The organism is Pseudomonas sp. Irchel 3E19 (genome assembly GCF_900187585.1).
GTDB lineage: Bacteria > Pseudomonadota > Gammaproteobacteria > Pseudomonadales > Pseudomonadaceae > Aquipseudomonas > Aquipseudomonas baetica.
In genome coordinates this window covers 1-53,694 of the sequence record NZ_FYDT01000041.1, presented here as the reverse complement: position 1 = coordinate 53,694, position 53,694 = coordinate 1, and the positions used below count along the sequence as shown (strand labels likewise).

The 53,694-nt window shown below is 60.5% G+C and carries 45 protein-coding genes; 22 read left to right on the top strand and 23 right to left on the bottom strand.

Annotation, left to right across the window (positions count from 1 at the left end; genetic code table 11):
- The first annotated feature begins 287 nt into the window (after positions 1-287).
- Positions 288-455, top strand: a complete 168-nt coding sequence (locus CKW18_RS22250) for a metallothionein (RefSeq protein ID WP_080750761.1) — start codon at positions 288-290, stop codon at positions 453-455.
- 23 nt (positions 456-478) lie between these two features.
- Here CKW18_RS22250 and CKW18_RS22245 read toward each other — a convergent pair whose 3' ends face one another.
- The gene (locus CKW18_RS22245; protein ID WP_095190777.1) at positions 479-751 is read right to left on the bottom strand and encodes a hypothetical protein; all 273 of its coding nucleotides are present in this window, start codon (positions 749-751) and stop codon (positions 479-481) included.
- Between the two features lie 40 nt (positions 752-791).
- On the bottom strand, positions 792-1,019 hold the full coding sequence (locus CKW18_RS22240; protein WP_095190776.1) for a DUF6555 family protein: 228 nt from the start codon (positions 1,017-1,019) through the stop codon (positions 792-794).
- A gap of 136 nt (positions 1,020-1,155) precedes the next feature.
- Here CKW18_RS22240 and CKW18_RS22235 point away from each other — a divergent pair, with 136 nt between their 5' ends.
- The 3 genes from CKW18_RS22235 to CKW18_RS22225 all read left to right on the top strand — a co-directional run bounded on the left by CKW18_RS22235 (position 1,156) and on the right by CKW18_RS22225 (position 3,369).
- Positions 1,156-1,938 (top strand): helix-turn-helix domain-containing protein, encoded by a 783-nt coding sequence (locus CKW18_RS22235; protein ID WP_095190775.1) that lies wholly within the window; start codon positions 1,156-1,158, stop codon positions 1,936-1,938.
- Between the two features lie 224 nt (positions 1,939-2,162).
- Complete coding sequence (locus CKW18_RS22230; RefSeq protein WP_007969534.1) at positions 2,163-2,336, top strand: DUF1427 family protein; 174 nt, start codon at positions 2,163-2,165, stop codon at positions 2,334-2,336.
- Positions 2,337-2,367: 31 nt separating this feature from the next.
- Positions 2,368-3,369, top strand: coding sequence for a zinc-binding alcohol dehydrogenase family protein (locus CKW18_RS22225; RefSeq protein ID WP_095190774.1), 1,002 nt, complete (start codon positions 2,368-2,370; stop codon positions 3,367-3,369).
- A 73-nt stretch (positions 3,370-3,442) separates the two neighbouring features.
- Here the strand turns inward: CKW18_RS22225 and CKW18_RS22220 are convergent, their stop codons facing one another.
- Positions 3,443-4,465: a purine nucleoside permease gene (locus CKW18_RS22220; protein WP_095190773.1), complete on the bottom strand. Its 1,023-nt coding sequence runs from the start codon at positions 4,463-4,465 to the stop codon at positions 3,443-3,445.
- Positions 4,466-4,480: 15 nt separating this feature from the next.
- On the bottom strand, positions 4,481-5,440 hold the full coding sequence (locus CKW18_RS22215) for a nucleoside-specific channel-forming protein Tsx (RefSeq protein WP_095190772.1): 960 nt from the start codon (positions 5,438-5,440) through the stop codon (positions 4,481-4,483).
- Positions 5,441-5,892: 452 nt separating this feature from the next.
- Here CKW18_RS22215 and CKW18_RS22210 point away from each other — a divergent pair, with 452 nt between their 5' ends.
- From CKW18_RS22210 to mnmH, 3 genes are all read left to right on the top strand, one after another.
- Positions 5,893-16,416: an autotransporter-associated beta strand repeat-containing protein gene (locus CKW18_RS22210; protein WP_095190771.1), complete on the top strand. Its 10,524-nt coding sequence runs from the start codon at positions 5,893-5,895 to the stop codon at positions 16,414-16,416.
- A gap of 240 nt (positions 16,417-16,656) precedes the next feature.
- Positions 16,657-17,691, top strand: coding sequence for a selenide, water dikinase SelD (gene selD / locus CKW18_RS22205; RefSeq protein WP_095190770.1), 1,035 nt, complete (start codon positions 16,657-16,659; stop codon positions 17,689-17,691).
- Positions 17,691-18,794: a tRNA 2-selenouridine(34) synthase MnmH gene (gene mnmH / locus CKW18_RS22200; protein ID WP_095190769.1), complete on the top strand. Its 1,104-nt coding sequence runs from the start codon at positions 17,691-17,693 to the stop codon at positions 18,792-18,794. Before selD ends, mnmH begins: the two co-directional genes overlap by 1 nt.
- A 135-nt stretch (positions 18,795-18,929) precedes the next feature.
- Here the strand turns inward: mnmH and CKW18_RS22195 are convergent, their stop codons facing one another.
- Positions 18,930-19,604, bottom strand: coding sequence for a histidine phosphatase family protein (locus CKW18_RS22195; RefSeq protein WP_095190768.1), 675 nt, complete (start codon positions 19,602-19,604; stop codon positions 18,930-18,932).
- Between the two features lie 315 nt (positions 19,605-19,919).
- Here CKW18_RS22195 and CKW18_RS22190 point away from each other — a divergent pair, with 315 nt between their 5' ends.
- Entirely contained in the window at positions 19,920-20,618 is a 699-nt protein-coding gene (locus CKW18_RS22190; protein WP_095190767.1) for a glutathione binding-like protein, read from the top strand.
- A gap of 249 nt (positions 20,619-20,867) precedes the next feature.
- A complete protein-coding gene (hemB, locus tag CKW18_RS22185) occupies positions 20,868-21,842 on the top strand; it encodes a porphobilinogen synthase (protein WP_095190766.1) in 975 nt (324 codons plus the stop codon).
- A gap of 130 nt (positions 21,843-21,972) precedes the next feature.
- On the opposite strand, the gene CKW18_RS22180 is transcribed toward hemB, so the two are convergent.
- Positions 21,973-23,508 carry an FAD-dependent oxidoreductase gene (locus tag CKW18_RS22180; protein WP_095190765.1) on the bottom strand — a complete coding sequence of 512 codons (1,536 nt, stop codon included), beginning with the start codon at positions 23,506-23,508 and terminating at the stop codon, positions 21,973-21,975.
- A 213-nt stretch (positions 23,509-23,721) separates the two neighbouring features.
- Complete coding sequence (locus CKW18_RS22175; protein ID WP_095190764.1) at positions 23,722-25,926, bottom strand: TonB-dependent siderophore receptor; 2,205 nt, start codon at positions 25,924-25,926, stop codon at positions 23,722-23,724.
- A 229-nt stretch (positions 25,927-26,155) separates the two neighbouring features.
- On the opposite strand from CKW18_RS22175, the gene CKW18_RS22170 reads away from it, so the two are divergent.
- Positions 26,156-27,247 carry a DUF1615 domain-containing protein gene (locus CKW18_RS22170; RefSeq protein WP_095190763.1) on the top strand — a complete coding sequence of 364 codons (1,092 nt, stop codon included), beginning with the start codon at positions 26,156-26,158 and terminating at the stop codon, positions 27,245-27,247.
- Positions 27,248-27,318: 71 nt separating this feature from the next.
- Here the strand turns inward: CKW18_RS22170 and CKW18_RS22165 are convergent, their stop codons facing one another.
- From CKW18_RS22165 to CKW18_RS22150, 4 genes are all read right to left on the bottom strand, one after another.
- Positions 27,319-27,798, bottom strand: a complete 480-nt coding sequence (locus tag CKW18_RS22165) for a hypothetical protein (RefSeq protein ID WP_095190762.1) — start codon at positions 27,796-27,798, stop codon at positions 27,319-27,321.
- A gap of 132 nt (positions 27,799-27,930) precedes the next feature.
- On the bottom strand, positions 27,931-28,617 hold the full coding sequence (locus CKW18_RS22160) for an anti-sigma factor domain-containing protein (protein WP_095190761.1): 687 nt from the start codon (positions 28,615-28,617) through the stop codon (positions 27,931-27,933).
- The gene (locus CKW18_RS22155) at positions 28,614-29,147 is read right to left on the bottom strand and encodes a sigma-70 family RNA polymerase sigma factor (RefSeq protein ID WP_095190760.1); all 534 of its coding nucleotides are present in this window, start codon (positions 29,145-29,147) and stop codon (positions 28,614-28,616) included. The genes CKW18_RS22160 and CKW18_RS22155 overlap by 4 nt, the downstream gene beginning before the upstream one ends.
- Before the next feature lie 220 nt (positions 29,148-29,367).
- Positions 29,368-29,889: a DUF3455 domain-containing protein gene (locus tag CKW18_RS22150; RefSeq protein ID WP_095190759.1), complete on the bottom strand. Its 522-nt coding sequence runs from the start codon at positions 29,887-29,889 to the stop codon at positions 29,368-29,370.
- Positions 29,890-30,121: 232 nt separating this feature from the next.
- Between CKW18_RS22150 and CKW18_RS22145 the strand changes: the two genes are divergently transcribed.
- Positions 30,122-30,745: a glutathione S-transferase N-terminal domain-containing protein gene (locus tag CKW18_RS22145; protein WP_095190758.1), complete on the top strand. Its 624-nt coding sequence runs from the start codon at positions 30,122-30,124 to the stop codon at positions 30,743-30,745.
- A 138-nt stretch (positions 30,746-30,883) separates the two neighbouring features.
- On the opposite strand, the gene CKW18_RS22140 is transcribed toward CKW18_RS22145, so the two are convergent.
- The gene (locus CKW18_RS22140; protein WP_008084932.1) at positions 30,884-31,324 is read right to left on the bottom strand and encodes a CBS domain-containing protein; all 441 of its coding nucleotides are present in this window, start codon (positions 31,322-31,324) and stop codon (positions 30,884-30,886) included.
- 200 nt (positions 31,325-31,524) lie between these two features.
- On the opposite strand from CKW18_RS22140, the gene CKW18_RS22135 reads away from it, so the two are divergent.
- The gene (locus CKW18_RS22135) at positions 31,525-33,885 is read left to right on the top strand and encodes a DNA polymerase II (RefSeq protein ID WP_170947301.1); all 2,361 of its coding nucleotides are present in this window, start codon (positions 31,525-31,527) and stop codon (positions 33,883-33,885) included.
- On the opposite strand, the gene CKW18_RS22130 is transcribed toward CKW18_RS22135, so the two are convergent.
- From CKW18_RS22130 to CKW18_RS22120, 3 genes are all read right to left on the bottom strand, one after another.
- Positions 33,850-34,320, bottom strand: a complete 471-nt coding sequence (locus CKW18_RS22130; protein ID WP_095190756.1) for a DUF1810 domain-containing protein — start codon at positions 34,318-34,320, stop codon at positions 33,850-33,852. The two genes, CKW18_RS22135 and CKW18_RS22130, sit on opposite strands and share 36 nt — an antisense overlap.
- A 29-nt stretch (positions 34,321-34,349) precedes the next feature.
- Positions 34,350-35,171, bottom strand: coding sequence for an aldo/keto reductase (locus CKW18_RS22125; protein ID WP_095190755.1), 822 nt, complete (start codon positions 35,169-35,171; stop codon positions 34,350-34,352).
- 207 nt (positions 35,172-35,378) lie between these two features.
- Positions 35,379-36,527 (bottom strand): aldose epimerase family protein, encoded by a 1,149-nt coding sequence (locus CKW18_RS22120; protein WP_095190754.1) that lies wholly within the window; start codon positions 36,525-36,527, stop codon positions 35,379-35,381.
- A gap of 234 nt (positions 36,528-36,761) precedes the next feature.
- On the opposite strand from CKW18_RS22120, the gene CKW18_RS22115 reads away from it, so the two are divergent.
- From CKW18_RS22115 to CKW18_RS22100, 3 genes are all read left to right on the top strand, one after another.
- Positions 36,762-37,511, top strand: coding sequence for a hypothetical protein (locus CKW18_RS22115; protein WP_095190753.1), 750 nt, complete (start codon positions 36,762-36,764; stop codon positions 37,509-37,511).
- A gap of 176 nt (positions 37,512-37,687) precedes the next feature.
- On the top strand, positions 37,688-38,902 hold the full coding sequence (locus CKW18_RS22110) for an MFS transporter (RefSeq protein ID WP_095190752.1): 1,215 nt from the start codon (positions 37,688-37,690) through the stop codon (positions 38,900-38,902).
- A gap of 222 nt (positions 38,903-39,124) precedes the next feature.
- A complete protein-coding gene (locus CKW18_RS22100) occupies positions 39,125-39,910 on the top strand; it encodes a sulfite exporter TauE/SafE family protein (protein ID WP_095190751.1) in 786 nt (261 codons plus the stop codon).
- 74 nt (positions 39,911-39,984) lie between these two features.
- On the opposite strand, the gene CKW18_RS22095 is transcribed toward CKW18_RS22100, so the two are convergent.
- Positions 39,985-40,455, bottom strand: a complete 471-nt coding sequence (locus tag CKW18_RS22095) for a GNAT family N-acetyltransferase (protein ID WP_095190750.1) — start codon at positions 40,453-40,455, stop codon at positions 39,985-39,987.
- 207 nt (positions 40,456-40,662) lie between these two features.
- On the opposite strand from CKW18_RS22095, the gene CKW18_RS22090 reads away from it, so the two are divergent.
- Positions 40,663-41,232, top strand: coding sequence for a DUF4174 domain-containing protein (locus tag CKW18_RS22090; protein ID WP_095190749.1), 570 nt, complete (start codon positions 40,663-40,665; stop codon positions 41,230-41,232).
- A 105-nt stretch (positions 41,233-41,337) separates the two neighbouring features.
- Here the strand turns inward: CKW18_RS22090 and CKW18_RS22085 are convergent, their stop codons facing one another.
- Positions 41,338-42,471, bottom strand: coding sequence for an AAA family ATPase (locus CKW18_RS22085; RefSeq protein ID WP_095190748.1), 1,134 nt, complete (start codon positions 42,469-42,471; stop codon positions 41,338-41,340).
- Positions 42,472-42,955: 484 nt separating this feature from the next.
- Between CKW18_RS22085 and CKW18_RS22080 the strand changes: the two genes are divergently transcribed.
- Together CKW18_RS22080 and CKW18_RS22075 are read left to right on the top strand one after the other, a co-directional pair.
- The gene (locus CKW18_RS22080; protein WP_095190747.1) at positions 42,956-43,285 is read left to right on the top strand and encodes a DUF6124 family protein; all 330 of its coding nucleotides are present in this window, start codon (positions 42,956-42,958) and stop codon (positions 43,283-43,285) included.
- A gap of 16 nt (positions 43,286-43,301) precedes the next feature.
- A complete protein-coding gene (locus tag CKW18_RS22075; protein WP_095190746.1) occupies positions 43,302-43,568 on the top strand; it encodes a hypothetical protein in 267 nt (88 codons plus the stop codon).
- A gap of 101 nt (positions 43,569-43,669) precedes the next feature.
- On the opposite strand, the gene ampC is transcribed toward CKW18_RS22075, so the two are convergent.
- Complete coding sequence (ampC, locus tag CKW18_RS22070) at positions 43,670-44,836, bottom strand: class C beta-lactamase (protein WP_095190745.1); 1,167 nt, start codon at positions 44,834-44,836, stop codon at positions 43,670-43,672.
- Between the two features lie 160 nt (positions 44,837-44,996).
- Here ampC and CKW18_RS22065 point away from each other — a divergent pair, with 160 nt between their 5' ends.
- Positions 44,997-45,869, top strand: a complete 873-nt coding sequence (locus CKW18_RS22065) for a LysR family transcriptional regulator (RefSeq protein ID WP_095190744.1) — start codon at positions 44,997-44,999, stop codon at positions 45,867-45,869.
- A 130-nt stretch (positions 45,870-45,999) separates the two neighbouring features.
- On the opposite strand, the gene gudD is transcribed toward CKW18_RS22065, so the two are convergent.
- A complete protein-coding gene (gene gudD, locus CKW18_RS22060) occupies positions 46,000-47,343 on the bottom strand; it encodes a glucarate dehydratase (RefSeq protein ID WP_095190743.1) in 1,344 nt (447 codons plus the stop codon).
- Between the two features lie 25 nt (positions 47,344-47,368).
- A complete protein-coding gene (locus CKW18_RS22055) occupies positions 47,369-48,715 on the bottom strand; it encodes an MFS transporter (RefSeq protein ID WP_095190742.1) in 1,347 nt (448 codons plus the stop codon).
- A gap of 354 nt (positions 48,716-49,069) precedes the next feature.
- Between CKW18_RS22055 and CKW18_RS22050 the strand changes: the two genes are divergently transcribed.
- The gene (locus CKW18_RS22050; RefSeq protein ID WP_095190741.1) at positions 49,070-49,783 is read left to right on the top strand and encodes a FadR/GntR family transcriptional regulator; all 714 of its coding nucleotides are present in this window, start codon (positions 49,070-49,072) and stop codon (positions 49,781-49,783) included.
- Positions 49,784-49,875: 92 nt separating this feature from the next.
- Positions 49,876-50,106 carry a hypothetical protein gene (locus CKW18_RS22045; RefSeq protein ID WP_095190740.1) on the top strand — a complete coding sequence of 77 codons (231 nt, stop codon included), beginning with the start codon at positions 49,876-49,878 and terminating at the stop codon, positions 50,104-50,106.
- Between the two features lie 118 nt (positions 50,107-50,224).
- Here the strand turns inward: CKW18_RS22045 and yegQ are convergent, their stop codons facing one another.
- Positions 50,225-51,556 (bottom strand): tRNA 5-hydroxyuridine modification protein YegQ, encoded by a 1,332-nt coding sequence (gene yegQ, locus CKW18_RS22040; protein ID WP_095190739.1) that lies wholly within the window; start codon positions 51,554-51,556, stop codon positions 50,225-50,227.
- A 263-nt stretch (positions 51,557-51,819) separates the two neighbouring features.
- Here yegQ and CKW18_RS22035 point away from each other — a divergent pair, with 263 nt between their 5' ends.
- Entirely contained in the window at positions 51,820-52,881 is a 1,062-nt protein-coding gene (locus CKW18_RS22035) for an AI-2E family transporter (protein ID WP_095190738.1), read from the top strand.
- Here CKW18_RS22035 and CKW18_RS22030 read toward each other — a convergent pair.
- Positions 52,878-53,060, bottom strand: a complete 183-nt coding sequence (locus CKW18_RS22030) for a hypothetical protein (RefSeq protein WP_095190737.1) — start codon at positions 53,058-53,060, stop codon at positions 52,878-52,880. The genes CKW18_RS22035 and CKW18_RS22030 overlap by 4 nt on opposite strands.
- A gap of 102 nt (positions 53,061-53,162) precedes the next feature.
- Positions 53,163-53,357 (bottom strand): hypothetical protein, encoded by a 195-nt coding sequence (locus tag CKW18_RS22025; RefSeq protein ID WP_016984641.1) that lies wholly within the window; start codon positions 53,355-53,357, stop codon positions 53,163-53,165.
- Positions 53,358-53,694 lie beyond the last annotated feature (337 nt).

The window sequence follows — 53,694 nt, the reverse complement described above, 5'->3', positions numbered from 1 at the left end:
AAAAGCCCCCGTGGCCCCAAGGTGCCTAAGCCCAAGACATGGGTCCAAGGCACGGCGGTGCATGCGCATGTTTCAACGGACAGAGTAATCAAGGCTGCCAAAACTAAAAGACCTTGAAAGGGATGGCTGTAAGAGCGAAACCGCCAGCGGCAACACCCGCAGCAACGGATATGCCCCCAAAACCCAAAACCCAAAATCAAAAGATCGCAACCTTCGCCAGCTCCTACACTGATTCCTACGGCTTGCCCTAAAAGCCTCAGACAACCACCACTGAAGGAGTCTGTCCCATGCCTGATAGAAAATGCGATTGTCCGGGATGCAAGTGCACCATCAAGGAAGGTGAACATTCCTACGCCGTGCACGGCAAACACTACTGCTGCGAAGCCTGCGCCCACCACCACAAAAGTGGCGAGGAGTGCTCAAGCAAAGGCTGTCATTGCGCGCATCCGAAGTAACGGCATGCATAAAAAAGTGGAGCCTAATCAGGCTCCACTTCCAGTTTCAGACTTTCATCTTCCAACCGCTCGGTATGCCGCACCGTGCCTTGCAATCGTCGCCCCTCAACCCTGACCACAACGGTTTTCGCTTGATCAAGATCCTCCGGTAACGGTGCAGGCACCCTCAGCGCAAAGCGATACGGGTCATCTTCGACGACTTCCAGCCCCACCTCACAATCGACACTTTTGGTGATTCGCCCGAACAATGTGTCCAGGCCGTAATCCAGATGCGCCGGACTGCTGATCTTGCTCATTGTGCATTCCCCCGAATAGTCCCCGATCGCCAGGCAAAGCCTAGCTTGCCGGTCGCCACTTGACGTTTTCCACGCCAAATTTTTCCGCCATCGGTTTACTGGTCTTCTGCACTTTTTCACGGCCGAAACGCGGGATACGACCCACACCCGCGTCGCAACTTGCCCAGTGCCACGCCTCGGCGTTGTCCATTTTGTCCGAACGGATAATGAACGACTTGGGCTTGCCGTGAAGGGTGTAATCGATGACAAACAGTTTTGCGTTGTTCATAAAGCCCGTAATCCTCCCTGTGGTAATAGAAGGATCGCGGCGCGCCGGGAAAATTCACTCGGATTGTCCGACGGTTTCTACCGTTGGCGGCGAAATGACTGACTCGCTACCATGGCGCTTCCGCCAACCCCAATGAATGCTCGCCATGGCCCTTGCCGCGCCCCCCGATCTCAGTGACACCGATGTGCCCGTGCAACCGCTGGCGCGCACCTATCCGCGTGGTTTGTATATTGAGCCGCATGAGCATGTCTGGGGCCAGTTGCTGTATGCGATGAGCGGGGTGATGTGGGTCGAGACTCCGCATGAGGCGTTGGTGGTGCCGCCGCAGCGGGCGGTGTGGTTACCTCCCGGGGTACCGCACGGGATTCGGGTGGTGTCGGTTTTGCAGATGCGCAATATCTATCTGCGCCCGGCGTTGGCGGCGACGCTGGATCCGTCGGTGCAGGTGATCGAGGTCGGCGGGTTGCTGCGTGAGTTGATCGTCGGGCTGGTGGAGCAGGGCGACAGCGGCGAGCCTGAGTATTACGAGGCGTTGGTCGGGTTGGCGTTGCTGGAGCTGAAACGCGCCAGGCGTTCGCCGTTGAAGATCCCGCTGCCGGACGATTCCGATCGGCGCTTGATGAACGTGTGTCAGGCAGTGATGGCCTCGCCGTCGCTGGAGATTCCTTTCGAGCAGCACGCGGATGACGCCGGAGCCAGCGTGCGTACGTTGGCGCGGTTGTTCAAGGACCGCCTCGGCATGGGCTTCGCCGAATGGCGGCGCCAGGTGCAACTGGCGACGGCGGTGGCGGAGTTGATTCAGGGTGTCGCGGTCAGTGTCATTGCCCGTGAGCTGGGGTATTCGCCGAGCAGTTTCAGCGACATGTTCCGCCGCGAACTGGGCGTGGCGCCCTCACAATTTGCTGTGGAACACGATTAATCAAACCAGCGCAGATCCAATGTGGGAGCGAGCCTGCTCGCGAATGCGGTGGATCAGCTGACTCATCCTTCACTGACACACCGCTTTCGCGAGCAGGCTCGCTCCCACAGGGTTCTGTGGTGTGCATCCGATACTTGTCCGAAATTCAGAAGTCCTTGGCCGATGCCATCCCCGCCGGTTCCCTAAACTTTGCCCATTCCTTTCCACGGGCGGAGTTGCTCCCCATGAATTACCTGATTTCGCTGGCCATCGGCCTCGGCGTTGGCCTGCTTTACGGCGCGCTGGATTTTCGTTCTCCAGCCCCACCGGCCATTGCGCTGGTCGGCTTGCTGGGCATGCTCGCGGGTGAACAGTTGTGGCCGATGGGCCGGCAATTGGTGGCCGGTTGGTTGTCCTGATTTCCCTCTTTCTTATTCGGTGGATGTGTCCATGAAAGCACTGCAATTCGATAAAACCGGCGACTTGTCTTCCCTGCGTTACGTCGAGGTGCCGACGCCGGTGCCGGGCGCTGATGACGTGTTGGTCGAGATCAAGGCTGCCGGCTTGAATCCCAGCGATGTGAAGAACGTACTCGGGCGTTTTCCCTACACCACGCTGCCACGGATTCCCGGGCGGGATTTTGCCGGTGTGGTGGTCGAAGGCCCGCAGGCGTTGATCGGGCAGGAAGTCTGGGGCACCGGTCGCGAGTTGGGCTTTTTCGCCGATGGCTCCCACGCGCAGTTCGTCAAACTGCCGGGCAAGGGCGTAGCGCATAAACCGTCGCACCTGAGTTTCGCCCAGGCCGCCAGCCTCGGCGTGCCGTACACCACGGCGTGGGATGCGCTGGAGCGCAGTCTGGTAACGGCCGAAACCCGTTTGCTGGTGATCGGCGGCGGCGCGGTGGCCACAGCGGCGTTGGCGTTGGCCAAGGTACGCGGCGCGCAGTTGCTGGCGGCGGCGCGGCGGCCGGAGCAGGTCAAGGAGTTACAGGCGCAGGGCTATCAGACGCTGCAACTGGATAAGCCCGAAGATCTCGGTGCGCAGGTCAACGCGGTGTATCGCGGTGGCGCCGACGTGATTTTCGACACCACCGGTTTCTGGCTGCCGGCCTCGGTTGCGGCACTGGCAGCGTTCGGCCGCATCGCGATCATCGCCGCGCCGGTCGACGGCCATGTGCAATTGCCGGCACTGGCGTTGTATCGCAAGGGCGGTTCGGTGGTCGGGATTAATTCGCTGCTGTACGGCGTTGAAGCGTGCGCGGCGATGCTGGAGCAGTTTCGCCGGTTCTTCGATGAAGACCTGCTGCCGCTGCCGCAAGGGCTTGTCGAGTCACCGCTGGCGGAAGGTTTGGCGCGGTATGTCGAGGTGAATCAGGGCAGTGGCGACAAGGTCATCCTGATCCCCGTCACACCGCATAACCTGTGGGAGCTGGCTTGCCAGCGATGGCGTTAGAGCAGCCGATGAAGATGTTGACTGCACTGATGCCATCGCTGGCAAGCCAGCTCCGACAAGGTTCTTTAGTTCATCAGGATTGAGGCACGCCGTTTTCCCAGGCTGACCAGTGCTTGAGGATGTCCTGCACCAGTGGATTACCCGCGCGGTAGAGGTTTTCCAGCGCCGGGACAAAACCGCCCTGATCGGCGTATTTGAGCAAATTATCCACTTCACTACCGCCCGGTTCAGGACGGTCGAAGTCGGAGCCGGCACGTACTACCGCCAGGCGTTGTACATCGACCAGGCCTTCACGACTGGCGCGCAGCAGGGCCTCATAGGTGGAGTTGTCTTCCTGTTGCGTCGTGCAGTATTCGCCCTTGTTGTCGGTCAGCAGTTTGGTCCAGACCTCGGCCCGTTCGCTCAGGCGTGTGCCGGAAAACCAGGTGTTGCCGGCCAGTGTGTCGCAGCGGGTGACGACTGGTGGCTGATTGGCTGGGGCCGATGGATATTTCAGCCGCCACGCCGCCGACTCCTTGCTCTCGCTCAGTTCGACCTTGTGGCTCAGGGCGAAGGCCTTGGCTTGCAAGGTCGGGTTGAGTTCGAAGACTTCGGTCTTGTAATCCAGCGGCGGTTTTTCGTTCGGGCCTTGGGTGTTGATGCCGATGTAGCCGGTCGGCCAGCTCGACGGCGCATCACGGGAATCCAGTTCCCATTGCGTGCCGAACTCGACCAGATAATGCGCCCACGCGGGGGTGCCGATGGTCCCGTGTTTGGGGCTGATCCCGGCGATGCCGGCAATCAGGAAATAGCTTTTGCGCAGGTCGAACTTCGGCGACATGGCCAGTGCCAGGGTCGAGGCCGCTGCGTTGGTCTGGCCCATGCCAGTGGTCAACAGGCACACCTGCTGCGTGTTGCAGCGGATGGTCGGGTACTCGGCGGACAGGCCCGGCACACGGATTTCCTGCTTGAGTTGCAGCCGATCGATCCAGTTTTGCGCCTCAGGGGCGAACATGGTGATCAGCACCACTTTCGGCTGGATCGGCGCTTCGCCCGCCCATGCAGTGCAAGAGAGCAGGGCGGCAGCGGCCAGTGAAACGCGCATCATTGCTTGCATAAAAATCTCCTGATTTCAGAACTGATAACCGATGCCGGCGTAGTAACCCCAGCCGTTGGAACGCGCGCGGAAATTGCCGTCGCCGAAATTCAACTCGCTGCCATCCTCCCAGTTACCGCCGTTGTGGAAATAACGCCCGACCAGGGTGAAGCGCAAATGGGTGAACGAATAGAGCAGGACGTTGGTTGCCACCGTGGCGTTGGCGGTGCGCGCCGGGTTGTCCTTGTGGATGTCCGAGCCAAAGTCGAAGTTGGTGAAGCCGATGTAGGTCAGCGAGGCGCCGTTGCTGAATTTGTCGATCGGGATGATGTATTTGAGCTGCGCGCGGTAGCCGTCCCATGAGTACTCATTGCTCGCGCCGTAGTTTTCCCACTGATAACGCCCGTACAGGTTGGCCGACAGGTTGACCCGCGAATGGGTGTCGATGTCGGTGCCGAAGCCGCTGTACAGAGTGTTGGCGCGGTTCTCCTTGCGGCTGCCGTGGTCGTAGATCCAGTCGAACGCTACGTACCATTCCTTGAACGGGCCGATGGCCAGGCTGCGGCCGGCGAGGTAGTCGATCGAGATGCGCGGCTCGTGCTCCATGAACACCGGTGAGCCGTGATCCCACACACCTTTGTCGTGGCTGTTGCCGATATTGAAAATTTTCGGCACGTCGATGTAGCCGTAGAGCTCGAATGGGCCCTTGCGCCCGAAGTACTCGTATTCCAGATAGATGTCGTCGGCCGGTTGCGGACCGAAGCTGATGTCTTTGCTGCCGATCAGCATCAGGTCCTGGTTGTACCAGTCCGACAGGTACGCGCCTTTTTTCGGTGGGCTGGCTTCGGGGCTGAGGGTTTCACCTTGGGCGGATTCTTCCGAAGGCGCGGGTTGAGCCAGAGCATCATGGCTGAGAACTCCGGTAACGCCGGTCAGTAGCAAGGAAACAGCAAACGTGCGCGCAAATGGGGCGCGAAGAGGGGATGTGGCGTGCATTCAAAGTCCTTTTTTTGCGGATCAAGCCCGAATTCTGCGGGCCAGTTGGATGTGTGGCGAAAATGCCGTGATTGACGGTTAGCAAACGTTTGCATAACACGTACCAGTTTCTTCCAGACGTTAAAAATCCCTGTGGGAGCGGGCTTGCTCACGAAGGCGTCGTGCCAGCTTGAAAACCCTTCGCAGACACAGCGCTTTCGCGAGCAGGCTCGCTCCCACGTGGGGATTGCAGTGCGTTCCAGTCCCCCGGTCTATGGATCGAAACCCTCGTCCTAGAGCGCCTAGTATTAAAGTATTAACACCATTTAATCCGTGCCCCATGTCTGGGCGTCTACTAGCTTTGTCCCCAATCAACGGTTTTGTGATGACCGTCGCAGTCTTGAGTCGCGTGTGGAATAAGTAAGGCTTTGCACGCCTTCAAGGAAGAAGTTGGCCACGACAAGGAGTAGCCCGTGGAAGCAAGGTTTGGTGTCGCCCTCGTTTCGCGTTTTTCCCCTCTTTCCCTTGCTGTGCATTTGAGCGTTGCCGGGCTGTTGTTCGGCGGCGTCAGCGCACCTGCGTTGGCCACATGCTCCACGGCCGGTTCAATCGTGACGTGTACGGGGGTGCCGCCACTGCCACTGGTTCCCAACGACTTCGCCAGTGCCACGAACAACCTGACGGTCAACGTCAACAGCGGCGCGCAGATGAACGCGACCCTTGGCGGGCATGTCATGGACCTGACGGGGGTCGACATCACCCTGAACAACTCCGGCATCATGGATCCGGCAGTCCTTGGTCTGATATCGGTGTTGAGCGGCGGTGCATTTATCGGAAACGGCGCGACCAGCACGGTCAATGTGCTCAACAATACGGGCGCGATCATGCGCGGTACCGGCATGTTGCTCGGGCTTAACCTGACCAGCATCAATGGCCTGGCCATCGCGGTGAACAACGCCGCTGCCGGCACCACCACCCTCACCAACAACGGCACCATTACCTCGACCGGACTTTCGATCGGTGGCATCACCCTGGCCGACACCCCGGTGATCGGCGTCTACGGTGGCTCGCAGGTCAACATGACCAACAGCAACACCGGTGTCATCAACGGCCGGATTGCCTTCGAAACCTCGGCGGCGGGCAATACCTTCACCAACGCCGGCGCCATCACGGGCGGTGTGTCGATGGGCGCGGCGAGCACCAACACCTTCACCGCGGTGACCGGTTCTTCGGTGCAGGTCGGTGACGGCGTGCAAGTCAGTGTCGGGCTTGGCGGCCTGATCAACATCAACCTGACGTTCGCCCCGACCGGCACGGTCGATGGTGGTTTGGGCGGCACCAACAGTCTGATCCTGCAAAACCCGGCCGGCGTCGGCGGCGGTATCACTGGGACTGGCACGGCGTCGAGCGCCACCTACGTCAACTTCAACAACCTGACCCTCAACAGTGGCACCTGGACCTTGCAGGGGCCATTGGTCAGCGGCGCGACCACGCTCAACGGCGGTATCGCGAATTTCAATAACAACGCCACCTTCGGCAGCGGCGTGCTCACGTCCAACGGCGGGATTCTGCAGGCCAGTAATGCCGGGTTGAACATCAGCAATCTGATTTCCGTCGGTGCCGGCGGCGTCACGGTACAAGGCGGCAATGCCACCACCCTGAGCGGGGTGATTTCCGGCAGCGGCGGTTTCACCAAGGCCGGCACCGGCCAGCTAAACCTCAGCGCCGCCAACACCTATCTGGGCAACACCACGCTCAATGGCGGCACGGTGCAAGTCAGCAACAATCAGGCCTTCAGCAGCGGCAGCCTCAACGTCACCGGCGCGACGACGTTGAGCGCACCGGGCACGATCAGCCTTGCCAACGCCATCAGCCTCGGCGGCACCTTGACCGCCGGCGGCACTGGCGCACTGACCCTCGGCGGTTTGATCACCGGCAGCGGCGGCCTGAGCAAAACCGGCACCGGCAGCCTGACCGTCAGCGGCGCCAACAGCGGTTTCACCGGCACCACCACCCTCAGTGCCGGCAGCCTGCTGGTGACCAACAACAACTCGCTGGGCAGCGGCGCACTGAACACTGCCGCTGGCACCAGCCTGGACAGCACCGCCAACGTGACCTTGGCCAACAACATCGCCATGACTGGCGCCCTCAACGTGCTCGGTAGCAATGCGCTGACCCTGGGCGGCGTGTTGTCCGGTACCGGCGGGATTACCAAATCCGGCACCGCCAGCCTGACCCTGACGGGGAACAACACCAATGCCGGCAACACGCTACTCAACGGCGGCAGCCTGTTCGTCGGCAGCAACACCGCACTGGGCACTGGCGCGTTGAACGCGGCGGCGGGCACCACGCTGGATGCGACGACGGCGGTGACCCTGGCCAACGCCGTCGCGCTCGCAGGGGGACTGACCGTTGGTGGCACGCAAGCATTGGGCCTGAGTGGTGTCGTCAGTGGCGTCGGCAATCTGATCAAGAACGGCACCGCGAACCTCAACCTCAGCGGCAACAACACCTTCTCCGGCGGTACTGCGCTTAATGCCGGCACGTTGATTGTCGGTTCCAATACTGCGCTGGGCACTGGCGCGCTGACCACGGCGGCGGGCACCACGCTCGACGCCAGCACCGCAGTCGCACTGACCAACGCGGTTTCGCTCGGCGGCAATCTCAACGTCGGCGGCAGCGCCAACCTGACCCTCGGCGGCATCGTCAGCGGCAGCGGCGGGCTGACCAAAAACGGCGCGGCCAACCTGATACTCAATGGCGCCAACACCTTTCTCGGTGCCATTGCGCTGAACGCCGGTACGATCACCGCAGGCGCCAACGCGGCGCTGGGTAGCGGCAACATCACCGTGGGCGGTGTAGCTACCCTCGACAGTAATGCGGCGGTGACCCTGAACAATGCCGTCATTCTCAACAACAGCCTGGGGATCGGTGGTAGTAACGCGCTGACCCTCGGCGGGGTGATCAGCGGCGCCAGCCAACTGGTGAAAAACGGCGCCGCCAATCTCACTCTTAACGGCACCAACACCTACAGCGGCGGCACCATGCTGAATGCTGGCAGCCTCACCGTCGGCAACAGCGCCGCACTGGGCACTGGCACCTTGTCGGTGGAAGGTGCGGGCACGCTCAACAGCAGTTCGGCCGTGACCCTGAACAACAACGTGATTCTCAACGCCAACCTCACCGCTGGCGGCGCCAACGCGCTGACCCTGGGCGGCGTAATCAGCGGCGCTAACGGCCTGATCAAGACCGGCGCCTCAAGCCTGACCCTCAACGGCAACAACACCTACACCGGCACCACCGCGCTGAATGCCGGCTCGCTGGTGGTCGGCTCCAGCACGGCCCTCGGCACCGGCACACTGAATGCGTCGAACGGCACCACGCTGGATGCCAACACTGCGGCAACCCTGGCCAACAACGTCAACCTCGGCGGCACCCTGACCCTTGGCGGCACCAATGCGCTGACCCTCGGTGGCGTGGTCGCCGGTATCGGCGGATTGGTCAAGAACGGCGCCGCCGACCTGACCCTCAACGGCGCCAACACCTATTTCGGCAACACCGCGCTGAACACCGGCAAACTGACGGTCGGCAGCAACACCGCATTGGGCTCCGGCACATTGAACGCGGCGGCAGGCACCACGCTGGACGCCAACACCGCCGTCAGCCTGAACAACGCGGTGGCATTGGCCGGTGCCTTGAACGTCGGCGGCACGGCGAATCTGACCCTGACCGGCCTGGTCAGCGGTGCTGGCAGTCTGGTGAAAAACGGTACGGCCAATCTGATTCTCAACGCGGCCAATAACTTCCTCGGTGGCACGACCCTGAACGCCGGCACGCTGACCGTTGGCAACAGTTCGGCATTGGGCTCCGGCGCACTGACCGTCGCTGGCGCGGCAACACTGGACAGCAACTCGCCGCTGGTCAGCCTCAACAATGGCGTCGCGCTCAACGCTGCACTGACCGTGGGGGGGACGCAAAACCTGACCCTCGGCGGCGTCACCAGCGGCACCGGGCAGTTGATCAAGAATGGCGCGGCCAACCTGACCCTCAACGGCAACAACACCTTCAGCGGCGGTACGACTCTGAACGGCGGCACCCTGACCCTGGGCAATGCCAACGGCTTGGGCACTGGCGCGTTGATTGTTGGCGGCGCGGCGACCCTGGATAACAGCGCCTCGTTCGGCATCGGCAATGCGATCACGTTGAACGCCGGTCTGACCGTCGCGGGCAACAACGACCTGAGCCTCAACGGCATCATCGATGGCGCCGGCAACCTGACCAAAAACGGTCTGTCGGACCTGACCCTGGCCGGCAACAACACCTTCACCGGCGCGCTGAACATCGTCTCTGGCAGCGTCACCACGTTGAACAGCAATGCGCTGGGCAACACCGCAGGCGTGAATATCAGCGCTGGTGCCGGCCTGAATCTGGGCAGCGACGCCAGCCTCGGCGCGCTGACCGGCAGCGGCGACGTGCAGCTCACCGGCAGCAACACGCTGACCGTCGGCAGCGGCAACGTCACCAGCACGTTCGACGGCGGCCTCAGTGGCAGCGGTGGCCTGATCAAGGTCGGCACCGGCACCCTGAGCCTCACCGGAATCAATGGCATCACCGGCAACACCGCGATCAATGGCGGCACCGTGGATCTCAGCGGTTCGCTGGCCAGCGCGCAGGTCAACGTCAACACCGGCGGTACCCTGACCGGTACCGGTTCGGCGCTAGGCACGGTGAACATCAACAATGGCGGGCATCTGGCGCTTTCGTCGGGCAATACCTTGTCGGCAAGTGCGCTGACTCTCGGTGCCGGCAGCAACGTCGATGTGGCGCTGGGCACACCCTCGACCGCCTCGCTGATGAACATCGGCGGCAACCTCACCCTCGACGGTAATCTCAACGTCACCGACGCCGGCGGTTTCGGCGTTGGCGTGTATCGCCTGTTCAACTACACCGGTGCGCTGACCAATCTGGGTCTTGATGTCGCCAGCGTGCCGGTCGGCTATGGTCTCGGCGATTTGATTGTGCAGACGGGCGTGGCCAATCAGATCAACATTCAAGTGTCGGCGCCGAACTCCAATATCCGTTACTGGGATGGCAGCCAGACGATTGCCAACGGTGTTGTCGATGGCGGCAGCGGTACCTGGAGCGCGGTCGGCACCAATTGGACCGACGCCAACGGTCTGGTCAATCAGCCATGGGCTGGCGACTTCGCGGTGTTCCAGGGCACCGCCGGCACGGTGACGGTGAACGGCACGCAGGCGTTCACCGGCATGCAGTTCCTCACTGACGGCTACAACCTGGTCAACGGTGCAGCGGGACAACTCACAGCGGTCAACGGCACCGGCGGCACCACTTCGTTGCGCGTCGATCCGGGCGTGACGGCGACCATCAATGCCAATATCGATGGCAGCGGCATCCTTAATAAACTCGACGCCGGCACGCTGGTGCTCGGTGGTGCCAACACTTATACCGGCGGCACGCAACTGGACGGCGGCAAGATCATCGTCGGCAGCAACACCGCACTCGGCACCGGAACGTTGACGGCGAATGCCGGCACGCAACTGGACAGCAACGCGGTGGTGACCCTCGGCAACGCCGCAACGCTCAACGGCAATCTCACCGTGGTCGGCAGCAATGCGCTGACCCTCAATGGCGTGATTGGCGGCACGGGTGGCCTGATCAAAACCGGCACGGCGAACCTGACCCTCGGCGGCAACAATGCCTTCCTTGGCCCGGTAGCCTTGAACGCCGGAGGACTGATTCTGGCGTCGAACTCGGCGCTGGGCTCGGGCACGCTGAACGCGGCGGGCGGCACCACGCTGGATGCCGCCACCGCCGTTTCGGTCAACAACGCGGTCAATCTGGCTGGCAATCTCGGCATCGGCGGCACGGCGGATCTGACCCTTGCCGGCACGATCAACGGGGCCGGCAGCCTGACTAAAAACGGCGCGGCCAAGCTGACCCTGAGCGGCAATAACAACTTCCTCGGCGGCACCACCCTGAACGCGGGCACCCTGACTGCTGGCAGCAACTCGGCACTGGGTCTGGGCAACCTGACCGTGGCGGGTGCCTCGGCGCTGGACAGCAACAGCGCGCTAAGCCTGGGCAACAACGTCGTGCTCAACGCCAATCTGAGCAACACCGGCAGCAACAATCTAACCCTCGCAGGTGTGGTCAGCGGCGCGGGTGGCTTGATCAAGGACGGCGCGTCGAACCTGACACTCAACGGCATCAACACCTTCACCGGCGGCACCACACTGAATGCCGGTACGTTGACCCTTGGCACTGGCGGCTCTTTGGGCAGCGGCGCGCTGACCGTGGCCGGCGCTTCGACCCTCGACAACACCGCGCCACTGGTGCTGGCCAACAACCTCAACGTCAATGCCAATCTGGCTCTGGCCGGTAGCAACAACCTGACCCTCGGTGGCGTGATTGCCGGCGCCGGCACGTTGACCAAGAACGGTCTGTCCGACGTGACGTTGAGCGGCAGCAACACTTTCAGCGGCACCTTCGATGTGGCGTCCGGCAGCCTGACCACACTGAGTAGCGCGGCGCTGGGCAACAACGCCACGGTCAATCTCGCGGGCGGCGCGGCGCTCAATCTCGGTGCATCGGCCAGCCTCGCCAGCCTCACTGGCAGCGGCACGGCGCTGATCGGCACGGGCAATACGTTGAGCCTGGGCGGCAACAACGTCAGCAGCACTTTCGCCGGCATCCTCAGCGGTGACGGCAGCCTGAGCAAACTCGGCAGCGGCACCCTGACCCTCAGCGGTATCAGCGACCTGACCGGTGACACCAACGTCAACGCCGGCACCTTGCAGGTCAACGGCTCACTGGCCAGCGGCAATGTGCTGGTCAACAGCGGCGGCACTCTCGGTGGCAACGGCACCTTGAGCGGTGCCGTGACGGTGGCCGATGGCGGGCATCTGGCGGGCGTCACCGGCAGTACGCTGAGCGTCAGTTCGCTGCTGTTCAACGGTAACTCCAACTTCGACGTCGGCCTCGGCACCCCGGTGTCCGGCGGCGGCAATGCGCTGATCAATGTTGGCGGCAACCTGACCCTCGACGGTACCCTCAACGTCAGTGATATCGGTGGTTTTGGCAGCGGCGTCTATCGCCTGATCGACTACACCGGCGGCCTGACCGACAACGGCATGCTCTTCGGCACGTTACCGGGAAGCGTCAGCCCGGGCGATCTGCAACTGCAAACTGCGCTGGCCAATCAGATCAACCTGCTGGTGACTGCACCGGGCGTCACCGTGCAGTTCTGGGACGGCAACCAACTGGTGGCCAATGGTTCCGTCGAGGGCGGCAGCGGCACTTGGGGCACCGGCACCACTAACTGGACCGACGTCAACGGCACCACCAATCAGGCCTGGACCAACAGTTTCGCAGTGTTCCAGGGCGCGGCCGGCACAGTGACCGTTAACGGTGCGCAAACCAGCACCGGCATGCAGTTCGTCACTGACGGCTACAGCCTGGTGAATGGCACGGCGGGCTCGCTGAATCTGGTCAACGGTTCGCTGGGCAATGCCACGGTGCGGGTTGACCCCAACGCCACGGCAACCATCGGTGTCGCGCTCAACGGCAGCGGCACGCTGGGCAAATACGATAGCGGTACGCTGGTGCTCAACGCCGCCAACGGCTACACCGGTGGCACCGCGCTGAACGGCGGAAAAATCGTGGTCGGCAACAACGCCGCGCTCGGCACTGGCGTGTTGACCGCTGCTGACGGCACGGCGCTGGACAGCAACGCGGCCGTCAGTCTGAGCAACGACGTGGTCGTCAACGGTGGTCTGACCGTTGCCGGTTCCAATGCCTTGACCCTCGGCGGCGTGGTCAGCGGCAGCGGCAGCCTGATCAAGGCCGGCGCTTCGAGCCTGACCCTCAACGGTAGCAACACCTACAGCGGTGGCACTCAGCTTGCGGGCGGCACGCTGATTCTCGGCAACAACAGTGCGATCAGCAGCGGGGCGCTCAACGTCACCGGCAACGGCACCCTCGACAGCACCTCGGCGCTGCAGTTGGCGAATGCCATCAACCTTGGTGCGCAACTGACCCTGGCCGGCACCCAGAACACCACGCTGCTCGGCGCCGTCACCGGCACCGGCAGTCTGGTGAAAAACGGTACGGGTGATCTGGTGCTCAGCGGCGCCAATACCTACAGCGGTGGCACCACGCTGAACGGCGGCACCACGCGCGGCGACACCAGCAGCCTGCAAGGTGCAATCGTCAACAACGCGGCGCTGACCTTCGAGCAAAACACCGACGGCAGCTACACCGGCAACCTCACCGGCGCCGGTACGCTGAACAAAACCGGCAGCGGCCAATTGCTCCTGACTGGCAACAACAGCTTCACCGGCAACACCTCGGTGCAGGCCGGCAAACTGACTGTCAACGGCGTGCTCAACAGCGCCAATGTCAACGTTGCCAGCGGCGCAGGCATAGGTGGCAGCGGTCAATTCGCTGGCGCCGTGCAACTGGCCGACGGCGCGACTCTGGCCGGCGGCGGCACCGCGACGCCGTTGTCGGTCGGTTCGCTGGCCTTGTCCTCGGGCACCAATCTGGACTTCAGCCTCGGCTCGGCCACCAGCTCTACAACAGTGGTCAACGTCGCCGGCAACCTGACCCTCGACGGTACGCTGAACGTCAGCAACGCCGGCGGTTTCGGTACCGGGGTGTATCAACTGTTCAGTTACGGCGGCAGCCTGACCGACAACGGTCTGGTCTACGGCAGCTTGCCGGTCTCGGCGGCCAACCTGACCCTGCAAACCGCCATCGCCAACCAGATCAACCTGCTGGTGCAAGGCTCGCCGGGTGAGGTGCAGTTCTGGAATGGCGGCACCACCAATCCCGATGGCAGCATCGGCGGCGGTAGCGGTGTGTGGGGGCCGGGCACCAACTGGACCGATCCGAGCGGCACGCAGGCCCTGGCATCAAATGGTCAGTTCGCCGTGTTCGGTGGTCAGGCGGGTACGGTTACCGTGCAGGGCAATCAGAACTTCACCGGCCTGCAATTCCTCTCCGGCGGCTACAGCCTGGTCCCGGGCGCTGGCAGTACGCTGACGCCGGTCAACGGTGCAGACGGCAGCCTCGCACCGGTGCGGGTGAATGCTGGTGGCAGCGCGGAAATTTCCACACCGCTGGTGGGCACGGGCGGCATCGAGAAGCTCGACTCCGGGACTCTGGTGTTGAGCGGCGCCAACACTTACAGCGGTGGCACGACTGTCAGCGGCGGTACGCTGGTCGGTAATACCACCAGCTTGCAAGGCAACATCCTCAACAACGCTTCGCTGTTGTTCGTGCAGAACTTCAACGGGCAATTTAACGGGTCGTTGCGCGGGCTCGGCGCCATGCTCAAACGCGGCACGGGCACCTTGTTGTTGACCGGTGACAATCCGTTCAGCGGCACCGTGGCGGTCGATCAAGGCGTGCTGCAAGTCGGCAGCCGCTCGGCGCGTGCCTCGTTGGGTGGGCAAGTCACCGTGGCCAACGGCGCTGCGCTGAGCGGTAACGGCAGCGTCGGGTCGGTGGTCAACAATGGTCTGGTGGTTTCAGGTGGCGAGGCTGGCACCCTGAGCGTTGCCGGCAATCTGAGCAATGCGCCAACCGGTGTGTTGGCGCTGACCATCAGTTCACCCACCGCTACACCGCTGGCAGTCGGTGGCACAGCGGCCCTTGGCGGTGGTTTGCAGGTCAATTCGCTCGCGCCGTTCACGGGTAACACCGTGTACTCGCTGATCACCGCCGGCGGAGGTGTGACAGGCACCTTCACCAGCACGGATCTGCCGCAATACGCCTTCCTCGACAGCTCGCTGGTTTACGGCGACAAGTCGGTCAGTCTGGCGGTGAGCCGCAACGGCAACTCGTTCGCTGATGTCGCGGCCACAGGGAATCAACGCAGTACCGCTTTGGCGTTGTCGCGTAACGGTGCGGCGGGCGCTGCGTTGCAAAACCAGATCGTCAACCTCAGCGTGGCTGGCGCGCGTAACGCCTTCGACAGCCTGTCTGGCGAAATCCACGCGAGTACCGCCAGTGCGATCCTTGAGGATTCGCGTTATGTACGCGACGCCGTTAACGATCGCATGCGTCAGCCTTCGTGCAGCGCCGCAGATGATCCACGTCGTGCCCTGGCGCCTGGCGATAACCAACTGAGCAGTAACGGTTGCCACGGTGAAATGGTCGGCTGGGCTCGCGCACTCGGTGCCTGGGGTGAATCGGATGGCGACAGCAACAGCGCCAAGCTCGACCGTAACCTCAGCGGCTTCATGCTCGGCACCGACAAGCAGCTCGATGACCAGTGGCGCGTGGGCATGGCTGCCGGTTACACCCGCAGCGATCTGGACGCGCATGATCGTCGCTCGGATGCCACGGTCGAGAGCTATCACCTGGCGGCGTACCTTAACTCGCAGTTCGATGCGCTGGCCGTGCGCCTCGGCGCGGCTTACAGCTGGCACGACATCGAGACCAAACGCGACGTCAGCGTCGGCACCTACAACGACCGTTTGAAGGCCAACTACGATGCACGCAGCGCTCAGGTGTTTGGCGAAGTCGGTTACACCATCGACGCCGCCGGCATTGCCCTGGAACCGTTCGCCGGTCTCGCTTACGTCAACTACGACACCGACAAGGCCAAGGAAAAAGGCGGAGTAGGGCGCCTGAAGGCCGATGCCGATCAAGACATCACCTTCTCGACCCTCGGCCTGCGCGCCGGCAAAGTCATCACCCTGGCCAACGGCGGGCAATTCACCCCGCGTGCGGCTGTCGGCTGGCGGCATGCCTTCGGCGATACCAAACCCGACGCCGACCTGACCTTCATCGACGGCGGCGCCTCGTTCAGCACTCAGGGCGTACCGATTGCCAAGGACAGCGCGATTGTCGAAGCGGGTGTCGACTTCCAGATCAGCCCGACCGGCAAACTCGGGGTCGGCTACTCGGGCCAATTGTCGAACGACAGCAATGACCACGCGATGACCATCAGCTTCAGCCTTGGCTTCTGAATTAGGGTCGAAGCACTTTTAGCCGCCCGAAAGGGCGGTTTTTTTTGCCTGCAAATTCTTTGGCAACACGATGCTTGTGGTGACTGTTCGATTGCCTTCGCGAGCAGGCTCGCTCCCACAGGGGAGTGCGGGGCAAATGTGGGAGCGAGCCTGCTCGCGAAGGGGCCGCTCAGTCAGTGCAAAAATCTGCTGCCTCGCGCTCTGCTAGAATCGCCCCCATCAACAGCCTGAGACTGACCCATGAGCGAGCCGATTCGTCTGACCCAATACAGCCACGGCGCCGGTTGCGGCTGCAAGATTTCCCCGCAGGTGCTGGAGGTGATTCTGGCCGGCAGCGGCGCGCAGAACCTTGATCCGAAACTGTGGGTCGGCAATGCCTCGCGCGATGACGCGGCCGTGTACGAGATCGATGCCGAGCGCGGTGTGGTGTCGACCACTGACTTTTTCATGCCGATTGTCGATGACCCCTTCGACTTCGGCCGTATCGCCGCGACCAATGCGATCAGCGACATCTATGCTATGGGCGGTGATCCGTTGATGGCGATTGCGATCCTCGGCTGGCCGGTGAATGTGCTGGCGCCGGAGGTCGCACGGGAAGTGATTCGGGGTGGGCGTGCAGTGTGCGACGCCGCTGGCATCCCCCTGGCGGGCGGGCATTCGATCGATGCGCCGGAGCCGATCTTTGGCCTCGCGGTCACCGGCCTTGTGGAAAAACGCCACATGAAGCGCAACGACACCGCCACCGCCGGTTGCCTGCTGTACCTGACCAAACCGCTGGGTATCGGCATCCTCACCACCGCCGAGAAGAAGGGCAAGTTGCGCCTCAGCGACGTCGGTGTCGCCCGCGACTGGATGTGTACGCTGAACAAGCCCGGCAGTCGCTTCGGCAAGCTGGCCGGTGTCACCGCGATGACCGACGTCACCGGTTTCGGTTTGCTCGGGCATCTGGTGGAAATGGCCGATGGCAGCCACCTGACCGCGCGTATCCGTTATGACCTGGTGCCGCGTCTGGACAGCGTCGAGTATTACCTCGATCAGGGCTGCGTCCCCGGCGGCACGCTGCGCAACTTCGACAGTTATTCGAGCAAGGTCGGCCGTGTGCAGGAGCTGCACAAACGCGTGCTGTGCGACCCGCAAACCAGTGGCGGTCTGTTGATTGCCGTCACGCCTGAAGGCAATGACGAGTTCCTCGCGGTCGCCGCCGAACTGAGCCTGAACCTGGCGCCGATTGGCGAACTGGTTGAGCGACAGACGAACGCAGTCGAGGTGATTTGATGCTCCGCGACTGCACGGATTACCGTGACATCTTCCTCAACGACCGGCCGCTGATGGATGCCCGCGCGCCGGTCGAGTTTCACAAAGGCGCGTTTCCCGGCGTGATCAATCTGCCGCTGATGAACGACATCGAGCGGCAGAAGATCGGCACCTGCTACAAACTGCACGGGCAGCAAGCGGCCATCGAATTGGGTCATCAACTGGTGTCCGGCGCGGTGAAGGCCGAGCGCATCCAGGCCTGGGCCGACTTCGCCCGAAGCCATCCCGAGGGTTATCTCTATTGTTTTCGTGGCGGCTTGCGCTCGCAGATCACCCAGCAGTGGCTGCGTGACGAAGCCGGCATTGACTATCCGCGCGTCGGCGGCGGTTACAAGGCGATGCGCAATTTCCTGATCGATACCCTTGAGCACGCCATCACGCAGTGTGATTTCGTTTTGCTCGGCGGCATGACCGGCACGGGTAAAACCGAAGTGCTGGTGCAGTTGCAAAACGGGCTGGATCTGGAAGGGCATGCCAATCATCGCGGTTCCAGTTTCGGCAAACGTGCCACGGGGCAGCCGTCGAATATCGATTTTGAGAACCGTCTGGCCATCGACATTCTCAAGAAACACGACGCCGGTATCGGCCAGTTTGTGCTGGAAGACGAGAGCCGGGTGGTGGGCAGTTGTGCGTTGCCGCTACCGTTGTATCAAGGCATGCAGCAGTACCCGATGGTTTGGCTGGAGGACAGTTTTGCCGATCGTGTCGAGCGCATCCTGCGTGATTACGTGGTGGATTTGTCGGCGGAGTTTTCGCAGGTGCATGGCGAGGAAGGCTTTGCGTTGTTCTCCGAGCGCTTGCTGGAAAGCCTGAACAACGTGCAGAAGCGCCTCGGTGGTGAGCGGCATCGGCGCATGTTTGATTTGATGGAAGCGGCGTTGGCCGAGCAGGCGCGCAGTGGCGCGGTGGATCTGCATCGCGGCTGGATCGAGGGGTTGCTGCGCGAGTATTACGACCCGATGTATGTGTTTCAGCGGGAGAAGAAGGGTGGGCGGATCGAGTTTGCGGGGGAGCGCGCGGCGGTTATCGAATATTTGCGCGAGCGGGTCATTCTGAAAGATTGAGGCTGGTTTACCGGCCTCTTCGCGAGCAGGCTCGCTCCCACAGGAGATCTGAGTCAGGCACTGATTTGTGATCGACACAGATCCAGTGTGGGAGCGAGCCTGCTCGCGAATGGATCTTCCCAGCCCGCACAAAACTCAAGTCGGGCAAGATTCCTTGCCATTATCCAGCCCCTGCTTGTAGCTATGGCTCTGCAAACTGGCCTTGCCGTTGTGCCAGGTCAGGGTCAGCACATACAGCGAATCAAAGTCGCTGCCAGACCAGTCATCGGTGATGTTCTGTTTCTCGCCGACCGCTTTGCCCGCCACCTTGTTGATCAGCTCCGGCAGATAACCATGTGACCACGCGGTGTAGATCGTCGAGTTGTGATACTTGTCTTCGAGCAGTTCGCGGGCCAGATCGCTGGTGTCATTGGCCGAGAATTCGATGTTCACGGGCAGGCCGAGCTTGATCGCGGCCGGGCTGATGGTCATCAGCGGGCGAATGTAGCTGTAGGAATTGTCCAGCTCGCCTTCCTCGACATTGCGCGTCGGGTTGGCGGCGAACACGTAGTCAGCCTTACCGAATTTTTCCGGCAGCAAGGTCGACAGATCGATGGCGCGGTTCAGGCCCTGGCAGTTGAGCTGGCCGAGACCGCCCTCGGGTTTCTCCGCGTGACGCAGGAACACCAGGGTCTGCGTGCCGTCCACCGGTTGCGCACGGCTTTCGCTGGATTCCAGCGACAGGAACAACGCGCTGACCGCCAACAGGGAGGGCAGGGCCACATAGGCGCGGTGTTTGAAGCGTTTGGCGAAACTCATAAGGTTCGTCATGAAATAAAAGATTCTTTAGCGTGTTCGGTTAAGGCTGACAAACCTTTACACCGCAGGCTCCCAGCACCGGGTGTTTTCCATGTCGTAGTGCGCTTTCCTTTGCGAAAGGCATAACTCAGAGTCCTCTGAGGCCGGTTGGTTCGATCGGCACAAGTGCGCAGCACTCTAGCGGCAACCCGCAATGGCCTGTGCGCAGGTTAGCGACAGGATGTTGCGAATTTAAGTAAGCACTTGGTCGCCTGCGAAAAGAACCCGCGCTAGAGCGGATGATCCTGGATTATGCTCAGGCCTTTCATTTGTGACTGGATGCTTCCCATGACCGATCTGTCCGCGTTCCCGATCACCCGAAAGTGGCCCGCGCAGTACCCAGACTGGATTCAGCTCTACTCTTTGCCCACCCCCAACGGCGTCAAGGTTTCGATCATGCTCGAAGAGATCGGCCTGCCCTACGAGCCGCACCGCGTCGGGTTCGACACCAACGACCAGTTGTCCCCGGAGTTCCTGTCGCTGAACCCGAACAACAAGATCCCGGCGATCCTCGACCCCCACGGCCCTGAAGACCAACCGCTGCCATTGTTCGAGTCCGGTGCGATCCTGATCTATCTGGCCGACAAGAGCGGCCAATTGCTCGCGCAGGAAGGTGCTCTGCGTTACGAAACCCTTCAGTGGCTGATGTTCCAGATGGGCGGTATCGGCCCGATGTTCGGCCAACTGGGTTTCTTCAACAAATTCGCCGGCAAGGACTACGAAGACAAGCGTCCGCGTGATCGCTATGTCGATGAAAGCAAACGCCTGCTCAAGGTGCTCGATGGCCGTCTGGAAGGACGCGACTGGATCATGGGCGAGCGCTACACCATTGCCGACATCGCAACGTTTCCGTGGGTGCGCAATTTGATCGGGTTCTATGAGGCGGGCGATCTGGTGGGCATCAGCAATTTCCCCAACGTGACCCGTGTGCTGGAGCGCTTTCTCGCACGTCCCGCAGTCATTCGCGGTCTGACCATTCCTTCGTAATCTGCAGCACTGATGATCCCCTGTGGGAGCGGGCTTGCTCGCGAAGGCATCGTGTCAGTCAGCACTTTTGTTGCTGATACACCGCATTCGCGAGCAGGCTCGCTCCCACAGTGATTTTGGTGTTCTGGAGGATTGTTGCATGAGCAGTAATGCACTCTTGATTGATCCAGGTTTGTACGCCAACCCCCGCAAGGCATAAGCTTCGCCCCCTACGACTTTCGTCTCATCTGCAGGTTTCAGGAAACCCCCATGTCCAGCCAGTTCCCCGAAGCACGTCCCCGCCGTCTGCGCCGCAATGCGAGCCTGCGCAGTCTGTTCCAGGAAACCGAATTCAGCCTGAACGATCTGGTGCTGCCGATTTTTGTCGAGGAAGAAATCGACGACTTCGTGCCGATCAAGAGCATGCCCGGGGTGATGCGCATTCCCGAGCGCAAACTGGCCAGCGAGATCGAGCGCTACGCCCGTGCCGGCATCAAGTCGGTGATGACTTTCGGCGTGTCCCATCATCTGGACAGCAACGGCAGCGACACCTGGCGCGAAGACGGTCTGGTCTCGCGCATGTCGCGCATCGCCAAGGATGCCGTGCCGGAAATGATCGTGATGTCCGACACCTGCTTCTGCGAATACACCGATCACGGCCATTGCGGCGTGATGCACAATCATGAAGTCGACAACGATCAGACCTTGGTCAACCTCGGCAAACAAGCCGTGGCAGCAGCGCGCGCGGGTGCTGATGTGATCGCCCCGTCGGCGGCGATGGACGGTCAGGTGCGGGCGATTCGTCAGGCACTCGACGCGGCCGGTTTCACCCAGATTCCGATCATGGCCTATTCGACCAAATTCGCTTCGGCGCTGTACGGCCCGTTCCGCGAGGCCGGTGGCAGCGCGCTCAAGGGCGACCGCAAAAGCTACCAGATGAACCCGATGAACCGCCGCGAAGCCCTGCGCGAATCGCTGCTCGACGAGCAGGAAGGCGCCGATGCGCTGATGGTCAAACCGGCCGGCGCGTATCTGGACATCATCCGTGATATCCGGGAAGCCTCGAACCTGCCACTGGCGGCGTATCAAGTCAGCGGTGAGTACGCGATGATCAAGTTCGGCGCACAGGCCGGGGCGATTGATGAAGATCGTGTGGTGCGTGAGAGCCTGGGCGCAATCAAACGCGCGGGTGCGGATCTGATCTTCACTTACTTTGCGATGGATCTGGCGTTGGCCGGGATCTAAGCAACAGCGCAGATTTAACTGTGGGAGCGAGCCTGCTCGCGAAGGCGTCGTGTCAGCCAGCATAGCTGTTGCTGATGCACCGATTTCGCGAGCAGGCTCGCTCCCACATTTGATTCATGGTTTTCTTTAGTCAGGCGCAGTTGAAAAACGGGCGGATCCCATGATCGTGGAAATACCGCTCAATCACCTTCGGATCGGCACTGTTATCGGCAATCGCCACATAGGTATCCGGGCGCAGCAGGTAAAAGCCATTTCGCCCCAGCCCTGCCGTTTCAAACGCCGGGCGCCAGTCGAACACGTGCAATGGCAGATGATGTTCGTGGCACCAGGCGATCATTTCGTCGCTGGTGTCGCCGTACACATGCACCTGCCAGCAGGGCTGGCGTAGCGGCTCGTAATTATCCCCTTCACCGTCATGCGCCCAAGGCAAACGATCGCCGCCGTGGACGTGGCCGGCCGTGCCCTGGCTCAGCGGCATGCCGCGATAGTTGAGGGTGACTTGCGACACCGTGCGAAAGAGAAATTCGCGACTGGCCTCGAACGAAGCCATTTTCGGGATCAGAAACGGTGCCACACGCATACGCAGCAAATCCGCCATGCGCCCCTCGGCGGTGACAAAACTGAAGACCTTGTCGGTGGTCGAGACCAGTCGCCGCGCGAAGGCGATGCGTTCCGTTTCGTAAGTGTCGAGCAGTTTGGCCTCGGCACCGCCGCTGAGCACGGCGGCGAGTTTCCACGCCAGATTGATCGCGTCACCGATGCCGGTATTCATGCCTTGGCCGCCCGCGGGGCTGTGTACGTGTGCCGCGTCGCCGAGTAAAAACGCGCGACCACTGCGAAAATGCTCAGCCACACGATGATGCACGCGGTAGGTGGAGAACCAGTTCACGTCCTCGATATGGACTTTCAGGTGTTCGATGGCGCGGCTGCTGACGTCAGAGAACTCAAGTGTTTCGGCGCGCTCCGCACGTTCGTCGCGCACGGTGCCGATCAGTCGTGCACGGCCTTCGCCCGCCAGTGGAAACACCGCGAGAAAGTCCGCTTCGTCCAGATCCAGATGCAACTCGCCGTTCATTGCCGGGCCGCTGGCCTGCACATCCGCCACGTAGAAAATCTGCTGATAAGTGCCTCCGGGAAACCCGGCATCGAGGGATTTGCGCACCACCGAACGGGCGCCGTCTGCACCTGCCAGATAGCAGGCCTGGCAGATTTCCTGTTCACCATCGGGCAGGCGCAGGTGCGCGGTGAGGCCGTCGCCGGTTTGCGCGAAACTCTCCAGCGTCGTGTTGCGTTCGATGCTGACGCCATAGTCTTCAAGGCGTTCGATCAACAGCCGTTCATGTTCGTCCTGCGGGAAAATCTCAACGAAGGAGTAGGGCGTCAGGCCTTCGCCGATGCGGTTGAGCGGTAACTGCGCGACGGGTTTGCCGTTGACCCAGAAGTTCGCCGCCGCCACGCGATGGCCGTTGCGCACGATGGTGTCGGCCAGATCCAGTTGCCGGTACAGCTCCAGCGTTCGCGCCTGTACAGCCAGCGCCCGGGAGGTGGTGCCGGGGGCAGAAGTTTTGTCGATGATGCGTACTTGCACGCCGAGTTTGCTCAGCCACAGGGCCAGCACCAGGCCGGTGGGGCCGGCGCCGATGATCAGGACGTCGCTGCGGTTCATGGGCCTGTCCTCCGTTTGCTGAGGAGCAAGTATGGATCAGAAGGAGAGGGTGGCCAGGCCCGGCTGTCTTCGCGAGCAGGCTCGCTCCCACTTTGGAATGCAGTCCCCTGTGGGAGTGAGCCAGCTCGCGAAGTGGCCTTATCAAGCGCCACAAAACCCAAAAAGGCCCCGCAACCGTGAAGCTGCGGGGCCTTTCTCGTGCCGTGGCGTTACTTAGAAGTCGATAGTGCCCGACAACTTCGCCACTCGCGGTTCACCCTGGGTCAGATAACCGCCCTGAGCCGATTCCCAGTACTTCTTGTTCGCCAGGTTCTCCACGCCCAGACGCAAGGTCACGTCTTTCTCCGAGACCTTGAAGGCATAACGCGCACCCGCGTCGAAGCGGTTCCAGGTCGGCAGGCTGAGGTTGTTTGCGGCGTCGGCGTATTGACCGCCAGTGCGCAGCATCCGCGCATTCAGCGCGACGCCTTGCAGGCCGGGCACGTCCCAATCCACGCCGGCGTTGAACTGGAAGGTCGGCACGCCGATCGCACGGTTGCCGTCGTTGGCACCGTTGAGGGTGTTCTTCAATTCGGTGTCCATCAGGGTCAGGCCGGTGATCAGGCGCAAACCGTTGATCGGCTCGCCGAACACGTTCATTTCCACGCCTTTGTTGATCTGCTCGCCTTCACGCACGTAGGTGCAGGTGGTGGCGCTGTCGATTTCACAGTAGCCATCGCTTGGCTGCTCGATGCGGTACACACCCAGGCTCGCGCCGTAAGTGCCCATGTCGACTTTCACCCCGGCCTCGGTCTGCTTGGAACGGGCCGGTGCGTAGACTTCGTTGCCGTTGGTCACGCGAAAGCCACCGGCGCTGGTTGGCGAGGTCGGGCCCTGGGCGAGGCCTTCGATGTGGTTGGCGTAGAACGAAACGTGCTCCCACGGCTTGAATACGATGCCGTACACCGGCGTGGTGATCGACTCGTCGTAGCTCGAAGAGCGCGGGCCGCTGCCGTAGCTGGCGTAACCGTAACCTTGCACGACCAATTGCTGACGACGCAGGCCGGCGGTGATCAGCAGTCGATCATCGAAAAAACCGAGCGTGTCGGAGATCGCGATACTGCGGTTGAAGGTTTTGCCGACGATGCCCGGGTCATTCACATCGCCACCGGAAAAGTTACCGACCGGCGACGGGGTTTGCACCGGGTGGTAGATGTTGTTGGCGTATTTGGTCAGGTCAAAATCATAGGCGCTGCGCTGTTCGGTCCAGATCCCGGTCAGGCCGAAATTGAGCTTGTGGCTGACCGGGCCGGTGTTGAATTTACCGTTAAGGCCGGCCATCACACTGGTGTTGTCTTCATCGTGGGGAATGAACGAGCCGGTGGTGAACGATGCGCCGTTGTTGCCGACCAGCGTGGTCGAGTTATAGCGCCCGACTTCACGGGTGTGCTTGGCGCCGCCGGCCGCGTAGGCGGTCCAGTTGTCGTTGAGGTCGTACTCGGCGCGGAGCATGCCGAAGGTGTCTTCGATGTCGGTGTAGCCCCATTTCGGCGCGTAGTTGGTGTCGGCTGATGGCGCATCCGGAATGTGCGTGGCGGTGCCGAGGTTGACCGAGTTGCGGCCAGCGTTGACGCGTTCTTTCTGATAAGCAAAGTCGCCGGAAATTCGTAGCGCATCGCCGCGATAGTCGAGGCCGATGGCAAACAGTTTCGAACGCTGGTTCTCGTGATCAATGCCGGTATCGCCTTCGCGCTGGGACAGGTTGATCCGTGCGCCGAAGCGGTTGTCTTCACCGAAACGCTGGCCGATGTCGAAGTGATGACCGATGCGGCCTTCGCTGTTGATGTCGGTGGTGTAGCGGCGCAGCGGCACGTCGCCGGCGCGCTTTGGCTGCAGGTTGACGCCGCCACCGATGCCGGAGCCGGTTGGGGTAACGCCGTTGATGAAGGCGTTGGGGCCTTTGAACACTTCCACGCGCTCAAGGGCGTCGGTGGAAATGATCTGCCTTGGCAGTACGCCGTACAGGCCGTTATAGGAAATGTCGTCGCCGTTCAGCGGCAGGCCACGGATCATGAAGACTTGCGACTGGTTGGAAAAGCCGGACGCCTGGCGTACCGACGAATCATTGAGCAGCACGTCAGCGACGTTTTCGGCTTGCTGATCCTGAATCAGTTGCTCGGTGTAGGACGCGGCGCTGAAGGGTACGTCCATCATGTCCTGATTGCCCAGCACGCCCAACTGGCCGCCACGAGCGACCTGACCACCGGAATAAACCGGTGGCAAGGCGTTTGGCGCTGGGGCGTGGGCATTGATGTTGACGTTGTCCAGCACCAACTCTTTGCCGTCTTCTTCAGCGGCATGGGCAGTGACAGTCAGGGAGCACAGCAGGGCGAGAAGCGTCGGGCGGAACGGGACGGCAAGTCGGGCTGAAGCGGGCATGTTTCGTACCTGGAGGCGCACGGCCGATGAGAAAAGGTTAAGGCGGCGCGGGAACTCCTTGCGCAAATGCGACTCCAGGTGCAAATGATAGGTTTTCTCAGTAACGTTTTGCAATCAGTTTGTCATCACGATTAAAGCGTGCGGAACAGCTCTGGAACGGCGCAGTCCTAGCCTGCGCCATACCATTGATCGTATGGTGAACCCGGCTCAACGGACTGGATGGAGCAACATGCACACCCCTCGATTACTGATAACCCTCGCCGCCATGCTCGTACTGGCCGGTTGCGCCAGCCAGCGCAGCGGCGAACCCGCACCACGACCTCCGGCCGAAGTGAAAGCCGAAATCGTGCGCCTGATGCCCAGCAAAACCGCTGATCGCCAAGGTTGGGCCACCGATATCTACGTCGCGTTCGCTGCACAAGACATCAGCCCGACCACCCAGAATCTGTGTTCGGTGCTGGCCGTGGCTGAGCAGGAATCGACCTTTCAGGCCGACCCCAGCGTGCCCGGCCTGGGCAAAATCGCTCGCGACGAAATCGACCGCCGCGCCGCCAAAGTGCATATCCCCAGCCTGTTGGTCAGCGGCGCCCTGCAAGTGCGTTCGACCAACGGCAAGAGCTACAGCGAACGCCTGAGCAGCGCGCGTAGCGAAAAAGAGTTGAGCGCAATTTTTGATGACTTCATCGGCAGGGTGCCCATGGGGCGCACGCTGTTCGGCGGTTTCAACCCGGTGCATACCGGTGGGCCGATGCAGGTCAGCATCGAATTTGCCGAACAGCACGCCAAGGATTACCCGTACCCGGTCAACGGCACGATCCGCCGCGAAGTATTCAGCCGGCGTGGCGGCATGTATTTCGGCATCGCGCATTTGCTCGGATACCCGGTGAGTTACCGCGAGCCGCTCTATCGCTTTGCCGACTTCAACGCCGGCTGGTACGCCAGCCGCAACGCGGCGTTCCAGAACGCAGTCAGTCGCGCGTCCGGCATCCCGTTGGCGCTGGACGGCGACTTGATTCGCTACGACTCGATCATGCCCGGCGGCACCGAACTGGCGGTGCGCACTCTCGGCAAGTCGTTGGGCATGCGCAATCCGTCCATTCGCGATCAACTGGAGAAGGGCAAAACCCTGGAATTCGAAGAGACCAAGCTTTATCGAGAGGTGTTTGCGCTGGCGGAAAAGGCCGAAGGCAAGACATTGCCCCGTGCGGTGCTGCCGGGGATCGTGCTGCAGAGCCCGAAAATCACCCGAAAACTGACCACCGCGTGGTTCGCCAAACGGGTGGATGAGCGCTACAAGCGCTGTATGGCCAAGGCCGGATAAAACCGCCAGACATAAAAAACCCGGCTAACGCTAGCCGGGTTTCTCTGGGTTGTTGCGGTGACGCCATTCATTCAAGCGTTGCGCAGTTCGTTCAGACGATCAGCACCACCTTCAGCGACGGTGTTGCCTTTCAAGCGATCCGAGCCATCAGCCGCGACAGTGTTGCCTTTCACACGATCCGAGCCGTCAGCCGCGATAGTGTTGCCTTTCACGCGATCCGAGCCATCAGCGGCGACGGTGTTGCCTTTCACACGATCCGAGCCGTCAGCCGCGATGGTGTTGCCTTTCACGCGATCCGAGCCGTCAGCCGCGATGGTGTTGCCTTTCACGCGATCCGAGCCGTCAGCCGCGATGGTGTTGCCTTTCACGCGATCCGCGCCGTCAGCCGCGACGGTGTTGCCTTTCAGGCGATCCGAACCGTCGGCAGCAACGGCGTTCTGGTACAGACGATCAGAGCCATCAGCGGCGATCATCGTGTGGGCTGGAGTGGCGGCAAAAGCGTTAACTGCGAAAACCGAGAAAGCGATGCTGAGAAGAGTCTGGCGTTTCATGATGGTGTGCTCCGGGGTGTTATTGGTTGGTATGGAGCGGATGTTACGCCGGAGATTTTTTATGAGAACTTCATTGCCGTGATGGTGAACATCGACGCCGATGATGATTGCCAGGACCCTCAGTCTAGAGCCTCACAGCACCTTCACCGCGCGCCCGATCGCCTGAATCGGCCCGGTCGGTTTGCCGATCGGCGAGCCGTTGGCACCTTCCAGCGTCAGCTCGAACAACTGATTGGCTTGCAGTGGCGGCAGTTTATCCAGTTCAACTTTCAGTGCCTGCCCCGGCTTGACCAGCCCCAGTGATACCGGACCCTGCCAGCCGTCAGCCTTGGTCCAGAATTCCAGAGCCTTGTCCGCCGGTATTTCAACCACACCCAGCGGAATCAACTGAATCTCCCGCGAGTTGCTGGCCTGGATTACCCAGCCCGGCGCCTTGTCCTGCGGCGCGACCAGCACCACCAGATAACTGGGTTTCGGCGTGGTCTGGGTCAGCAGGATTGAACCCAATACCAAGGTTGCGGCCAATCCGGCAGCACTCAAACCGCGCCACAGTGGCAGCAGATTCCACCATGACGTTGTGGGCGTTTTTTGCGTCAGTCGCTCGACGCTGCGCTCAATCCGTGGCCACAGCAGTGCCGACGGTTGCTGCGATTCGGCATAGTCCGTCAGCTCCAGCAGCCGCCGTTCCCAGGCGTCCACCGCCGCGCGCAGCTCCGGGTCATTCGGCAAGCGTTCCTGCACCCCGATCCGTTGTTCAGCCGAGAGTGTACCGAGCACATATTCGCTGGCCAGCTCATCGCGTTCCGATTCAGTGGTCATCCCATGCACTCCCGCAAGGCGTTGAGGCTGCGCTTGATCCAGGCTTTGACCGTGCCCAGCGGCGTGCCCAACCGTTGGGAAATCTGCGCATGGCTGTAGCCGTCGATATACGCATGAAGGATGCAGCTTCGGCGTTGCGGATCGAGCTGTTCCAGGCAGCGATCGATGCGTGCCGAATGCGCCTGGGTATCGAAGTCATTGTCGTGCGCGGGCATTTCGTGATCTTCGCTGAACGGGGTTTCCCGAGCCTGATTGCGCAGCAGATTCAGCGCCAGATGCCGGGTCACGGTGAACATCCAGCCACGCGCCGAACCGCGCGCCGGATCAAACCCCGCCGCGCCGTTCCAGATTTTGATGAATGCCTCATGGACAATGTCCTCCGCCAGTGCCGTGTCGCGTACCAGCCGTTTGGCCACGCCGAGCAGGCGCGGGCCTTCCTGCACATACAAATCGCGCAGGGCCGACCGCTCGCCGCGGGCACAGGCAGCGAGACGGGCTTCGTAATCAAATGCAGATTCGGGCAAAGGCATGTCGTGCAATCTAGCTCACATTCCGCAAACATCCAGACAACCAGAATTTCCTTGCAGGCAGCCCTGTGAATTGCACTTTTAGGTTCCCTTCTGGATTGCCTTTGTGGGAGGGGGCTTGCTCCCGAAGGCAGTGTGTCAGCCAGCATCCCTTTCACTGACACACCGAATTCGGGAGCAAGCCCCCTCCCACTGAAGCCATATTTTTGCGTGGTGCTGAACGTCAGTTCGCCGCCCAGAAAATGTAATCCGCCTGGTACTTCACCGTTTCCTGTTTGCCCTTGTTCGCCGCCGTGCATTCGCTGCTCGGTGCCACGCCACCCTTGAGCGCGACGCGCTGGATGTAGCTCACGCCGGTCATCGCGCCTTTGCCCTCAGCAGGGTTGGCCTTGACCAGTTGATAGGGCAGGTTGCCCGGGCTCGACGGCGCTACCGCCAATTGCGTGCCGGTGACTTTCGAACCGTCCTTGGCCTGCCAGGTGGCCGGTGGGCCGAAGTAAGTGCCGACTTGTTTGCCGCTGCGATCGTTGAGCACCGCTTTGGGGCCGACGAAGGTCCACTCGGTCTGCCCGGCCATATTGGGTTTGTCGCGGCATTCGTAGGTGATCTCGCCGACCCCGGTGGTTTCCAGCGCGATCTTGTGGCCGTCCGGGACTTTGATGGTGTCGGGGTAACTGCTTTGGGCGAAGGCTGCCGAGGACGCTGCGAGCAAACCGGTGAAGCAAATCAGCTGTGTGGTGTTCATCAGTGTGTTCTCCGAAAGGGGTAGATCGCTGGCAGCCAAGAACGGCTGTTACTAGGACTACCCGGCAGAGAACGGATTGGATGCACTGGGCAGAAAATAAATTTTTCCAGCGAAATGCACTACAACTGATAGATCATCGTGGCGGGTTTAGCGCTTGCTTCGCAGCCGGTCGTGACGATTCGACAGGCGCCCTTGTCACGAGGGATGGCTGATCAACAGAAGGGGGGGAGATATGTATCAGCTCTACGGACATCGCAACTCAGGCGCAGCCGCCATCGAAGCAGCGCTGGAGCTGTGCCAGATCGCCTATCGCTTCATCGATATCGAAGCCAGCAGCGAAGCTGCCGAGGCGCTGGCGCAGCTCAACCCGTTGAAACAGATTCCGACCTTGCAACTGCCCGATGGCAGCACCCTTACCGAGAGCGCGGCGATTCTGATTCATCTGGGCCTGACGTTTCCCCAGTCCGGCTTGCTGCCGGCCAAGGCAGACGACCGCGATCAGGCGATTCGCGGCCTGGTGTACATCGTCAGCAATTGCTACGCAGCCATCGGCGTTGTCGACTATCCCGAACGTTGGTTGGTAATGCCTGACGAAGCGTCGCGGCAGAATCTGATGACCGGCGCCCGTGAGCGTCTGCACTGGAGTTGGGAGGTGTTTGCCGACCAGTTTTCCGCCGAGCTGTACCTGGACGACGAAACCCCGGGTGCGCTGGATGTGCTGGCAGCGGTGGTGACGCGTTGGGCGGGCAGCCGCGAGCATCTGCGCCAGACGCGGCCGGGGTTTTATGCGTGGTTGCAGAGAATTGACCGGCATCCGGTGCTGGCGCCTGTCTTCGCCCGGCATTGGCCGGCCTGATCCCACCGGAAAACCAAAGGTGGGAGCGGGCTTGCTCGCGAATGCAGTCGGTCAGTCAATTCATCTATCGACTGACCGACCGCATTCGCGAGCAAGCCCGCTCCCACAGGGGATTTCTGCTGTCTGGAGGGCCGCGGATTATTCCCCGCGAATGTACTGCTCAAGCTGTTTGATCAGCTCCGCCTGTTCGGCAATCGCCTCTTTCACCAGGTCACCGATCGACAGCAAACCGATCAACTTGCCGTTCTCCACCACCGGCAAGTGGCGCAGGCGTTTGTCGGACATGATGCCCAGGCAAGTGTCGACGGTCTGGTGGGTGTCCACGGTGATCACGTTGGCCACCATGATGTCGCGAACCGGTGTGCCCACTGATGAGCGGCCATGCAGCACCAGTTTGCGCGCGTAATCGCGTTCACTGATGATGCCGACCACTTTGTCGTCTTCCACCACCAGCAAGGCGCCGACGTTTTTCTCGGCCATCTTCATCAGCGCTTCGAGCACCATGTGATCAGGTTTGATCTGGTGCACTTCCTGATTTTTCTGATCTTTGAGCTTGAGCAGTTGGGCGACGGTCTTCATGGCGGTTACTCAGGTGTTGTCGTTGTTACCCAAGCATCGTAGACGCTGGCGTTCAGGGCAAGGTGGCAAAGCGGCAGATAACACGCAAAAAACGTCATTTGGCGGTTTTTTTAATTGTCTGCGCGAGATTTTTCACGAGGGCCATCGCGTGCGATGCCGCGTAGAATGCCCGGCAGATTCAATTTCCCGAGGTCGCAGTGGTGGATTTACAGCAGGGCTTCGTCCTGACGCGGCATTGGCGCGATACCCCGGCCGGCACCGAAGTCGAGTTCTGGCTGGCGACCGACGCCGGGCCGCGCCGTGTGCGCTTGCCGCATCAGCCGTCGGTGGCGTTTATCCCCGCCGAGCAGCGTGCAGCCGCCGAACGCTTGCTGCACGATGAAAAGAACGTCGAACTGCGCCCCCTGGCCCTGCAGGATTTCGAACATCGCCCGGTGCTTGGTCTGTATTGCCAGCAACATGGTCAGTTGATGCGTCTGGAAACCGCGCTCAACCGCCACGGCGTCGATGTCTTCGAGGCCGATGTGCGCCCGCCGGAGCGCTATCTGATGGAGCGTTTCATCACCGCGCCGGTGCTGTTCAGCGGCACCGCCGATGCCGACGGCACATTGCTCAACACCCACCTCAAACCCGATCCCAAGTATCGGCCGAAGCTGCGACTGGTCTCGCTGGACATCGAAACCACCGAAACCGGTGAGTTGTATTCCATCGCGCTGGAAGGTTGTGGCGAGCGTCAGGTATACATGCTCGGCGCGCCGAACGGCGACGCCAGCATCGTCGACTTCGACCTTGAATACTGCGACTCACGCACGCTCATCCTGAAGAAACTCAACGACTGGTTCGCGCTGCACGACCCCGACGCGATCATCGGCTGGAACGTCGTGCAGTTCGATCTGCGCATCCTCCACGAACACGCACGGCGCCTCGGCGTACCGCTGAAAATCGGCCGTGGCGGCGAAGAGATGCAGTGGCGCGAACACGGCAGCCGCAACCATTACTTCGCCTCGGCGGCGGGGCGGCTGATCATCGATGGCATCGAATCCTTGCGTTCGGCGACCTGGAGTTTCCCTTCGTTCAGTCTGGAAAACGTCGCGCAGACCTTGCTAGGCGAAGGCAAGTCGATCGACAACCCGTATCAGCGCATGGACGAGATCAACCGCATGTTCGCCGAGGACAAACCGGCGCTGGCCAAGTACAACCTCAAGGACTGCGAACTGGTCACGCGAATCTTCGCCAAGACCGAGCTGCTGACGTTTTTGCTCGAGCGCGCCAGCGTTACCGGCCTGCCGGCGGATCGCAGCGGCGGCTCGGTGGCGGCGTTCACGCATCTCTATATGCCGTTGATGCACCGTCAGGGTTTCGTCGCGCCGAATCTGGGCACCAATCCGCCGCAGGCCAGCCCCGGCGGCTTTGTCATGGACTCGCAACCGGGGCTGTATGAGTCGGTGCTGGTGCTCGACTACAAAAGCCTTTATCCGTCGATCATCCGCACCTTTCTGATCGACCCGGTGGGGCTGATCGAAGGCTTGCAGCACCCGGACGATACCGACTCGGTCTCGGGCTTTCGTGGCGCCAGATTCTCGCGCACCCGGCATTGCCTGCCGTCGATCGTCTCGCGAGTCGCCGAGGGCCGCGAGACCGCCAAGCGCGAACACAACGCGCCGCTGTCGCAGGCACTGAAGATCATCATGAACGCCTTCTATGGCGTGCTCGGTTCCAGCGGCTGCCGGTTTTTCGATACGCGGCTGGCGTCGTCGATCACCCTGCGCGGCCACGAAATCATGCTGCGCACGCGCAAACTGATCGAAGAGCAGGGCCACGCGGTGATCTACGGCGACACCGACTCGACCTTCGTCTGGCTGCGTCGCCCTCATGGGCAAGAAGAGGCGGCGGCCATCGGCCATGCGCTGGTCAAGCACGTCAACGACTGGTGGCGCGAGCATGTGCGTGACGAATACGGGCTGGAAAGTGCCCTCGAATTGCAGTACGAAATTCACTACAAGCGCTTCCTGATGCCGACCATTCGTGGCGCGGAGGAGGGCAGCAAAAAACGCTACGCCGGCCTGGTTACCCGCGCCGACGGTACTGAAGAAATGGTCTACAAAGGCCTGGAAACCGTGCGCACCGATTGGTCGCTGTTGGCCCGGCAATTTCAGCAGGAACTGTACGAGCGGATCTTCCAGCGCAAACCCTATCAGGACTATGTGCGCGACTACGTGCGCAAAACCCTGGCTGGCGAATTCGATGATCGGCTGATCTACCGCAAACGCCTGCGCCGCACCCTCGACGATTACGAGCGCAACGTCCCACCCCATGTGCGCGCGGCGCGGCTGGCCGACGAATACAACGCGCAGCACGGGCGCCCGCGGCAATACCAGAACGGTGGCTGGATCAGCTATGTGATCACCCTGGCTGGTCCCGAACCGCTGGAAGTGCGCCGATCCACCATCGATTACGACCACTACATCACCCGGCAACTGCAACCGGTGGCGGATGCAATCCTGCCGTTTGTCGACGACGACTTCTCAACCCTGATCGGGGGGCAACTGGGCCTGTTTTGAGTCCAGCAACTGCAGCGTCCATTCATCGAGAATGCCGTGGAAGTAGCGTTCCAGCGCCTGATTGAACAGGCTGTCGTCTGCGGTGAACTGGGCGAACAGCGTCATCGAAGAGTGAAATTTCAAGTCGTCGGGATGGCCGAAAATCTCGGCAATCGAACGCTGGCGCACATTCAGCACGAGCTGCGTACACGTGCGCAGCTGCGCGCCGAGCAATGGGTGATCCAGATAGGCCCGGGCTTCTTCGGCTGAGCCGATGGCGAAGCGCCGGGACATCTCACTGCCGCCCAACCCGGCGAACTGCGGGAAGACAAACCACATCCAGTGGCTGCGCTTGCGGCCTTCGTCGAGTTCGCGCTGGATCCGTTCGAATGCCGGATCCTGGGCCAGGACAAAACGTTGCAGGTTGAACGGGTCGTACTGATCAGTGCTTCTCATCGCGAAGCCCTCTGCCAGTCGGCGGTGGCTCAGACCATGGCCAGCCGCTGCTTGCGCTTGGGCGCGTGAAACGCCTGGTCCAGCGCTGCCAGATCCCCGGCCTCCAGTTGCAACTGCGCCGCTTGTGCATTGAGTTGCACGTGTTCCGGCCGCACAGCCTTGGGAATCGCAATCACACCATCCTGACGCAGAATCCACGCCAGCGAAACCTGTGCCGGGGTCACGCTGTGACGAGCGGCAATCTGTTTCAACACCGGATCAGCCAGCATCGCGCCGCCCTGACCGATCGGACAGTAGGCCATCAGCGGCATGCGCTGCTGTTGGCACCATGGCAGCAGATCGAACTCGACACCGCGTTCTTCCAGGTTGTAGAGCACCTGATTGGTCGCGCAGGCCGGTGACGCCAATTCTTCAAGGTCATCGACATCGAAATTCGACACGCCCCAGCGGCCGATCTTGCTGTCCTCGCGCAGGCGTTCGAACGCTTCGACGGTTTCTTCCAGCGGATACTGGCCGCGCCAATGCAGCAGATAGAGGTCGATGTAATCAGTGTCGAGCCGGCGCAGACTGCGCTCACACGCCTGCGGGATACCTTTGCGACTGGCGTTGTGCGGGTAGACCTTGCTGACCAGAAACACCTGATCACGCAGACCGGCAATGGCTTCGCCGACCACGGTTTCGGCACCGCCCTCGGCGTACATTTCTGCGCTGTCGATCAGGGTCATGCCCAGTTCAATGCCGGTGCGCAGCGCGGTGACTTCACGATTGTGCGCCGAACGGTCTTCACCCATGCGCCAGGTGCCTTGGCCAATCACCGGAACCTGCAAGCCGGCCAATTCGAGGGTACGCATTCAAACCTCCTTTCTGAAGCGGTCGATACCTTTAGTGGGCAGCAGGAGTGTACAGATCGTTCCCACGCTCTGCGTGGTAATGCCTCAATGGACGCTCTGCGTCCGCTGTTGGGACGCGGAGCGTCCCGGGCGGCGTTCCCACGCGGAGCGCGGGAACGACCACCTGTAGGCGCTGCCGCAGGCTGCGATCTTTTGATCTTGAGCTTCTTACTTGGCAGAGAACTTCAAGACGATGCTTTGTGTATAAGCCTGCCCCGGATCCAGCCGCGTACTCGGGAAGTTCGGCTGGTTCGGCGAATCCGGATAATGCTGCGTCTCCAGGGTAAACGCGCCCCAATGCGGATAGACCTTGCCACCCTTGCCCTTGACGGTGCCGTCGAGGAAGTTGCTGGTGTAGAACTGCACGCCCGGTTCGCTGGTGAACAACTGCAAATGCCGGCCGGACTGTGGATCGCTGACCTCGGCGGCGACTTTGCTCACATCGCCCTTGGTATCCAGCGCCCAGTTGAAATCGAAGCCGCCCTGTTTCGGCTCGGCGAATTTCAACTGTGGGTGATCCGCCTTGATGTGCGTGCCAATTGCCGTGGGCTTGGTGAAGTCCATGGGGGTGCCGGCCACGGGCGCCAGTTCGCCGGTCGGGATCAGCTTGGCGGTGACCGGGGTGTAATGGCTGGCGTGCAGGGTGGCGACCTGTTTGAGGATGTCGCCATTGCCGGCGCCCGCGAGGTTGAAGTAGCTGTGGTTGGTCAGGTTGAGCACGGTCGGTTTGTCGGTGCTGGCCTTGTAGTCGATGCGCAGTTTGTTGTTGTCGGTCAGGCGGTAGGTCACTTCGGTGGTGAGGTTGCCGGGGAAGCCCATTTCACCGTCCGCCGACAGATAGGTCAAGGTCACGCCGACCGAATCCTTGTCTTTGGTTTCCTTTGCTTTCCAGACCTGCTTGTCGAAGCCCTGAGTGCCACCGTGCAAGGCGTTGGACTTGTCGTTCTGCGGCACTTGATAGCGCTTGCCGTCGAGTTCGAAGGCGCCGTCGGCCAGGCGATTACCGAAACGGCCGATGGTCGCGCCGAAGTACGCGGTGCCTTTCTGGTAGCCCTGCACATCGTCGAAACCGAGCACCACGTCGGCGGCTTTGCCTTGTTTGTCCGGCACCAACAGCGATTGCAGGGTCGCGCCGTAGGTGATGACGGTGGCTTGCATGCCGTGGCTGTTGCGCAGGATGTATTGCTCGACGGGCGTACCGTCATTGGTTTTGCCGAAGGCTTTGTGTTCGGCGCTGAGGCCGGCGGCGTTGGCGGAGAGGGTGGCGATCATAAGGGACAGTCCGAGGCCGGAGAGCAGGTGACGGGATTGAAGCATGGTTGACCTTCCTTTTTGTTGTTGTTTTCAAAACAGGTTAATAGTCATGCTAATTGAGGCGTGAACCAGAATTTATAGCGGATTAAACGTTTATTGCAAAAATAAAGTCGGACTAAATTGTTGCCGAAGGTCGGGAAACCACGCGGACACTGCACTTTTCGGCAATTGGCGGCTCTATCCATGGCCAGGATGCGGTGACTCCCGCCGCACAGGAATGTGCCTGTTCGAGAATTCATGCCGAGAGCTTTTCACCTGATCGCCCGTGTTGTTCATCGCCCGTGTCTGTTGCTGGCCTGTCTGTCGTCGCTGTTTGTCAGCGGCTGCACGCATCAGGACGGCAATGGTTTCATCGCGCAGATCCGTGACGGTCAACCGCAGGAATTTCTGCAGACCAGCGTTGATCGCATGGCCACGCTGGCGATGCGCGACAACCTCAACAGTCTTTATCGGTTGATGGGCAAGCTGTACCTGCGCAACCCGGACGAGCTGCGCAAATCCGGTTTCCTCACTATCAACACCGCCGTGAAACAGGTACGCCTGGCCATCGAGCAGCAACAGCCGTTGCCGGTGCTGGGCGGCCGCAAGGATCTGGCAGCGCTCAGTTATGCGATGAGCCCGGAGTTTCTCGGTGATCGGGTCGGCGCGTTCATCTATGCCATCGGCAGCATGCTGGTGACCGCCCATGGCAATCGCATCGAGTTCTACATGACTGACGCGATCAACCCGACGTTCGTTCACAACGCCGCGCGCAACATCGAAAAAGCCACGTGGATTCTGTCCCAGCGCCAGAACAAGGAAGGCCAGCCGCTGCTGTTCTCCAATGAGATTTCGGAGGAGGGCAGCAACCTGAGTTTCGCCACCGAGTTCGGCAAAGTCGTGGCGCGTCTTGATCTGCTTACGCAAATGCTCGATGAGCGTTACCGGCGGATTGGCCTGAATTACGCGCAGAGCTTGTTGTTCTTGAATTTCTTGCCGGTGCAGTAAGTGCGCAGATCCAATGTGGGAGCGAGCCTGCTCGCGAAAGCGATCTTCCAGGCGCTGAATTTCTGACAGATCCACCGCATTCGCGAGCAGGCTCGCTCCCACATTGATCAAATTGTGAGTGGGGGTTTTGTATACAATCCATCGCCACTATTGATCCAAAGGGAGCTGCACCCGTCATGACCGACCCCGCAAGCGCCGATTTCACTCATATCGACCGCGCCGCCCGCGCGGACAAACTGCCCTATGCCGCGTTGCTGGCCTTCGCCATGACCGGCTTCATCGCCATCCTCACCGAGACCCTGCCGGCCGGGCTGCTGCCACAAATTGGCGCCGGGCTCAACGTCAGCGAAGTGCTCGCCGGGCAACTGGTGACGCTGTATGCGCTGGGCTCGATTGTCGCGGCGATTCCGCTGACCGTCGCAACACGCGGCTGGCCACGGCGGCAGGTGCTGTTGATGACGGTGGGCGGCTTTCTGCTGTTCAACACCATCACCACGTTTTCCAGCCACTACGGCCTGACCCTGGCTTCGCGCTTTCTTGCCGGGATGGCGGCGGGGCTGTCGTGGGGGATCATGGCCGGTTACGCACGTGGCATCGTGCCGGTGCATCAACAGGGGCGGGCGCTGGCGATTGCCATGCTCGGCACGCCGGTGGCGTTGTCGCTGGGCACGCCGGCCGGGACGTGGCTAGGCAATCTGATCGGCTGGCGCGCCTCGTTCGGGATCATGTCGGCACTGGCCTTGGTGCTGGCGGCGTGGATCGTCATCGCGGTGCCGGATCGTCCGGGGCAGACCAGCGCCGAACGCTTGCCACTGCTCGAGTCCCTGCGCCTGCCGGGCGTGCGGCCAGTGCTGTTTGTGGTGCTGACGTGGATGCTCGGGCACAACATTCTCTACACCTACATCTCACCGTTTCTGATGCAGGCCGGACTGGCCGAGCGCGTTGATCTGGTGCTGCTGGTGTTTGGTCTGTGTTCGCTGGTGGGGATCTGGATCATCGGTCTGCTGGTGGATCGCTGGTTGCGCTGGCTGACGCTGATCAGCCTGGCGGTGTTTGCCGTGACGGCGTTGGTATTGGCGCTGATTTCGCCGTCGCCGTGGCTGATCTATGGCTGCATGGCGGTGTGGGGATTGTCGTTTGGTGGCTCGGCGACGTTGTTGCTGACAGCGGCGGCGGATTCGGCGGGCGACCATGTTGATGTGGTGCAGGCGATGCTCACCACGTCATGGAACGTGGCGATTGCCGGTGGCGGGTTGTTTGGTGGGTTGTTGCTGGATCGGGCGGGGGCGATGTCGTTTCCGTGGGCGCTGCTGATTCTCTCGCTGATTGCCCTCGCCACGGTGTGGATCAACCGCCATCACAGTTTCAAACCGGGGCGGCGGGTGCACTGACTCCATAACCTTTGTGGGAGCGAGCCTGCTCGCGAATACGGTGGGTCATTCAACTCATCTGTCGACTGACACTACGTCTTCGCGAGCAGGCTCGCTCCCACAGGTGGAGAATGGTGGTGAGTTCTATATGGCATAACGATAGACCGCATCGATATATGTGGTTATAAGAAAAATCGCTATGCTGCGGGCCAGATTTTCCCTGTCGTTTTTCTGGACGTCTTAATGGAATTGGCAAATTTCGGCCTGGTGATTGCCGGGCTGGTGGTGGGTTTTATTGTCGGCATGACCGGTGTCGGCGGCGGTTCCTTGATGACGCCGATCCTGCTGTGGTTCGGCATCAACCCGGCCACGGCGGTGGGCACCGACCTGTTGTACGCGGCCATCACCAAATCCAGTGGCGTGCTCGTCCATAGAAAGAACAAGAACATCGACTGGGCCATCACTGGCTGGCTGACCCTCGGCAGCGTGCCGGCAGTGGCGATGACCTTGTGGTTCCTCAGCACCCTGCACACCGCGCCGGATGCGATGAACGCCATCATCAAACAGGCGCTGGGCTTCGTGCTGTTCGCCACGGCGCTGGCTATTTTCTTCAAGAAACGCCTGCTGGAATTCGCCCACAAACGCGCCGGCGGCAACTACAACCCGAGCGGTTCGCGGCTCAATGTGATGACCGTGATCACCGGGCTGATCCTCGGCACCATGGTCGCCCTGACCTCGATTGGCGCTGGCGCCCTCGGCACCGTCGCGCTGTTCATCCTCTATCCGCTGCTGCCGACCCGCCGTCTGGTCGGCACTGAAATTGCCCACGCCGTACCGCTGACCCTCGTCGCAGGCCTCGGCCACGCGAGCATGGGCAACATGGATTGGGGCGTTTTGGGTTTTCTGCTGGTGGGTTCGTTGCCGGGCATCTGGCTTGGCAGTCACCTGACCGGGCGCATCTCCGATGAAGTGCTGCGCCCGTGCCTGGCGACGATGCTGTTGCTGATTGGCTACAAACTGGCGTTTTAATTCCTGCTGACAATTTCCCCTTTAGGAACTGCCGAAGGCTCGGGCCGCGATCGGCAGCTCCTACAGGTTATTTGTTATGACGGATTCCGAGTGGTGTATTTCATCACCGTCACCGGCAAGTCTTCGTAAACCAGCTCCTCGACCACCTCCCAACCCAGCCGCGCATAAAGCGATTGCGCCGCATCGGTGTACAGATACAACGTCTGCACGCCTAACGCCTTGGCCTCTTCGACAATCCGCTTGACCAGTTGCGAAGCCACTCCGCGTCCACGTTCCTCTGCCTTCACATAAACCCCAGCCAGCCAGGGCGTCAGCTCGGGACGGGTTTTCATGTCGCTGTCGATCAGCAGCGCGCCACCGAGCAGCCTGCCGTCTTCAATCGCCACCACTACGCTGGGAATCGCGCCTTTGCCGCAGGCTTTGCGCATGCGTTCGGTGCGGGCCTCGAGCGTATCGCCGCAGCGCAATTCACCCCACTCGTTGAAGTTGAGTTCGGCCAGTTCTTCAACAAATTCGGGGCGATCACACAGGTATTCGATGTGCATGCGTTGAACTCCATTTCGTGGGCAGAACAGCCACCCTAATGCGCGCCTGCACGGTAATCAAATCGTCGTTACGATTGCGCGGGTTCGGTTGCGCAATGCCGGTCCTGACCTAAGCTTCTGACAAGGCGAAACATATTTGCCGGACACACCCGGAACAATCGCCGCGATGCGCAATCAGTAGAGCGTGGATATCAAAAGGAGATGCGCATGCTCATCAGGTCACTGACCCTGACACTCTTGCTGGCGATTGCCGGCCCCTTGTTCGCCGCTGACAACGATTCGCCGATTGCCGCAGACATGGGCCGCGCCCGACCGCTGATCGTGATCGCGCAAAGCACCGTCGACCCGGTGTGGGTGAGCCTGAAAAAGTCGCTGGAGGACCCGGCCAACAAAAAAGGTGTGGCCGACCGCAACATCAAGGTTTACACCATCCTCAACATGTCCGGCCAGCTCGACGGCAAGGACATGGGCCAACAAGACACCATGGCGCTGCTGCGCTCGTTGAAGCTGGGGGCCGGTGCTTATCCGAAAGTCTTCCTGGTGGGCAAGGACGGCGAAACCAAACTCTCGGCGTCGGGGGATGAGGCGAAATCGGTGGACCTGAAGAAAATCTTCGAGACCATCGACGCCATGCCAATGGCCGAGAAGGAAGCGGCCGCTGCAGCCGCCGCTCAGGCCCCGGCAGCCGCCGAGCCTGAACCGGCTAAAGGGGCGAAGGGCGCCAAGCCGAGCAAACCTGCGAAACCGGCCAAGCCGCCGGAAATGCCGGATGATTGATGGCATGGCCTGAATCAAAAAAATGGGCGACCTCTGCAGGTCGCCCATTTTTGTTATCAGCGCCATAGTCAGGTTCACTGATTGCCTCTGAACTGAATAGTTTTTTTAGTCGTGGGGATGGATGTCTTCAAGCTTGTAAATCAGTACATCTTTGCCGTCTCTGATGACTAATGGGGAATGCGTCGTCAAAACGAATTGGCAATTGGGGAAAGACTCGCCCAATCGCTGGATCAGGCAGTGTTGCCATTCGAGGGGAAAGTGCAGTTCGACTTCGTCAATAAGAACGATGCCGTCGCCATACAGTGGGTTGGTCATTGATGGATTCATCATCGCCAGGCGCCGCGCAATGTCGCCGACCAGCGCCATCAGAGACTTTTCGCCTTGCGAGAGCAGGGCAACATTGAGTGTTTCTCCGTGTTTGTCGATAACCATGTGCAGGTGGGGTTTGCGTTGTACCCGTAAGTTGGCGAAACCCGGCATGAAAGCAGTGATGGCCGAGCGAACGGCTGTCAACTGACGGTCTCGGGAGGAGGCTTTCACGCTGGCGAGGGTTTTCCATGCATCGCTGTCTGTACCAAACTTTTCCGATACCTCTACCAATACACGGTCGGAAATACTGTCCTCGTTTTCGCTGTCCTCGCGGTCGCGAAACCATTCGAAGAATCGGCAAAAATCGGCGCCACCGTTGAAGGTGTTGTCGTAACCGTCGATTTGGTCGAAGGCGATCTTGCTGGGCGTTTTCAGCGCAATCTCTAGAACATTTCGTTCGACTGGGTAATAGACAATCAATGGCAGTGAGGCACTGTCTTTGGCAGTCAGTTGGCTGCGGTAGTGGTCTGCAAGAAGCCTTACTTCGGTTAGAGAGCTATGTGCAGAAGACTCCAGTCCGTCTCGCCTGCGGGCAATACCCCATACGAACAATTCGTTTTCGGAATCGGTATTGAGGATCTTTGCTCGTGGGTGTGTTTGGTCTGTGACGCCAATCGAAATGACGGCTCCAGTGGCGCCCATTCGGATGTCTTCATTGATAAGGCGTTTGCCATTGCCTGAATTGGAACGAATTCTGGCGATCAACCAGCTCAGGCAAATGTTCAGCGATTTCAGAACCGTGGATTTCCCGACCCCGTTACTTCCCAATAGAACCGTGATATTCGACTGGTGTGTCTTGGTAGGGGCAAACAGCATGTCTAAATCGGAGAATCGACCGACATTGGAGAGTTTGAAACTTTTGATGTCCATTGCAACGCCCTATGGGGGTGGTCGGTTTGAGTGTACTGGCGCGCATTATGTTCTTCCCCAGCAACTTGATCCGCCGCAATTTAGATACAAAAAATTCAGTCGCTCCTCAAAATTCGTTGCAGCATATTCCTACGGAAATGTCTGAGGCAAAGGCCTGCGTCTACCGCGGATATTTCCTGCAAGTCGCGGCGGCGTTGGTGAACTGGTGCGCTTTGAGGCCGAGGGATAACCTTCTTTGGCCACTGAAATAAACAGTGGTCGGATGTGGAAGTCCGGGTTGGTCGTGAGCGCATGTGCGCCTGTGAACACATATTGGTGTTTTTTATGCCAACATTGTTTGCTTATGGCAGCTATGCGCAGGAGCACTCTCGAGTGCACCGGGTTTTTCTCGACCTCCCCGGACTTCCACACCTGCGCAAAGCTGCCACCCTCTCGTGGAAGTGAGTTCGGCAGTTTTTTCTTCAATGTACTGAGGTCTTAACTCATGAAAAAACACACACCGAATCCCCCTGAATCCTCAACCGATTCAGGAACCTTCGACTCCCACAACACACGCCTGCGCCATCCGCATCACCCCGATCCCGTGAGCTACATCTTCACCATCCGCCCCGATATTGATACCCCCACGCTACTGACCCACGCCTGCGAAACCCTCGCTTCTCTCAACGTCCTGACCACCGACATGGCCTGCAAACTGGACGATTCGCAGCGCAGCCTTGCCCTGTCGATTCAGCAATTAGCGGTGGTCGGCGAATTGCTGGTCAACCGTGCGCTGGACAATCTCGATCCGCCGCCAGCCGCGACTCAATATTGAACAGGGAGGTTCATCCATGGCGCGTTACATACCGATCACCGGGATTGACTGCAAAATCCCCTGTCTGCTGATCGACAGCGAAGCCCCCATTGACGTGTTGCACGGCACAGCGGCGTACCGCTTGCGCTGTGTGACGCAGCTGATGGAGAGCCTTTCGCTGGACGAGGGCAAGGGACACGATGCATTGCTGTTGCAGGATTTCGCCCGGGTGCTGGCGATTCCGTTGCGCGATAGCTGTGACTTGATGGATGTCATCGGGTGGCGCTTGAAGGCGCAGCTTTAAGCGCTGAAACGAAAAAAGATCGCAGCCTGCGGCAGCTCCTACATTGACCGAGTGAAAACCCGATCCTGTAGGAGCTGCCGCAGGCTGCGATCTTTTGATCTTTATTCGGTCAACTGACTGAAAATCTCATGCGCAATCTTCACCCGTTCCGCATTCGGGTAATTCTTGTTCGCCAGGATCACGATGCCCAGATCCTTCGACGGCACAAACGCCACATACGCGCCGAAACCACCGGTCGATCCGGTTTTGTTGTAGAGCACATTGGCCGGTTCAGGCTGTGGCGGGGTCAGCCACTCAGCCTTGTGCGCTTCCATGGCCATTGGCGTCGAGTTACCGGCCAGCAAGCGGTCGAGGCTGATCGGGTAGGCATAACGTTCCCAGCCCAGGCCTTGGGTCATGTCGCCAACGGTGTAGTAACCGGTGTGGGTCGCGGCGATGGCTTTTTGCAGCGGCGCTTCAAGGCTGGCCGGTTTGAGGTTGGCCTCGACGTAACGCAGCAGATCCGCCGCGCTGGTCTTGATGCCGTAGGCTTCGGAATCCAGTGCGCCCGGGCTGACCCGAACCGGTTGGTCTTGCTTGTCGTAACCCTGGGCGTACAGCTTGGCTTCGGAAGCGGGCACCTTGATGAAAGTGTGCTTGAGGCCCAGTTGCGGCAGCAGGGTTTCGCTCATGGCCTGATCAAACGGCTGGCCCAGACTTTTCGCCGTCAGATAGCCGAACAACCCGAGGCTCGGATTGGAATACAGGCGATGGCTGCCCGCCGGATAATCCGGTTTCCACTGTTGGTAATAGCCGAGCATCTTGTCCGCCGAATCCGCCTCGGCGGGGAATTGCAGCGGCAAGCCGCCGGCGCTGTAAGTACCCAGTTGCAACACGCTGATGTTGTCGAAGGCGCTGCCTTTGAGTTGTGGCCAAAGCTTGCTGGCCTTGGTCGACAGATCCAGTTTACCGGTGGCTTGAGCGTAACCGGCGAGTGTCGCGGTGAAGGTTTTGCTCACCGAGCCGATTTCGAACAAGGTGTTTTCGCTGACCTTTTGCCCGGTGTCTTTCGCGGCGACGCCGTAGTTAAAGTAATGCTGCTTGCCGTTGATGGTGAGGGCAACGGCCAGCCCGGGGATGTTCTGCTGTTGCATCACCGGCGTGACGGCGCCTTTGACCAGTGCTTGCAGCTGTTGCTCGGTTTGCGGTGCGGCCATGCAGGCGCTGGCGCCGAAGACCAGGCCGAAAGCACTATAGGAAATGACTTTGCTCGAATTGATGAATGACATAGATGAACCACTGTCCATGAGTGTTGAGGGTGTTATCCCGCTAGACTGCGGGCAATTGTAATGTTGGGCGGCTGATCAGCGCCGACAATTTAGGCAGTCTGGCCCTCGTCGACAAACGATGAAATCTCGGATGAGCCATTAGAAAAATTTGGGGCAGGGCATGATTCGACCACAATTGCCGCTCAACGCACTGCGTGCTTTCGAGGCGTCGGCGCGTCATTTGAGCTTCACCCGCGCTGCCGTGGAGTTGTGCGTGACCCAGGCTGCCGTCAGTCATCAGGTCAAAAGTCTTGAAGCGCAGCTCAACGTCACCCTGTTCAAACGTCTGCCCCGCGGGTTGATGCTGACCAGTGAAGGCGAAACTTTGCTGCCGGTGTTGAGCACCTCGTTTGATCACATCGCGCAGATTCTCGAACGCCTCGCTGGCGGACAGCATCGCGAGATGTTGACCGTGGGCGCGGTGGGCACCTTCGCCGTGGGGTGGTTGTTGCCGAGGCTGGCGGACTTTCGGGCGAAACATCCGCTCATAGATTTACGGCTGTCGACCAATAACAATCGCGTGGATGTCGCTGCCGAAGGGTTGGACTACGCGATCCGGTTTGGCGCCGGGGCGTGGCACGGCATTGAGGCAATCCGCGTGCTCGACGCGCCGCTGTCGGTGTTATGCGTCCCGGAGATTGCCCGGCAATTGCACGTACCGGGCGATTTGTTGCAGCAAACGCTGCTGCGTTCTTACCGCACCGATGAGTGGCCGGAGTGGTTTCAGGCAGCGGGCATGGCGACGCAGGCAGCACCGCCGCAGAGTATCGTCTTCGACTCGTCGCTGGCGATGATGGAGGCGGCATTGCAGGGCGGCGGCGTGGCGTTGGCGCCGCCGCTGATGTTCGCCCGGCAACTGGCGGCAGAGGCGATTTGTCAGCCGTTTGCGATCGAGATCACCACGGGCAGTTACTGGCTGACGCGATTGCAGTCGCGGCCGGAGACGGCGGCGATGCTGGCGTTCAAGGAATGGTTGCTACAAATCTCTGGTTAATACAGAGCCCTCTGTGGGAGCGAGCCTGCTCGCGAAAACGGTGTGTCAGTCGACAGAAGTGTTGGCTGTTATACCGCCTTCGCGAGCAGGCTCGCTCCCACAGGGGACAGTGGTGGATTGAAGATCAGGTTCAGCGCACCAGACACGGCCGCTTGTTATCGAACGTCCACCCCGGAATCAGAAACTGCATCGCCACGCTGTCATCCCGCGCGCCCAGGCCCATGCCTTTATAGAGTTCGTGAGCCTTGGCCACCTGATCCATGTCCAACTCGACACCCAGTCCCGGTTTCTTCGGCACCTGCACGCAGCCGTCGACGATTTGCAGCGGTGCCTTGGTCAGGCGCTGGCCGTCCTGCCAGATCCAGTGGGTGTCGATGGCGGTGATGTCGCCGGGGGCAGCGGCGGCGACGTGGGTGAACATGGCCAGGGAAATATCGAAGTGATTGTTGGAATGCGAGCCCCAGGTCAGCCCCCACTCATGGCACATCTGCGCCACGCGCACCGAACCTTGCATGGTCCAGAAGTGCGGATCGGCCAGCGGGATGTCCACTGATTGCAACTGGATCGCGTGGCCCATCTCGCGCCAGTCGGTGGCGATCATGTTGGTGGCGGTTTTCAGCCCGGTGGCACGGCGGAATTCGGCCATGACTTCACGGCCCGAATAACCGTTTTCAGCCCCGCACGGATCTTCCGCGTAAGCCAGAACGTGATGCTGATCGCGGCACAAACGGATCGCTTCTTTCAGTGACCATGCGCCATTCGGGTCGAGGGTGATGCGTGCATCAGGGAAGCGTTCGGCCAAGGCCGTCACCGCTTCGATTTCTGCATCGCCGCTGAGCACGCCGCCTTTGAGTTTGAAGTCCTTGAAGCCGTATTTGGCGTGAGCGGCTTCGGCGAGGCGCACCACCGATTCGGCGCTCATGGCCTTTTCGTGACGCACGCGAAACCAGTCATTTTCGGCGTCCGGCTCGCTGCGATAGGCGAGGTCGGTTTCGCGTTGGTCGCCGACGTAGAACAGATAGCCGAGCATCTTCACTTCATCGCGTTGCTGTCCTTCGCCGAGCAGCGCCGCGACTGGCACGTCGAGGTGCTGGCCGAGCAGATCGAGCAGGGCGGCTTCCAGACCGGTGACCGCGTGAATGGTGATGCGCAGGTCGAAGGTTTGCAGGCCACGACCGCCGGCATCGCGGTCGGCGAAGGTCTGGCGCACCTGATTGAGGATCTTCTGATACGTGCCGATCGCGCTGCCGATCACCAGACTGCGTGCATCTTCCAGGGTCTGGCGAATGCGTTCGCCGCCGGGCACCTCACCGACACCGGTGTGGCCGGCGTTGTCCTTGAGGATGACGATATTGCGCGTGAAGAATGGCCCGTGGGCGCCGCTCAGGTTGAGCAGCATGCCGTCATGGCCGGCCACCGGGATGACGTGCATGGCGGTGATGATCGGGGCTTTGGCGGTGTCGTTTGCGTGCATTGTTTTTATCCTCGGAAACGGGAAGTCAGGCGTGCTTCGGCGTGGCTTCGGCCACGACGGCAACTGTTGCGGGTTTCGCTGTGGTGCGGGCGAAGAACACGATGATCGCGGCGATGATCGAAGTCGCCGCCAAGCCGTAGAGGCCGCCCTGAATCGAGCCGGTGTGTTCTTCGAGCAGACCGAAGGTGGTCGGCGCGACGAAACCGCCGAGGTTGCCGACCGAATTGATCAGCGCGATCACCGCTGCGGCGATCCGCGCATCCAGATACGCCTGAGGAATCGGCCAGAACAGCGACGACGCGGATTTGAACCCCAGCGCCGCAAAGCAGATTGCGACAAAAGCGAAGATCGGCCCGCCAGTGGTGGACATGAACATCCCCGCCGCCGCAATCAGCAGCGCGGTGGCGACCCACGCTTGCTGGTGTTTCCACTTGGCCGAGAACGTGGCGAAGGCGTACATGCCGATAATCGACAGCAGCCACGGAATCGAGTTGAACAGGCCGACCTGGAAGTCGCTCATCTCGCCCATTTTCTTGATGATGCTCGGCAGCCAGAAGGTCGCGGCGTAGATCGTCAGTTGAATGAAGAAGTAGATCAGGCAGAACAGGATGATTTGCCGGTCCTTGAGCAGTTTGCCTATCGATGGCCGGATCGGTGTGGCGGCTTCGCGGGCCTTTTGCTCGTCGTCGATGGCGTTGACCAAGGCGTCCTGTTCGGCGCGGGTCAGCCATTTCGCATCGTGGGGTTTGGCGTCGAGCCAGAACCAGACGAACACGCACAGACCCACCGAGAACATCCCTTCAATGAAGTACATCCATTGCCAGCCGTGCATGCCCAGCCCGTTGATTTGCAGAAGCAGGCCGGACAGCGGGCCGGAGATCAACGAGGCCACGGCTGAACCACTGAGGAAGATCGCAATGGCTTTACCGCGTTCAACACCTGGCAACCAACGGGTGAAGTAGTAGATCACGCCAGGAAAGAACCCGGCCTCGGCGACGCCGAGCAGAAAACGCAGGATGTAGAAGTGGGTTTCGTTCTGGATGAACGCCATGCCGGCGGCAACCAGGCCCCAGGTGAACATGATGCGGGTCAGCCAGATGCGTGCACCGACTTTCTGCAAGAGCATGTTGGAGGGGACTTCGAACAGCGCGTAGCCGATGAAGAACAGACCGGCGCCGAAGCCGTAAGCGGCGGCACCGATGCCCAGATCGTGTTCCATGTGGGTGCGGACGAAGCCGATGTTCACCCGGTCAATGTAATTGACGATGAACATGATCACGAAAAGCGGCAGGACGTGGCGTTTCACTTTCGAGATGGCGCAGGCGAGCGTTGAATCAACGGCCTCATTCATCCCGGAGACGGAGGTTTTCACTTGGTTTTCTCCCACTGATTATTTTTATGCGGGGTACGGCGCTTACTGCGTTGTTGATAGACATCATACAACCTGATTTTTTTGTCCTACAAGTGGGTAGAGCTGATTATTTTCTGTAGATGGGCTTTTTTTCATAGTTTCCTGCGGGCCTATTCAATGAATGCTGGGTATTTAGGCGGTCGTGAACCGTTTGTGCTGCCCAGCAGACATTGCTGATGATGGAAGGATGAAGGCCCTGACATCCACTGATTTTCGTGTTGTCATACAAGTTGGTGGCTGATCAAGCGCCAAATCGTTCGACTCCGTCGCCCGTCGCAATGCTACGATCGGCAAGTCTCGACAGCGGAATAAACCATGCAAGAAGACCTCGACGCCCCCGCCCGCAAACGCTCGCACAACCTGGCCCACGACCTGGTGGAAAAACTCACGCAGAGCATCCTGCTCGGGCAGCTATCACCCGGCGACAAGCTGCCGTCGGAGAATTCCATCGTTCAGGAGCACGGTGTCAGCCGCACGGTGGTGCGCGAGGCGATCTCCAAATTGCAGGCGTCGGGGTTGGTGGAGACACGTCACGGCATCGGCACGTTTGTGATTGAGCGGGCGCCGGAGCAGGGGCTACGGCTGAATGTGGATACGGCGCTGGGGGTGCGCAGCATTCTCGAGTTGCGCATGGGCCTGGAGACGCAAGCAGCGGCGCTGGCGGCGCAACGGCGTACCGAACAGCAATTGCTGCAGATGCGTCAGGCACTGGATGACTATCAACGCCTGCTGGCCAACAACGACAGCTGCGTCGAGGCCGATCGACGCTTTCATCTGCTGATCGCCGAGGCCACCGGCAATGTCTGTTTCAGCGAGATCATGCAGCACCTGGGCAGTGCGATGATTCCACGCACCCGGGTCAACGCGGTCGAACGCGGGGCGGCGGATTTGAGCAAGCTGGGGCAACTGGCCAATCTGGAGCACGAGGCGATTCTGAATGCGATCAAGCGTCAGGATGCGGATGCGGCGCGTGCTGCCATGTGGCTGCATTTGACCAACAGCCGAGATCGATTCAGTGCGCAGGGCTGATCGCCGTTGGTCTGGTCGATAGCACGCTGCGCGCACGCTCGCTTCCAAGTTGTATGGCCCGGGTATTCCGGACCTCCTTGGTGAGGTGCGTCATGGCTAATGATTTGCTGTTTCAGGGTGGTGTGTTGCCTACCGACCCAACCCGCCCGATGCCGGGCACGGATGAGCCAACGCTGGCGGATCACGATGCGCCGCCGGGGATGAGCCCCGGGCATGATCCTCTGAGTGATGCTGAGCGGCCGGATGACTGGAAGGATCCGCCAGCGGCTGACGACGTGCCACCGGCGGATGAGCCGACGCCGTTGTCGGATGATCGGCGCTGACAGGCATTGGATGGATGTGTTGGCTGTCCTGGCCTCTTCGCGAGCAAGCCCGCTCCCACACTGGATTCAGATACGACACAAATCCAATGTGGGAGCGGGCTTGCTCGCGAAGGCGGCCTCAGCCCAAATCCCGCATCAACAACCCGAACCGCAAATCCACCGCATCCGGAATCGGCAAGTAAACCGTATGCCCATCCCCCGGCGCCACCTCGATCGCTTCGCCCTTGAGGTTCTGCAAGTCATGCAGGTCAAAGTGGAAATTGCCCTTGGGCGTCATCAACTCCAGATGATCACCCAGGGCAAAGCGGTTCTTCACCTTGACCTCGGCCAAGCGATCGCGCCGCTCGCCGGTCAACTCGCCGACAAACTGCTGACGCTCCGACACCGAGCTGCCGTTCAAGTAGTTCTGGTACTCGTCATGTACATGACGGCGCAGAAAGCCTTCGGTGTAACCGCGTTGGGCCAGTGATTCGAGATCAGTCATCAGGCTGCGATCAAACTCCCGTCCCGCCACCGCATCATCAATCGCCCGGCGATACACTTGGGTGGTACGTGCGCAATAGAAGTGCGATTTGGTCCGGCCCTCGATCTTCAATGAATGCACGCCCATCCGGGTCAGGCGTTCGACATGCTGCACCGCGCGCAGATCCTTGGCATTCATGATGTAGGTGCCGTGTTCGTCCTCGAAGGCCGGCATCAACTCTTCGGGGCGGTTGGCTTCCTGCAGCAGGAACACTTGATTGGTCGGGGCACCGATGCCTAGGGTCGGTTCGGGCTGGAATGTCTGGACGATTTCGCCGAGCTGGTTTTCCGTGGCCTCTTGCGCCGAGTATTTCCAGCGGCAGGCGTTGGTGCAGGTGCCCTGATTGGCATCGCGCTTGTTCATGTAACCCGACAGCAGACAGCGCCCGGAGTAGGCCATGCACAGTGCGCCGTGAACGAACACTTCCAGCTCCATGCCCGGTACTTGCTCGCGGATCTCGCCGATCTCCTCCAGCGACAGTTCGCGCGACAGGATGATCCGGCTCAGGCCTTGTTGTTGCCAGAACTCGACGCTCGCCCAGTTCACCGTGTTGGCCTGCACCGAGAGGTGGATCGGCATCTGCGGGAAATGCCGGCGCACCAGCATGATCAACCCCGGGTCGGACATGATCAGCGCGTCCGGTGCCATCTCGATCACCGGTGCCAGGTCCTTGAGGAAGGTCTTCAGTTTGGCGTTGTGAGGGGCGATGTTGACCACCACGTAGAACCGCTTGCCCTGCGCCTGTGCCTCGCGAATGCCCAGCGCCAGATTGGCGTGGTCGAACTCGTTGTTGCGCACTCGCAGGCTGTAGCGCGGCTGACCGGCGTAGACCGCATCGGCGCCATAAGCGAAGGCGTAACGCATGTTTTTCAAAGTGCCTGCGGGGGCAAGCAGTTCGGGGGTGGCGAGGGTGGTGGTGGGGATCATGGCGGCATCGGTCGCAAAAGCGCGGCAGCGTAGTGAGATTGCCAGCCGGCTTTATTGATCTGGATCTACGTTTGGGTGGTTTGAGGTTGATCCGTGTAGAAACCGGCAATGTCGTTACCGCCGCGCAAATCGTGCAATTGCTCGTTCGCTGTCTGGCTCGCGCCGATCCGCAACTATGCTCCATGAATAAAGATGGCACTCGCGCACGCTGCGGCGGACTAAGCACCGGGGCGTGCTTGACGCCTGAATGACATGGACCGGACATGAACGTAAAAAGTCTTCAATTCAAATCCCTGACGGTGCTGCTGGTGCTGGTCACGGTGGCCTTCATCTGGATTCTGCTGCCGTTCTACGGCGCGGTGTTCTGGGCGGTGATTCTCGGCATTCTGTTTGCGCCGATGCAGCGACGCTTGCAGGCGAAATTCGGCTGGCAACGCAACCTGACGGCGCTGTGTACGTTGGGTACCTGTCTGGTGATCGCGATTTTGCCGGTGATCATCCTCAGCGTGTTGCTGGTGCAGGAAGGCGCGACCGTCTACACCAATATCGAAAGCGGCAAGCTGGACATTGCAGCCTATCTGGCGCAGTTCAAACACAGCCTGCCGCAGTACTTTCAGCATTTGCTCGACCGCTTCGGCATGGGTGAACTCAACGGGGTCCGCGAAAAAATCGTCAAAGCGGCGATGCAGGGCAGTCAGGTGCTGGCGAGCCAGGCGTTCAGTTTTGGCCAGGGTACGTTCGAGTTTGTGGTGAGTTTTTTCATCATGCTGTATCTGCTGTTTTTCTTTCTGCGCGACGGTGCGGAACTGGCGCGCAAGGTGCGCACCGCCGTACCGCTGGAGGAGAACCACAAGCGCCGTTTGCAACTGAAGTTCAACCGGGTGGTACGGGCGACGGTCAAGGGCAACCTGGTCGTGGCGATCACGCAGGGTGCTTTGGGTGGAGCGATTTTCTGGTTTCTCGACATCCCCAGCGCGTTGCTGTGGGCGGTGTTGATGGCGTTTCTGTCGCTGTTGCCGGCGGTGGGTGCGGGGATTGTCTGGGCGCCGGTCGCGGTCTACTTCCTGCTCAGCGGGATGATCTGGCAGGGCGTGGTGCTGGGCTTGTTCGGGGTGTTTGTGATCGGCCTGGTGGACAACGTGCTGCGCCCGATTCTGGTGGGCAAGGACACGCGCATGCCCGATTACATGATCCTGATCTCGACTCTCGGCGGGCTGGCGGTGTTCGGCCTCAACGGGTTTGTGATCGGGCCGCTGATCGCTGCGCTGTTCATGTCCAGCTGGGCGCTGTTCGTCGAGACCAAGCCCAAGGTGCAACTGCCCTAGGCGTGAAACGGCGCACTGATGAACTGTTGCGACAAGGCCTGCGCCGCTGGCAGCGAGGTGAGGGGGCCGCTGATCGCCTCGCCGTCACGCACCACGTACCAACAGGCGAGCAATCCCAGCTCTCTGAGTGGTGCGGGAACGGCGCTGCCGATGACCGACATGATTTGAACCTGAGCCATGACACATACCTCCATCTAACGATGGGGCTACCTTAGGGATTCGTCGCTCTCAGGGACAATCAACGCTTTCGATAGTGGTCATTGATAACAGTGAGGGGTGTTTCAATCGACCACTTGATCGAGCATGTGCATGACTTCACGCTCATTGAGCAAGCCCTTGTGCACAAGGTTTTCCGCCAATAGCGAAAGAAACTTGGCGCAACGGTGGCCTTCAAGGTGCTTGAGTTCGGTCAGCGCGCTGTACACCTTGCTGGAGGTGCAGAGCCCGACGATGCGGTGCGGGTTTTGTGTAGGCATAGGGTCGTCCTTGTTGTTATCAACCTGTTGTTTACGGACGGATTCAGATTGCGGTTCCGTCATGACAAAAAGATGACCGTTTAATGTTTGGCCCCCAACGGTCAAATCCATCATGCCGACTTTAGCTGTTGAAACTGTCCTCGCAGCGACCTTGGCGAGGTTTTTTCAGACGCTGGCCGACCGACGGTCATAAAAAAGCCCCGCTCAATAGCGTAATGCTGTTCACTTAAGCATTTGAATCCTCGCCGGGCTTCTTCGAAAATCCGATGTCAGATCTCTGGCATCGGATTTTTTATGTCTGTTCAACAGGACTTGCTCGACCTCGGCGACCTTTTCA

Bases quoted from the DNA above. Each gene is read 5' to 3' on its own strand.
- CKW18_RS22250 (WP_080750761.1), top strand. From the start codon at position 288: ATGCCTGATAGAAAATGCGATTGTCCGGGATGCAAGTGCACCATCAAG.
- CKW18_RS22245 (WP_095190777.1), bottom strand. From the start codon at position 751: ATGAGCAAGATCAGCAGTCCGGCGCATCTGGATTACGGCCTGGACACA.
- CKW18_RS22240 (WP_095190776.1), bottom strand. From the start codon at position 1,019: ATGAACAACGCAAAACTGTTTGTCATCGATTACACCCTTCACGGCAAG.
- CKW18_RS22235 (WP_095190775.1), top strand. From the start codon at position 1,156: ATGCTCGCCATGGCCCTTGCCGCGCCCCCCGATCTCAGTGACACCGAT.
- CKW18_RS22230 (WP_007969534.1), top strand. From the start codon at position 2,163: ATGAATTACCTGATTTCGCTGGCCATCGGCCTCGGCGTTGGCCTGCTT.
- CKW18_RS22225 (WP_095190774.1), top strand. From the start codon at position 2,368: ATGAAAGCACTGCAATTCGATAAAACCGGCGACTTGTCTTCCCTGCGT.
- CKW18_RS22220 (WP_095190773.1), bottom strand. From the start codon at position 4,465: ATGCAAGCAATGATGCGCGTTTCACTGGCCGCTGCCGCCCTGCTCTCT.
- CKW18_RS22215 (WP_095190772.1), bottom strand. From the start codon at position 5,440: ATGCACGCCACATCCCCTCTTCGCGCCCCATTTGCGCGCACGTTTGCT.
- selD (WP_095190770.1), top strand. From the start codon at position 16,657: ATGAGCGAGCCGATTCGTCTGACCCAATACAGCCACGGCGCCGGTTGC.
- mnmH (WP_095190769.1), top strand. From the start codon at position 17,691: ATGCTCCGCGACTGCACGGATTACCGTGACATCTTCCTCAACGACCGG.
- CKW18_RS22195 (WP_095190768.1), bottom strand. From the start codon at position 19,604: ATGACGAACCTTATGAGTTTCGCCAAACGCTTCAAACACCGCGCCTAT.
- CKW18_RS22190 (WP_095190767.1), top strand. From the start codon at position 19,920: ATGACCGATCTGTCCGCGTTCCCGATCACCCGAAAGTGGCCCGCGCAG.
- hemB (WP_095190766.1), top strand. From the start codon at position 20,868: ATGTCCAGCCAGTTCCCCGAAGCACGTCCCCGCCGTCTGCGCCGCAAT.
- CKW18_RS22180 (WP_095190765.1), bottom strand. From the start codon at position 23,508: ATGAACCGCAGCGACGTCCTGATCATCGGCGCCGGCCCCACCGGCCTG.
- CKW18_RS22175 (WP_095190764.1), bottom strand. From the start codon at position 25,926: ATGCCCGCTTCAGCCCGACTTGCCGTCCCGTTCCGCCCGACGCTTCTC.
- CKW18_RS22170 (WP_095190763.1), top strand. From the start codon at position 26,156: ATGCACACCCCTCGATTACTGATAACCCTCGCCGCCATGCTCGTACTG.
- CKW18_RS22165 (WP_095190762.1), bottom strand. From the start codon at position 27,798: ATGAAACGCCAGACTCTTCTCAGCATCGCTTTCTCGGTTTTCGCAGTT.
- CKW18_RS22160 (WP_095190761.1), bottom strand. From the start codon at position 28,617: ATGACCACTGAATCGGAACGCGATGAGCTGGCCAGCGAATATGTGCTC.
- CKW18_RS22155 (WP_095190760.1), bottom strand. From the start codon at position 29,147: ATGCCTTTGCCCGAATCTGCATTTGATTACGAAGCCCGTCTCGCTGCC.
- CKW18_RS22150 (WP_095190759.1), bottom strand. From the start codon at position 29,889: ATGAACACCACACAGCTGATTTGCTTCACCGGTTTGCTCGCAGCGTCC.
- CKW18_RS22145 (WP_095190758.1), top strand. From the start codon at position 30,122: ATGTATCAGCTCTACGGACATCGCAACTCAGGCGCAGCCGCCATCGAA.
- CKW18_RS22140 (WP_008084932.1), bottom strand. From the start codon at position 31,324: ATGAAGACCGTCGCCCAACTGCTCAAGCTCAAAGATCAGAAAAATCAG.
- CKW18_RS22130 (WP_095190756.1), bottom strand. From the start codon at position 34,320: ATGAGAAGCACTGATCAGTACGACCCGTTCAACCTGCAACGTTTTGTC.
- CKW18_RS22125 (WP_095190755.1), bottom strand. From the start codon at position 35,171: ATGCGTACCCTCGAATTGGCCGGCTTGCAGGTTCCGGTGATTGGCCAA.
- CKW18_RS22120 (WP_095190754.1), bottom strand. From the start codon at position 36,527: ATGCTTCAATCCCGTCACCTGCTCTCCGGCCTCGGACTGTCCCTTATG.
- CKW18_RS22115 (WP_095190753.1), top strand. From the start codon at position 36,762: ATGCCGAGAGCTTTTCACCTGATCGCCCGTGTTGTTCATCGCCCGTGT.
- CKW18_RS22110 (WP_095190752.1), top strand. From the start codon at position 37,688: ATGACCGACCCCGCAAGCGCCGATTTCACTCATATCGACCGCGCCGCC.
- CKW18_RS22100 (WP_095190751.1), top strand. From the start codon at position 39,125: ATGGAATTGGCAAATTTCGGCCTGGTGATTGCCGGGCTGGTGGTGGGT.
- CKW18_RS22095 (WP_095190750.1), bottom strand. From the start codon at position 40,455: ATGCACATCGAATACCTGTGTGATCGCCCCGAATTTGTTGAAGAACTG.
- CKW18_RS22090 (WP_095190749.1), top strand. From the start codon at position 40,663: ATGCTCATCAGGTCACTGACCCTGACACTCTTGCTGGCGATTGCCGGC.
- CKW18_RS22085 (WP_095190748.1), bottom strand. From the start codon at position 42,471: ATGGACATCAAAAGTTTCAAACTCTCCAATGTCGGTCGATTCTCCGAT.
- CKW18_RS22080 (WP_095190747.1), top strand. From the start codon at position 42,956: ATGAAAAAACACACACCGAATCCCCCTGAATCCTCAACCGATTCAGGA.
- CKW18_RS22075 (WP_095190746.1), top strand. From the start codon at position 43,302: ATGGCGCGTTACATACCGATCACCGGGATTGACTGCAAAATCCCCTGT.
- ampC (WP_095190745.1), bottom strand. From the start codon at position 44,836: ATGTCATTCATCAATTCGAGCAAAGTCATTTCCTATAGTGCTTTCGGC.
- CKW18_RS22065 (WP_095190744.1), top strand. From the start codon at position 44,997: ATGATTCGACCACAATTGCCGCTCAACGCACTGCGTGCTTTCGAGGCG.
- gudD (WP_095190743.1), bottom strand. From the start codon at position 47,343: ATGCACGCAAACGACACCGCCAAAGCCCCGATCATCACCGCCATGCAC.
- CKW18_RS22050 (WP_095190741.1), top strand. From the start codon at position 49,070: ATGCAAGAAGACCTCGACGCCCCCGCCCGCAAACGCTCGCACAACCTG.
- CKW18_RS22045 (WP_095190740.1), top strand. From the start codon at position 49,876: ATGGCTAATGATTTGCTGTTTCAGGGTGGTGTGTTGCCTACCGACCCA.
- yegQ (WP_095190739.1), bottom strand. From the start codon at position 51,556: ATGATCCCCACCACCACCCTCGCCACCCCCGAACTGCTTGCCCCCGCA.
- CKW18_RS22035 (WP_095190738.1), top strand. From the start codon at position 51,820: ATGAACGTAAAAAGTCTTCAATTCAAATCCCTGACGGTGCTGCTGGTG.
- CKW18_RS22030 (WP_095190737.1), bottom strand. From the start codon at position 53,060: ATGGCTCAGGTTCAAATCATGTCGGTCATCGGCAGCGCCGTTCCCGCA.
- CKW18_RS22025 (WP_016984641.1), bottom strand. From the start codon at position 53,357: ATGCCTACACAAAACCCGCACCGCATCGTCGGGCTCTGCACCTCCAGC.